48 protein-coding genes, 7 tRNA genes and 1 riboswitch (1 of these 56 running past the window's edge) are annotated in these 55,652 nt (G+C 68.8%); of the genes, 25 read left to right on the forward strand and 30 right to left on the reverse strand.

Annotation, left to right across the window (positions count from 1 at the left end):
* Positions 1 to 64 precede the first annotated feature (64 nt).
* The gene (locus ACWF0M_RS09805; RefSeq protein ID WP_452235222.1) at positions 65 to 979 is read right to left on the reverse strand and encodes a proteasome assembly chaperone family protein; all 915 of its coding nucleotides are present in this window, start codon (positions 977 to 979) and stop codon (positions 65 to 67) included.
* Between the two features lie 181 nt (positions 980 to 1,160).
* On the opposite strand from ACWF0M_RS09805, the gene ACWF0M_RS09810 reads away from it, so the two are divergent.
* Genes ACWF0M_RS09810 through ACWF0M_RS09820 form a run of 3 tightly spaced genes read left to right on the forward strand, consistent with a single transcriptional unit; the run spans position 1,161 to position 4,684 of the window.
* Positions 1,161 to 2,177 carry a hydroxyacid dehydrogenase gene (locus tag ACWF0M_RS09810; protein WP_452235223.1) on the forward strand — a complete coding sequence of 339 codons (1,017 nt, stop codon included), beginning with the start codon at positions 1,161 to 1,163 and terminating at the stop codon, positions 2,175 to 2,177.
* Positions 2,174 to 4,105 (forward strand): DUF2264 domain-containing protein, encoded by a 1,932-nt coding sequence (locus ACWF0M_RS09815; protein ID WP_452235224.1) that lies wholly within the window; start codon positions 2,174 to 2,176, stop codon positions 4,103 to 4,105. The genes ACWF0M_RS09810 and ACWF0M_RS09815 overlap by 4 nt, the downstream gene beginning before the upstream one ends.
* A 51-nt stretch (positions 4,106 to 4,156) precedes the next feature.
* The gene (locus ACWF0M_RS09820) at positions 4,157 to 4,684 is read left to right on the forward strand and encodes a ferritin (protein WP_452235225.1); all 528 of its coding nucleotides are present in this window, start codon (positions 4,157 to 4,159) and stop codon (positions 4,682 to 4,684) included.
* Between the two features lie 6 nt (positions 4,685 to 4,690).
* Here ACWF0M_RS09820 and ACWF0M_RS09825 read toward each other — a convergent pair whose 3' ends face one another.
* A complete protein-coding gene (locus ACWF0M_RS09825; protein ID WP_452235226.1) occupies positions 4,691 to 6,583 on the reverse strand; it encodes a DUF2207 domain-containing protein in 1,893 nt (630 codons plus the stop codon).
* 119 nt (positions 6,584 to 6,702) lie between these two features.
* Here ACWF0M_RS09825 and ACWF0M_RS09830 point away from each other — a divergent pair, with 119 nt between their 5' ends.
* The gene (locus ACWF0M_RS09830; protein ID WP_452235227.1) at positions 6,703 to 8,853 is read left to right on the forward strand and encodes an elongation factor G-like protein EF-G2; all 2,151 of its coding nucleotides are present in this window, start codon (positions 6,703 to 6,705) and stop codon (positions 8,851 to 8,853) included.
* 392 nt (positions 8,854 to 9,245) lie between these two features.
* Here the strand turns inward: ACWF0M_RS09830 and ACWF0M_RS09835 are convergent, their stop codons facing one another.
* From ACWF0M_RS09835 to ACWF0M_RS09845, 3 genes are read right to left on the reverse strand one after another with little or no spacing between them, the layout of a single operon-like run.
* Entirely contained in the window at positions 9,246 to 10,493 is a 1,248-nt protein-coding gene (locus ACWF0M_RS09835; RefSeq protein ID WP_452235228.1) for a tetratricopeptide repeat protein, read from the reverse strand.
* Entirely contained in the window at positions 10,490 to 11,365 is an 876-nt protein-coding gene (locus ACWF0M_RS09840) for a tetratricopeptide repeat protein (protein ID WP_452235229.1), read from the reverse strand. The genes ACWF0M_RS09835 and ACWF0M_RS09840 overlap by 4 nt, the downstream gene beginning before the upstream one ends.
* On the reverse strand, positions 11,362 to 11,808 hold the full coding sequence (locus ACWF0M_RS09845; RefSeq protein ID WP_452235230.1) for a hypothetical protein: 447 nt from the start codon (positions 11,806 to 11,808) through the stop codon (positions 11,362 to 11,364). The genes ACWF0M_RS09840 and ACWF0M_RS09845 overlap by 4 nt, the downstream gene beginning before the upstream one ends.
* A 57-nt stretch (positions 11,809 to 11,865) precedes the next feature.
* On the opposite strand from ACWF0M_RS09845, the gene ACWF0M_RS09850 reads away from it, so the two are divergent.
* Entirely contained in the window at positions 11,866 to 12,273 is a 408-nt protein-coding gene (locus ACWF0M_RS09850) for an HIT family protein (protein ID WP_452235231.1), read from the forward strand.
* On the opposite strand, the gene ACWF0M_RS09855 is transcribed toward ACWF0M_RS09850, so the two are convergent.
* The 3 genes from ACWF0M_RS09855 to pgsA are packed head-to-tail and all read right to left on the reverse strand — an operon-like array spanning position 12,245 to position 14,925.
* Positions 12,245 to 13,363, reverse strand: a complete 1,119-nt coding sequence (locus ACWF0M_RS09855; protein ID WP_452235232.1) for a glycosyltransferase family 4 protein — start codon at positions 13,361 to 13,363, stop codon at positions 12,245 to 12,247. The two genes, ACWF0M_RS09850 and ACWF0M_RS09855, sit on opposite strands and share 29 nt — an antisense overlap.
* Before the next feature lie 15 nt (positions 13,364 to 13,378).
* The gene (locus tag ACWF0M_RS09860; RefSeq protein ID WP_452235233.1) at positions 13,379 to 14,245 is read right to left on the reverse strand and encodes a phosphatidylinositol mannoside acyltransferase; all 867 of its coding nucleotides are present in this window, start codon (positions 14,243 to 14,245) and stop codon (positions 13,379 to 13,381) included.
* A gap of 2 nt (positions 14,246 to 14,247) precedes the next feature.
* Complete coding sequence (gene pgsA / locus ACWF0M_RS09865; RefSeq protein WP_452235234.1) at positions 14,248 to 14,925, reverse strand: phosphatidylinositol phosphate synthase; 678 nt, start codon at positions 14,923 to 14,925, stop codon at positions 14,248 to 14,250.
* A 109-nt stretch (positions 14,926 to 15,034) separates the two neighbouring features.
* Here pgsA and ACWF0M_RS09870 point away from each other — a divergent pair, with 109 nt between their 5' ends.
* Positions 15,035 to 15,985, forward strand: a complete 951-nt coding sequence (locus tag ACWF0M_RS09870; RefSeq protein ID WP_452235235.1) for a hypothetical protein — start codon at positions 15,035 to 15,037, stop codon at positions 15,983 to 15,985.
* 12 nt (positions 15,986 to 15,997) lie between these two features.
* On the opposite strand, the gene ACWF0M_RS09875 is transcribed toward ACWF0M_RS09870, so the two are convergent.
* Both ACWF0M_RS09875 and thrS read right to left on the reverse strand, forming a co-directional pair.
* Complete coding sequence (locus ACWF0M_RS09875; RefSeq protein WP_452235236.1) at positions 15,998 to 16,567, reverse strand: HIT family protein; 570 nt, start codon at positions 16,565 to 16,567, stop codon at positions 15,998 to 16,000.
* Positions 16,564 to 18,585 (reverse strand): threonine--tRNA ligase, encoded by a 2,022-nt coding sequence (thrS, locus tag ACWF0M_RS09880; protein ID WP_452235237.1) that lies wholly within the window; start codon positions 18,583 to 18,585, stop codon positions 16,564 to 16,566. The genes ACWF0M_RS09875 and thrS overlap by 4 nt, the downstream gene beginning before the upstream one ends.
* Before the next feature lie 135 nt (positions 18,586 to 18,720).
* Between thrS and ACWF0M_RS09885 the strand changes: the two genes are divergently transcribed.
* Positions 18,721 to 19,377, forward strand: a complete 657-nt coding sequence (locus ACWF0M_RS09885) for a DedA family protein (protein ID WP_452235238.1) — start codon at positions 18,721 to 18,723, stop codon at positions 19,375 to 19,377.
* Here the strand turns inward: ACWF0M_RS09885 and ACWF0M_RS09890 are convergent.
* The 4 genes from ACWF0M_RS09890 to ACWF0M_RS09905 form a co-directional block, all read right to left on the reverse strand.
* Complete coding sequence (locus tag ACWF0M_RS09890; RefSeq protein ID WP_452235239.1) at positions 19,361 to 20,908, reverse strand: AAA family ATPase; 1,548 nt, start codon at positions 20,906 to 20,908, stop codon at positions 19,361 to 19,363. The two genes, ACWF0M_RS09885 and ACWF0M_RS09890, sit on opposite strands and share 17 nt — an antisense overlap.
* Before the next feature lie 215 nt (positions 20,909 to 21,123).
* Positions 21,124 to 21,789 (reverse strand): response regulator, encoded by a 666-nt coding sequence (locus ACWF0M_RS09895; RefSeq protein ID WP_452235240.1) that lies wholly within the window; start codon positions 21,787 to 21,789, stop codon positions 21,124 to 21,126.
* Positions 21,789 to 23,342 carry a sensor histidine kinase gene (locus ACWF0M_RS09900; protein WP_452235241.1) on the reverse strand — a complete coding sequence of 518 codons (1,554 nt, stop codon included), beginning with the start codon at positions 23,340 to 23,342 and terminating at the stop codon, positions 21,789 to 21,791. Before ACWF0M_RS09900 ends, ACWF0M_RS09895 begins: the two co-directional genes overlap by 1 nt.
* Positions 23,343 to 23,390: 48 nt before the next feature.
* Entirely contained in the window at positions 23,391 to 24,467 is a 1,077-nt protein-coding gene (locus ACWF0M_RS09905) for a GntR family transcriptional regulator (protein WP_452235242.1), read from the reverse strand.
* A gap of 94 nt (positions 24,468 to 24,561) precedes the next feature.
* On the opposite strand from ACWF0M_RS09905, the gene ACWF0M_RS09910 reads away from it, so the two are divergent.
* From ACWF0M_RS09910 to ACWF0M_RS09920, 3 genes are all read left to right on the forward strand, one after another.
* Complete coding sequence (locus ACWF0M_RS09910; RefSeq protein ID WP_452235243.1) at positions 24,562 to 26,019, forward strand: ArnT family glycosyltransferase; 1,458 nt, start codon at positions 24,562 to 24,564, stop codon at positions 26,017 to 26,019.
* Between the two features lie 18 nt (positions 26,020 to 26,037).
* On the forward strand, positions 26,038 to 26,646 hold the full coding sequence (locus ACWF0M_RS09915; RefSeq protein ID WP_452235244.1) for a formylglycine-generating enzyme family protein: 609 nt from the start codon (positions 26,038 to 26,040) through the stop codon (positions 26,644 to 26,646).
* A 113-nt stretch (positions 26,647 to 26,759) separates the two neighbouring features.
* Entirely contained in the window at positions 26,760 to 27,251 is a 492-nt protein-coding gene (locus ACWF0M_RS09920) for a GNAT family N-acetyltransferase (protein ID WP_452235245.1), read from the forward strand.
* 507 nt (positions 27,252 to 27,758) lie between these two features.
* Here ACWF0M_RS09920 and ACWF0M_RS09925 read toward each other — a convergent pair.
* From ACWF0M_RS09925 to ACWF0M_RS09935, 3 genes are all read right to left on the reverse strand, one after another.
* Positions 27,759 to 27,830: transfer RNA gene (locus ACWF0M_RS09925), tRNA-Val, on the reverse strand.
* 23 nt (positions 27,831 to 27,853) lie between these two features.
* Positions 27,854 to 27,924: transfer RNA gene (locus ACWF0M_RS09930), tRNA-Cys, on the reverse strand.
* Between the two features lie 32 nt (positions 27,925 to 27,956).
* Positions 27,957 to 28,029, reverse strand: a tRNA-Gly gene (locus ACWF0M_RS09935).
* A 176-nt stretch (positions 28,030 to 28,205) separates the two neighbouring features.
* Between ACWF0M_RS09935 and ACWF0M_RS09940 the strand changes: the two genes are divergently transcribed.
* Positions 28,206 to 29,024, forward strand: a complete 819-nt coding sequence (locus ACWF0M_RS09940) for an aminotransferase class IV (RefSeq protein ID WP_452235246.1) — start codon at positions 28,206 to 28,208, stop codon at positions 29,022 to 29,024.
* Between the two features lie 751 nt (positions 29,025 to 29,775).
* Here the strand turns inward: ACWF0M_RS09940 and ACWF0M_RS09945 are convergent.
* Positions 29,776 to 30,342 (reverse strand): CGNR zinc finger domain-containing protein, encoded by a 567-nt coding sequence (locus tag ACWF0M_RS09945; protein WP_452235247.1) that lies wholly within the window; start codon positions 30,340 to 30,342, stop codon positions 29,776 to 29,778.
* Positions 30,343 to 30,463: 121 nt separating this feature from the next.
* Here ACWF0M_RS09945 and ACWF0M_RS09950 point away from each other — a divergent pair.
* A tRNA-Val gene (locus ACWF0M_RS09950) sits at positions 30,464 to 30,535 on the forward strand.
* 568 nt (positions 30,536 to 31,103) lie between these two features.
* Here ACWF0M_RS09950 and ACWF0M_RS09955 read toward each other — a convergent pair.
* Entirely contained in the window at positions 31,104 to 32,069 is a 966-nt protein-coding gene (locus ACWF0M_RS09955) for an aldo/keto reductase (RefSeq protein WP_452235248.1), read from the reverse strand.
* Positions 32,070 to 32,158: 89 nt separating this feature from the next.
* Positions 32,159 to 32,599, reverse strand: coding sequence for a pyridoxamine 5'-phosphate oxidase family protein (locus ACWF0M_RS09960; protein WP_452235249.1), 441 nt, complete (start codon positions 32,597 to 32,599; stop codon positions 32,159 to 32,161).
* 90 nt (positions 32,600 to 32,689) lie between these two features.
* Between ACWF0M_RS09960 and ACWF0M_RS09965 the strand changes: the two genes are divergently transcribed.
* The 4 genes from ACWF0M_RS09965 (at position 32,690) to ACWF0M_RS09980 (ending at position 34,001) form a co-directional block, all read left to right on the forward strand.
* On the forward strand, positions 32,690 to 33,577 hold the full coding sequence (locus ACWF0M_RS09965; protein ID WP_452235250.1) for a sigma-70 family RNA polymerase sigma factor: 888 nt from the start codon (positions 32,690 to 32,692) through the stop codon (positions 33,575 to 33,577).
* 157 nt (positions 33,578 to 33,734) lie between these two features.
* A tRNA-Gly gene (locus tag ACWF0M_RS09970) sits at positions 33,735 to 33,807 on the forward strand.
* A gap of 48 nt (positions 33,808 to 33,855) precedes the next feature.
* A tRNA-Cys gene (locus ACWF0M_RS09975) sits at positions 33,856 to 33,926 on the forward strand.
* Between the two features lie 3 nt (positions 33,927 to 33,929).
* Positions 33,930 to 34,001 (forward strand) — tRNA-Val (locus ACWF0M_RS09980).
* 456 nt (positions 34,002 to 34,457) lie between these two features.
* Here ACWF0M_RS09980 and ACWF0M_RS09985 read toward each other — a convergent pair.
* The 4 genes from ACWF0M_RS09985 to ACWF0M_RS10000 all read right to left on the reverse strand — a co-directional run bounded on the left by ACWF0M_RS09985 (position 34,458) and on the right by ACWF0M_RS10000 (position 38,755).
* Positions 34,458 to 35,339, reverse strand: a complete 882-nt coding sequence (locus ACWF0M_RS09985) for an EamA family transporter (RefSeq protein ID WP_452235251.1) — start codon at positions 35,337 to 35,339, stop codon at positions 34,458 to 34,460.
* 178 nt (positions 35,340 to 35,517) lie between these two features.
* On the reverse strand, positions 35,518 to 36,261 hold the full coding sequence (locus ACWF0M_RS09990) for an SDR family NAD(P)-dependent oxidoreductase (protein WP_452235252.1): 744 nt from the start codon (positions 36,259 to 36,261) through the stop codon (positions 35,518 to 35,520).
* Positions 36,262 to 36,306: 45 nt separating this feature from the next.
* Complete coding sequence (gene rsgA / locus ACWF0M_RS09995) at positions 36,307 to 37,374, reverse strand: ribosome small subunit-dependent GTPase A (RefSeq protein WP_452235253.1); 1,068 nt, start codon at positions 37,372 to 37,374, stop codon at positions 36,307 to 36,309.
* Between the two features lie 154 nt (positions 37,375 to 37,528).
* Complete coding sequence (locus ACWF0M_RS10000; RefSeq protein WP_452235254.1) at positions 37,529 to 38,755, reverse strand: YhjD/YihY/BrkB family envelope integrity protein; 1,227 nt, start codon at positions 38,753 to 38,755, stop codon at positions 37,529 to 37,531.
* An 18-nt stretch (positions 38,756 to 38,773) separates the two neighbouring features.
* On the opposite strand from ACWF0M_RS10000, the gene ACWF0M_RS10005 reads away from it, so the two are divergent.
* From ACWF0M_RS10005 to ACWF0M_RS10015, 3 genes are all read left to right on the forward strand, one after another.
* Positions 38,774 to 40,387: an acyl-CoA dehydrogenase family protein gene (locus tag ACWF0M_RS10005; RefSeq protein WP_452235255.1), complete on the forward strand. Its 1,614-nt coding sequence runs from the start codon at positions 38,774 to 38,776 to the stop codon at positions 40,385 to 40,387.
* A riboswitch (ZMP/ZTP riboswitch) is annotated at positions 40,385 to 40,467 on the forward strand. Its footprint overlaps the gene before it by 3 nt.
* A 29-nt stretch (positions 40,468 to 40,496) precedes the next feature.
* Positions 40,497 to 41,945: a glycine hydroxymethyltransferase gene (locus ACWF0M_RS10010; RefSeq protein WP_452235256.1), complete on the forward strand. Its 1,449-nt coding sequence runs from the start codon at positions 40,497 to 40,499 to the stop codon at positions 41,943 to 41,945.
* A 123-nt stretch (positions 41,946 to 42,068) separates the two neighbouring features.
* A complete protein-coding gene (locus tag ACWF0M_RS10015; protein WP_452235257.1) occupies positions 42,069 to 42,539 on the forward strand; it encodes a GbsR/MarR family transcriptional regulator in 471 nt (156 codons plus the stop codon).
* A gap of 948 nt (positions 42,540 to 43,487) precedes the next feature.
* Here the strand turns inward: ACWF0M_RS10015 and ACWF0M_RS10020 are convergent.
* The 4 genes from ACWF0M_RS10020 to ACWF0M_RS10035 form a co-directional block, all read right to left on the reverse strand.
* Complete coding sequence (locus ACWF0M_RS10020; protein WP_452235258.1) at positions 43,488 to 44,918, reverse strand: amidase family protein; 1,431 nt, start codon at positions 44,916 to 44,918, stop codon at positions 43,488 to 43,490.
* Positions 44,915 to 45,271, reverse strand: coding sequence for a hypothetical protein (locus ACWF0M_RS10025; RefSeq protein WP_452235259.1), 357 nt, complete (start codon positions 45,269 to 45,271; stop codon positions 44,915 to 44,917). The genes ACWF0M_RS10020 and ACWF0M_RS10025 overlap by 4 nt, the downstream gene beginning before the upstream one ends.
* A 577-nt stretch (positions 45,272 to 45,848) precedes the next feature.
* Positions 45,849 to 47,042, reverse strand: a complete 1,194-nt coding sequence (locus ACWF0M_RS10030; RefSeq protein ID WP_452235260.1) for an MFS transporter — start codon at positions 47,040 to 47,042, stop codon at positions 45,849 to 45,851.
* On the reverse strand, positions 47,039 to 47,608 hold the full coding sequence (locus ACWF0M_RS10035) for an ArsR/SmtB family transcription factor (RefSeq protein WP_452235261.1): 570 nt from the start codon (positions 47,606 to 47,608) through the stop codon (positions 47,039 to 47,041). Before ACWF0M_RS10035 ends, ACWF0M_RS10030 begins: the two co-directional genes overlap by 4 nt.
* A 409-nt stretch (positions 47,609 to 48,017) precedes the next feature.
* Between ACWF0M_RS10035 and ACWF0M_RS10040 the strand changes: the two genes are divergently transcribed.
* From ACWF0M_RS10040 to ACWF0M_RS10060, 5 genes are all read left to right on the forward strand, one after another.
* Positions 48,018 to 49,706 (forward strand): nitrite/sulfite reductase, encoded by a 1,689-nt coding sequence (locus ACWF0M_RS10040; RefSeq protein ID WP_452235262.1) that lies wholly within the window; start codon positions 48,018 to 48,020, stop codon positions 49,704 to 49,706.
* Positions 49,707 to 49,848: 142 nt separating this feature from the next.
* The gene (locus ACWF0M_RS10045) at positions 49,849 to 50,535 is read left to right on the forward strand and encodes a phosphoadenylyl-sulfate reductase (protein WP_452235263.1); all 687 of its coding nucleotides are present in this window, start codon (positions 49,849 to 49,851) and stop codon (positions 50,533 to 50,535) included.
* Complete coding sequence (gene cysD, locus ACWF0M_RS10050) at positions 50,532 to 51,443, forward strand: sulfate adenylyltransferase subunit CysD (RefSeq protein WP_452235264.1); 912 nt, start codon at positions 50,532 to 50,534, stop codon at positions 51,441 to 51,443. Before ACWF0M_RS10045 ends, cysD begins: the two co-directional genes overlap by 4 nt.
* Positions 51,443 to 52,726, forward strand: a complete 1,284-nt coding sequence (locus tag ACWF0M_RS10055; RefSeq protein WP_452235265.1) for a sulfate adenylyltransferase subunit 1 — start codon at positions 51,443 to 51,445, stop codon at positions 52,724 to 52,726. Before cysD ends, ACWF0M_RS10055 begins: the two co-directional genes overlap by 1 nt.
* Positions 52,723 to 53,517: a sirohydrochlorin chelatase gene (locus ACWF0M_RS10060; RefSeq protein ID WP_452235266.1), complete on the forward strand. Its 795-nt coding sequence runs from the start codon at positions 52,723 to 52,725 to the stop codon at positions 53,515 to 53,517. Before ACWF0M_RS10055 ends, ACWF0M_RS10060 begins: the two co-directional genes overlap by 4 nt.
* Positions 53,518 to 53,649: 132 nt before the next feature.
* On the opposite strand, the gene ACWF0M_RS10065 is transcribed toward ACWF0M_RS10060, so the two are convergent.
* On the reverse strand, positions 53,650 to 54,519 hold the full coding sequence (locus ACWF0M_RS10065) for a polyphosphate kinase 2 family protein (protein ID WP_452235267.1): 870 nt from the start codon (positions 54,517 to 54,519) through the stop codon (positions 53,650 to 53,652).
* 14 nt (positions 54,520 to 54,533) lie between these two features.
* Positions 54,534 to 55,544 (reverse strand): cell division protein ZapE, encoded by a 1,011-nt coding sequence (gene zapE, locus ACWF0M_RS10070; protein ID WP_452235268.1) that lies wholly within the window; start codon positions 55,542 to 55,544, stop codon positions 54,534 to 54,536.
* A 40-nt stretch (positions 55,545 to 55,584) separates the two neighbouring features.
* On the opposite strand from zapE, the gene ACWF0M_RS10075 reads away from it, so the two are divergent.
* Positions 55,585 to 55,652, forward strand: the start of a protein-coding gene (locus ACWF0M_RS10075; protein WP_452235269.1) for an aldo/keto reductase. 880 nt of this gene lie beyond the right edge of the window; only the first 68 of its 948 coding nucleotides appear in the window; the start codon lies at positions 55,585 to 55,587; the stop codon falls past the right edge of the window.

Consider the following 55,652-nt stretch of genomic DNA (forward strand, 5'->3'; position numbering starts at 1 on the left):
GCACAGGCAATAACCTGTGCAACGCCCCCGGTTCCTGTTCAACGCACCCGGCCAGGCAGGCGGGCTAGTCGTTGTCTTCGCGGTTTAGGTCGGCTAGGAATTGTTCTACTTCGGCGCCTAGCTCGTCTGCGGAGGGGGTGGAGTCGGCGAGGAGGCTCTTGCGGGTCAGGGAGCCGTCGGCGGCGTCGTACTGGGTTTCCAGGGCCTTGACTATTGCGCTCGCGTCCTCCGACGCGTCTACCTGCTCGTCGACCAGCCGGCCGGTGACGGCGGCCTCGTCGAGCAGGGCCTTGCTAGGGAGGAGCAGGCCCGTCGCGGCTGAGATCGCGTGCACGAGGGCCAGCGCAGCGCCCGGGAAGCGGTTCTCGGCCAGGTAGTGCGGTACGTGGACCGCGAAGCCCATCGCGTCCTTGCCCGCCTCGCCGAGACGGACCTGCAGCATCGTCCCCGCGCTCGCGGGCAACTGCATCTCGCCGTCCCAGATGTTCGAGCGGGTGACCAGCTCGGGCCGCGTCGCGTGGGCCGTAAGGCCGAGCGGCCGCGTGTGCGGGACACCCATCGGGATGCCGTGGACACCGATCGTGAGCGTCACGTTGTACAGGTCGTTCAGCTGCCGGATCGCCCCGGCGAACCGGTCCCAGTGACTGTCCGGCTCGGCGCCCTCCAGCAACAGAAAGTCCACGCCGGCGTCGTCGGTCACCAGATGGAGCGAAAGGTGCGGCGGTGTGTAGTCGGTGAACCGGTCCTCGGCGAACGTCACCTCGGGCCGCCGGGCCCGGTAGTCGTGCAGAAGGTCGACGTCGAACCGTGCCAGCAGCCGGTGGTCCAGCACCTCGAGCAGGTGGTCCGCGGTCACCCGGCCTGCCTGGCCGGCGTCCATGAACCCGTCCAGCGAGTGCACCAGGACCTTCGGCGTCGCCGCCGCGCCGGTCGCCACCGACTCGTCGACGATCTCGTAGAGGTCGTCCGGTCGCAGCATCCTCGTCTCCTTCGCAACTTCCAACACAATGACAAACACAGGGACAGGTACTTCTACCTTCCCCAACGCCGCGATGTCGCGGACTAATTCCGACCCTGGGCAAGTTCCGGAAAGATTCAGGATGTTCCAAGACTCGGCACTCGGCGCGACAGCGGTGGAAAGCGCTTGCTAGGTTGTCGTTGTGAGCCGCGAACCAGATTCCGCCCTGACCGTGATGCTGGCGATGAACGAAGCCAGCCGGGACCGCGTCCTCGTGCCGCGGGTCCGGCAGCGCCTGGACGCGATCGCCACGGTGCTTCCGGTCGGACCCGGGGCGAGTTTCCTCGCCGATCCCGCCGTACGGGCGGCGCTCCCGGACGTCGACGTACTGCTCACCGGGTGGGGCTGCCCGCGGATCGGGCCGGAGGTGCTGGACGCGGCGCCGAAGCTGCAGGCGATCCTGCACGCGGCCGGCTCGGTGAAGGCGATCGTGGATCCGGCGGTGTTCGACCGCGGTATCCAGGTCTCGTCGGCGGCCACGGCGAACGCGCAGCCGGTCGCCGAGTTCACGGTCGCGGCGATCGTGCTGGCCGGGAAGCGGGCGTTCCGGCTCGCGGCGCAGTACCGGGTGGAGCGGCGCAAGGCCGACCCGCACGGGATGCCGGGCAGCTACGGTTCGACGGTCGGCCTGCTCGGGGCGTCCCGGATCGCGAAGATGGTCGCCGAGCGGTTGCGGGCCTTCGACCTGCACGTGCTGATCAGTGACCCGTACCTCACGACGGATGAGGCCGCAGCACTCGGCGCGGAGCTGGTGGACAACGACACGCTCTTCCGTCGCAGTGACATCCTCAGCGTGCACGCGCCGTTGATTCCGGAGACGGTCGGCCTGGTCGACGCCCGCCTGCTCGGTCTGCTCAAGGACGGCGCGGTCCTGATCAACACGGCCCGCGGCAAGATCATCGACGCCGAAGCGCTGCAGAGCGAGTGCGTGTCGGGCCGCATCGACGCCGTACTCGATGTGACCGATCCGGAGCCGTTGCCGCCGGACTCGCCGCTGCTCGACCTGCCGAACGTCTTCGTCACCCCGCACGTCGCCGGCGCCGTCGGCAACGAGATCGCCCGCCTCGGCGAACTCGCCGTCAGCGAACTCGAACGCCTCGCCACCGGCCAGCCCCTCCAACACGCCATCAGCCCCGCCGAAATCGGGAGACTCGCATGACCCGCTTGATCCTGCCGGACACCGACCGTGAGCTGTCGCGTCAGACCGGATGGGTGCGGGCGCACTGGGAGGCGCTCGCGGACCATCTGCTCGACTCGCTCGTTCCGTACTTCTCCCCCGGCGCCTCCCTGGTCGAGCTCCCGGGCCGGCCGAGCCGGTCGGGTACGGCGTCCGACGCGCTGGAGGGATTCGCCCGGTCGTTCATGCTCGCCGCGTTCCGGATCGCCGGCGTCCAGGGCAAGGGCTGCGAGGCACTGATCGAGCGGTACGCGCGGGGCGTCGCGAACGGCGCCAACCCGGACCACCCCGAGGCGTGGCTGCGACTCACCCCGAAGTCGCAGCAGATGGTCGAGGCCGCGGCGATCGCGGTGTCGCTGCACGAGACCCGCGAATGGATCTGGGACCGCCTCGACAGCCGGGCGCAGGAACATGTCGCGGAGTGGCTCGGCGGCTTCAACGGGTCGACGACGCACGACAACAACTGGCGGCTCTTCCAGGTCGTGAGTGAGCAGTTCCTCGCGTCCGTCGGAGCGCCCTTCGAACAGGACGACATCGACGCGGGCCTCGACCGGATCGAGGACTGGTACGTCGGCAACGGCTGGTACTCCGACGGCGACGGGCAAAACTTCGACAACTACATCGGCTGGGCGATGCACCTGTACCCGGGCCTGTGGGCGCGGATGGCCGCCGCCACGCCGGGTGCGCAGTACGAGGACCGGTTGAAGCTCTACAAGGAGCGGATCAACCTCTTCCTCGAGGACGCCGTACATCTGGTCGGGAACGACGGGGCGCCGATCTACCAGGGCCGGTCGCTGACGTACCGGATGGCGGCCGCGGCGCCGTACTGGATGGGCGCGATCCTCGACTCGACGCCGTTGACGCCGGGTGCGACGCGGCGGCTGTGCTCGGGGATCGCGCGGCATTTCGTGCAGCACGGGGTGCCGGACGAGCGTGGCGTGCTGACACTCGGGTGGTACGACACGTTCCTGCCGACCACGCAGCAGTACTCCGGTCCTGGTTCGCCGTACTGGGCCTCGAAGGGTTTCGTCGGGTTGATCCTGCCGCCGGAGCACCCGGTGTGGGCGGACCCGGAGGACTCGATTGCGCTCGACGACGCGGATCAGCTCCGCGCGATGCCGGAGCCCGGGTGGATCGTGCACGCGAGCCGTCACGACCAGGTGGTGCAACTGGTGAACCACGGCGCGGACCACGCTCCAGTGACCGAGCCGCAGGGTGTGGAGCTGGCGGGTGATCCGCACTACAACCGGCTGGCGTATGCGAACCACGCCGGCCCGGATCTGTCGGACAGTGAGCCGGGGATCGACAACCTGATCTCGTTGGTCTCGACCGATAGCGCAGCGAGTGGGCGGGGGCGGATCCGGCGGCTGGGTGTCGACGGCCGTACGGCGTCGTCCTGGCACAACGCGTGGCTCGGGGAGGACGGGCCGTGGGCGATCGAGATCGCGTCGATCGTGTGGAACGGCTGGGAGATTCGGTGCGCGCTGGTCGAGGGTCCGGAGGGCGCGCTGGTCCGCAGCGGCGGCTACGCCGTCGCCGGCGGCTCCTTGCCAGAGGCAACCGCCAGCACGGGGGCGGAGTCGGCGGCGCCGACTGCTGCTGCTGCTGCGCGGAACGCGGACGGGTTGGTGTCGGCCGTGGTTGGGTTGCACGGCTACGACACGGCGGGTGTGCATCGTGCGGTGGGGGTCAACCCGTTCGGCGTGCACTCGGCGACGCCGTACCTGACGGCACCGCATCACGGGGAGCCGTTGGTGCTCGTGAACGCCGTACTGCTGACCCGCGACGCCCTCCGGCCGGAAGCCCTTGCCGAGGGCATCGATGTGGCCGTGGACGGTACGACGGTGCGCATCGGCCTGCCCGGCGGCGGTACCGAGATCGTCGAACTGGGACGGAAACGCGCCGGTTAGGTCAGGCTCGCCAAGGGTGTGGATTCGCCGGATGGCCGTTAGATTGACGCAATGAGCACGTACGAGAAACTCCTGCAGGAACAGATCCGTAACGAATTCACGGCCGCACAGCAGTATGTGGCGGTCGCTGTCTGGTTCGACGACCAGGACCTGCCGCAGCTGGCCGCGCACTTCTACAAGCAGTCACTGGAAGAGCGCAACCACGCGATGATGATGGTCCAGTACCTGCTCGACAAGGACATCCGGCCGCACATCCCGTCGGTCGGCGAGGTCGAGTCGGACTTCAAGACCGCGCTGGAGCCGCTCGAGCTCGCGCTGGCGCAGGAGATCACGGTCACCAAGCAGATCGAGATGCTCGCGCGCACGGCCCGCGACGAGAGCGACTACATCGGTGAGCAGTTCATGCAGTGGTTCCTCAAGGAGCAGGTCGAGGAGGTCGCGGCCATGAACACCCTGGTCAACGTCGCCAAGCGCGCCGGCGACAACCTCTTCCACCTCGAGGACTTCCTGGCCCGCGAGGTGGTCGGCACCGCCGGCACCGACCCCACGGCTCCCACCGCCGCGGGCGGAGCGGTCTGACCTGAGCTACCAGCTCCCGCCGCCTCCGCCGCCGCCACCGCCGCCGGAGGAACCGCCGCTGAAACCGGACGAGCTGCCGCCGCCACCGCCGGAGCTCGACGGCGTGGGCGGCGGGTCGAAGCTGCTCGCGACGGTCGCGCCGACCGCACCCGCGGTCCAGCCGGAGCTGTAGTACGACGGTCCGGAGTACCAGTACGGGTCGGGTGTGATGCGGCCGGCGGCGACGAGCTGCTCGCATACCTTCTGCCAGCGGTCCGCGAGACCGAAGGCGATTGCCCAGGGCAAGTACTTCGAGAAGATGTCCTCGCCCTCCTCGAAGCGCAACTGGTCCGCCTCGGCCGTGGCCAAGTACTTCCGGAAGCCGATCAGCTGGTCCGCGACCGCGCGGCCGGCCGGGTTTCGTTGCCCACGGCCCCGGATCGCGATCCAGATGCCGATGGCAACGATGACCGCGATCACCGGCACCGCGACGACCACCGCCCGGCCGAAGCCGCCGGTCGCGGCGCTGACCACGGTACCCATCAGGCCGGCGCCGACGACCCAGATCGCGATCATCGCCATACAGGCGCAGCCGAAGCCGTTCTTGAACGCCGAGCCGCCACCGGCCCGCGGCATCCGCAGGTACCACTCGCGAGCCTTCACCTGGTCACGGAGCGCCTTGATCATCTCGTTGTGCGCGTGCCGCATGGTGTTGTCACCCACCGCACCGCGCTCGAGCAGCACCTCCGTGCCGGGCTGCAGCCCCGGGTACAGGCCGAGCATCAGCGCCTGCTCATGCGGTGCTGTCGCGGCCGCCGGGTTGAGCAGCACAGCCTTCTGCGTCGAACCGTCGTTGTCAATCCGTACGCCGCCGCGCACCGCCAGGTCGATCAGCGTCGCGGCCGTCTCGGTCGTGTTCGCCTTCGCGTCGATCAGCAGACCGCCCTCGGCGACCGGGATCCGCGGCGGCGCGAACGCGACCGGGATCTGGTCCTCGGTGAGCTCGTCCTTCACCGGTTGCGCGACGACCCCGTCCGGCGGGAACGCTCCCGGCGGCATCCCGGCGTACCGCTGGTCCTTGTTGCCGAACCTCGAGTAGAGCGCGGCGAGCACGAAGGCGACCACGGTCGCGATGCCGGACCCGATCAGCTGGAGCCAGGACACCCCGTTACGCTCCAGCCAGCTCGGCGGGTCGACCAGGATCGGGGTGTCGTTCTGGACGGCGCCCGCGGTGATTCCGGCCACGATCGTCAGCTGCTCGGCGCGGTCCAGCTGCGACGCGCCGAACACGCCCTTCTGCCCGACGACCGACTTCTGCGGGCACGTCCGATTCGATCCGGCGGTACCCAGGAAGCACTCGGTCTTGGTCACGCCCTGCGGGACCTCGACGTTGACCGTGACCTGGTCGATCACCGCGTCCCACGCGCTGCCGGTGGCGTCCCAGTACAGCTCGCTGTGGTCGTCGAAGTGCCGCAGCGCGCCGCGCACGTCGTACGTGATCTTGTACGTCGCCTCGGTGCCGGGGATCGTCTCGTTCGCGGAGCCGATCCTGATCTGCAACTCGCCGTACCGGCCCTTGTTCCCCTCGTACGTGTCGACGGTGAACTCGTCCGGGGCGCCGCTCGGGGACGAGACCTCGACGTTCGAGACCTGGTACTCCTGGTCCTTGGAGTCGTCGTCCTTGTAGGGCTCGCGGGTGACCAGATCCCGGTAGATCCCGTGCCGCCCGGACTCCGCGAAGTGGTAGTCGATCGTCTCCTCGACGTGCAGCACACCCTCGGCAGAGACGGTGTAGGCGATCCTGAAGTTCCTGATCTCGTCGCCGGTGTCCGCCGTACGGGCGCTTGCCGGTACGGCGAACCCGGCCAGCGCCAGAACGGCGACCAACGTACTGATGACTACCCCGAGTGCCCTACGCATGCCCGGACCCTATCGAGGGCCGGGGTCCGGGGGTTGCCGGGCCGACACGAATCCGCGAGCTGATGGGCCTTGTGCGAAGTGTCGGTTAGGGGAATCGTGGGTGGACCAGGAGGAACGTCATGGCAGACAAGACGAACACTTCCCAAGGCACCGGAGCCGCGCCCGCTGTGGACAGTCCGGCCGCCATCCGCAACGTGGTCCTGGTCGGCCCGTCGGGCTCCGGCAAGACCACCCTCGTCGAGGCCCTGCTGGTGGCCTCCGGAGTCCTGAACAGACCCGGCACCGTCCTGGACGGAACCACGGTGTGCGACTTCGACGACGCCGAGATCAGGCAGCAGCGCTCGGTGGGCCTGTCGCTCGCCTCGCTGCCGCACGACGGCGGCCAGGGGAAGGTCAAGATCAACCTGATCGACACGCCCGGGTACGCCGATTTCGTCGGTGAACTGCGGGCCGGACTCCGCGCCGCCGACTGTGCGCTGTTCGTGATCTCGGCGAGCGAGGGCGTCGACGAGCCGACCCGGACGGTCTGGCAGGAGTGCGACCAGGTGGGGATGCCGCGCGCGGTCGTGATCACGAAGCTCGACCACGCCCGGGCGAACTACCAGAATGCGCTCTCCACGGCGCAGACCGCGTTCGGCGACAAGGTGCTGCCGCTCTACCTGCCCGCTGGTGACGGGCTCATCGGGCTCCTCTCCCAGTCGTACTTCGGATATACCGGCGGCAAACGGTCGACTGCGGATCCGGACCCGTCGTACGCCGGCGAGATCGAGGAACTGCGCGGCACGCTGATCGAGGGGATCATCGAGGAGTCCGAGGACGAGTCGTTGATGGACCGCTACCTCGGCGGCGAGGAGATCGACCAGAAGGTGCTGATCGAGGACCTCGAGCGCGCGGTCGCGCGGGGCTCGTTCTTCCCGGTGATCCCGGTCTGCAGCGCCTCCGGGGTCGGCACGCTGGAGCTGCTTGAGGTGATCACCAGCGGTTTCCCGTCGCCACTCGAGCACAAGCTCCCGGAGGTCTTCACCCCGCACGGCGTCGCCCGCAAGGGCCTCACGTGCGACACCGCCGGCCCGGTGCTCGCCGAGGTGGTGAAGACGACGTCGGACCCGTACGTCGGGAGGGTCAGCCTGGTGCGGGTGTTCTCCGGCACCATCAGGCCCGACGCGACGGTTCACGTGTCGGGCCATTTCACGTCCTTCTTCGGTGACCACAACGGTCAGTCGCACGGGCACGAGGACCACGACGAGGACGAGCGGATCGGCACGCTGTCGTTCCCGATCGGCAAGACGCAGCGCCCGGCGGGGCAGGTGATCGCCGGAGACCTGTGCGCGATCGGCCGGCTGACCCGCGCGGAAACCGGTGACACGCTCTCCGACAAGGCGGATCCGCTGCTGCTCAGGCCGTGGAATATGCCGGAGCCGTTGCTGCCGATCGCCGTACAGGCGCATGCGAAGACCGACGAGGACAAGCTCGGTGCCGGGCTGCAACGGCTGGCCGCCGAGGACCCGACGCTGCGGATCGAGCAGAACCCGGAGACCCACCAGATCGTGCTGTGGTGCATGGGCGAGGCGCACTCGGACGTCGTACTGGACGCGCTGGCGAACCGGTACGGCGTGACCGTGGACACCGTCGAGCTGCGGGTGCCGCTGCGGGAGACGTTCCTCGGCCCGGCCAAGGGCCACGGGCGGCACGTGAAGCAATCCGGCGGGCACGGTCAGTACGCCGTCTGTGACATCGAGGTCGAGCCGCTGCCGCAAGGGTCGGGATTCGAGTTCGTCGACAAGGTGGTCGGCGGTGCGGTGCCGCGGCAGTTCATCCCAAGCGTCGAGAAGGGCGTCCGGGCGCAGATGGAGAAGGGCGTCGGGCCCGGGTACCCGATGGTCGACATCCGGGTCACGCTGCGCGACGGGAAGGCGCACAGCGTCGACTCGTCCGACATGGCGTTCCAGATGGCCGGTGGGCTGGCGCTCCGCGAGGCGGCCGCCGCGTCCCGGGTCGCGATGCTGGAGCCGGTGGATCTGGTGTCGGTCCTGGTGCCCGACGATCTGGTCGGCGCGGTGATGAGCGACCTGTCCGGGCGTCGCGGGCGGCTGCTCGGCACCGACAAGGTCGGCGAGAACAGGACGCTGGTGAAGGCCGAAGTACCGCAGGTGGAGATCACCCGCTACTCCATCGACCTCCGCTCACTGTCCCACGGCGCAGCGTCGTTCAGCCGCGAGTTCTCCCGCTACGAGGCGATGCCGGAGTCCGCGGCGTCCAGACTGAAGTGAGTTAATACCTCGTCCCCCACCGAGGCACTCCTCCCCAAACCAGTTCGGGGAGGAGCCTGCCAACCAACCGGGGAGTCCCACCTCCCGACCCGGGCAGGCGTTCCTCCCCAAACCGGTTTGGGAAACGTCTGCGCACCAACCGGGGAGCCCCACCTCCCGACCCGGGCAGGCATTCCTCCCCAAACCGGTTTGGGAAACGTCTGCGCACCAACCGGGGAGCCCCATCTCCCGACCCGGGCAGACATTCCTCCCCAAACCGGTTTGGGGCCTACGCGGACGTCCGGGCGCGCTGCGCGGGCGGCGGGACGGCGACGGGGCGAGCTGATGGGTTGCGACCTGGACGGTTCCTGACGAGGCGATGCCGGAGTCCGCAGCGTCGAGGCTGAAATGAGTTAGCTCAGGCGGCGGCGTACGTCGCGGGACTTGAGGTACGCCGCCACGTCGTCGTAGCGCTCGCTCTGGTTGGCGAACTCGATGTACGAGCGCACGCGGTGCAGCCAGTCGAGCGTCGACGGCTTCACCGCGGTCAGCGCGTCGGCGAGGTGTCCCATCGCGAGGGGCGGCTCGCCACCGCTCGAGAGCGCCTCGTCGATCACCTTGTCGACGCCGCGCTCGATCAGCGCGCGCAGGTCGGCGCCACTGAACATCGCGGTCTGCGCGGCCAGCGCCTTGAGGTCGAGGCCGTCGGCCGGGACCTCCTTCGTCAGCACGGACAGGATGTCGGCGCGGGCCGATTCGTCCGGCGGCGGTACGAAGATCACCCGGTCGAAACGGCCGGGGCGGAGCATCGCCTCGTCGACGTCCCACGGCGCGTTGGTCGCGGCGAGTACCAGCAGGCCCTCGTTCTCGGAGCCGATCGCGTCGAGTTCTTGCAGCAGTACGTCGACCAGCCGGCGTGCCTCGGATCCGCCGTGCTTGTGCCGCGCGAAGGCCAGCGCGTCCAGCTCGTCGAGGAACAGCACGCACGGCGCGTTGGCGCGGGCCCGCTCGAACGCGGCGTGCAGGTTGCGCTCGGAGACCCCGAGGTACGGGTCCATCACGTCCTCGATCCGGACGTTGATGAACGGCAGCCCACACTCCCCCGCGGTCGCACGCGCCAGCAGCGTCTTCCCGCAGCCAGGCGGGCCGTACAGCATCACACCGCCGCCGGACTTCCGCCCGTACTTCTCGTACAGCTCCGGGCGGCTCAGCGGGAGGATCACCATCCGGTGGATCACCCGCTTGATCTCCTCCATCCCACCGACCTGGTCGAAGGTGGTGGTCTCCTTGGGCGTGTCCGGGATCAGCGGGTCCTGCTCGTCCTCCGGGCCGACCTTGATCCGTACGCCGCTGCGCTCGGCGATCATGCCGTCCACGAGCTGCTGCAGCCGCCCGGTCCCCTCGACGACGCCGCGCTGACGAGCCGCTTCGAGCAGGTTCCGCAGCAGGGCGAGTCGCCCGTTCGCCGCGGCCAGTTCACCGACAGGCACGAACTGGTCGTCGGGCAGACCGTGCTGATCCAGCAGTACGACGTACTGGTCGAGCGCCTCCTCGATCTCGCCGTCCGCGGCCAACGACTCCGCGAGCACGAGCCGCAGCAGTACGTCGTCCGGCGCCGCGTCGACCGCTTTCCGGAGCGCCTCGATGCGGTCGTTACTCATGATCCCCATTTCCTGTTGATCCAGCGGCGGACCAGCGGTGGGACCACCCAGGAGTAGACGCAGAAGGCCAGCCAGACCATGGCGAAGGCGAAGGACAGCGGAGCGAGCCCGGCGGCGCGGAGGCCGTAGATGATCGCGACTGCGCCGACCCAGACGATCAGCGGGTTGATGCGGGCGAACGGGCGCAGCGGAAGCATCAGCGGATGGTTGAACAGCTTGGCCTCGCGGGCAGCAGCACGCAGGTCCGCGTCACCCGGTTGCGCTGCGGCGGCGGATCGCAGTGAGTTGTATCCGGCGCGCGAGTCACCGGTCAGCATGGACGCCGTACCGTGCAAGGCCCGCGCGTTCGGGTCCTCGGGGTCGTGCGACAACGCCTCGGTGCTGTGCCGGTGCATGTCGCGGTCCTTGCCGAGCGCGAACGCCACCTGCGCGCGGGCAGCCGACACCGCAACACTCTCGGGCGCGTGCGACGCGGCACGCTCGACCAGAGCGCTGGCCTTCTCGGCCTGCCCGGCCGCCAGGCACACGTGGGCATACCCGAGCAGGAGATCCGGATCGTTCGGGTCGAGGCTCAGGCCCTGCAGGAACGCGGCCTCGGCCTCGGGCAGACGACCCTCTGACCGCAGCGCGGACCCGAGGACGTGGAGCATCGCGGGGAACGGCCCGTGCTGGGCGAGGCCGTCCCGCAGTACGTCGACCGCCTCGGCGTCCCGGTCCAACGCATGCAGGGCGGCACCGCGGAACAGGTACGCGCGGTAGTCCACGGCTGCATCGCCGGACAGCCCCTGCAGTTCGTCGAGCACGCGCTCGGGGCGGCCGATCTGCAGCCAGTGCGCGGCCATCCGCAGCCGGGCCTCACTCGGTTCGTTCACAGCAGCACCCACACCAGGACGAGGATCATGACCTCAGCGATCGCGGCTCCGACCGCCACCCCGATCCCCACGCCCCACAGGGATTCGTAGTCCGCGCCGCGCAGCTGGAACGCACGATCCATCGGGCGCTGCAGCCGCAGCTGGACCAGGCAGCACAGTACGGCGACGACGCGGATGATCACCCGGATTCCCGACGTACCGGAGTCGTCGTACAGCAGGACGAACACGCCGATCACCGCGAGCAGGCCGACGAGACCGGTCAGCAGGATCAGCCGGCGCTTGGCGGCGTCGACGCCGAGCCGGCCCGCGTTCAGGTAGGCCACGGCGGTGGACGCGAGCACACCGCCGAAGAACGCGACGTACGTCTGGGACATCAGGCGCCACGGGCGCGCCGACATGTCCACGCCGGCGCCGACGGTCGGGCGCAGGAGTTCGTCCGGCATCGGGCTCCAGGTGCACTTGGGCAGAGGTCCAGCTCGCGCAGTGTATAGCCTGTGCCGATGAGCGAGAACTGCATCTTCTGCGGGATCGTGGCCGGCACCATTCCCTCCACGCGGGTCGCCGAGACCGACGGGGCGATCGCGTTCATGGACATCGCGCCGGCGACGCCCGGCCACCTGCTGGTCGTCCCGCGCGTCCATTCGACCGATCTCCGCGAAGCCGCTCCCGAGGACCTCATGGCCGCGACCCTGCTCGCCCAGTCGCTGATCGGCCGCGTCATCGAGCGCCTCGACGACGCGACCGGCGCGAACCTGCTCAGCTGCATCGGCCCGGACGCCTGGCAGACCGTCTTCCACACCCACCTGCACGTGATCCCCCGCTACCCGACCGACCCGCTGGTGCTGCCGTGGCAGCCGCAGTCCGGCGACTTGGACGAGATCAAGGCCGTCCACGCGAAGCTGGTCTAGCCACCAGCTCGTAGACAGACAGGAGCTCCGGCAGCAGAACGGACCAGTCGTACTTCGGTACGGCGGCCAACCCGACGGACCTGAGCTGCTCTCGCTCATCGGGCCGACGTAGCAGCCTGAGGGCACGGGCAGCGAGCTCTCCGGCGTTCCCGGGCTCGAACAACTCCCCCAGCTGCCCGCCCTCCAGCACGTGCCGGAACGCGGGCAGGTCGCTCGCCAGCACCGGCGCACCCGCAGCCATCGCCTCCAGCAGGACGATGCCGAAGCTCTCGCCGCCGAGATGCGGAGCGACGTACACGTCCGAGCCGGCCAGCATGTCGGCCCGCGCCTCGTCGTCGATCGCGCCCAGGAACAGGACGTTGTCTCGATACCGCCGCCGCAGAGCTTCATCAGCTTGTCCGGATCCCGCGACCAGGATCTTCAACCGTGGACGCTCGGCGACCAAGGCCGGCACGGCGTCCATCAGCACGCCGAGGCCCTTGCGCGGCTCGTCCAACCGACCGAGGAAGCTGATCGTGCCGTCTTCGCCCATCCACTCCGGGCGCGGGCTGCCTTTGAACCGGGCGGTGTAGAGCCCGTTCGGGATCACCACGGCCTCGCCGCCAATGTGCTGCACCATCATCGAGCGGGCGTTCTCGGACACCGCGATCCGGGCGTCGATCTTCTCGAGCGCCGGCCGGAGCAGGCTGGACGCCACGCTCATCGCCCGGGACCGGACCTGCCAGGTGTGGAACGTGGCGACGAACGGCCCGTCCGCGGACCAGAGCGCGATGATCGACGCGCTCGGCGTGGTCGGCTCGTGCACGTGGACGACGTCGAAGTTCCCGTCCGCGAGCCAGCTCTTCACACGCGCCGCCGTACGCGGACCGAACGTCACGCGGGCGACCGACCCGTTGTACGGCACGCCGACAGCCCTTCCGGACGAGACGACGTACGGCGGGATCGCGCTGCCTGGAGACGCGTCGTCGACCGGGGCCAGGACCGACACCTCATGGCCCAGGGACAGCAGCGCCTCGGCGAGGTCGCGGACGTGGTTCTGTACTCCGCCGGGCGTACCCAGCGAGTACGGGCAGACCACGCCGATCCTCATACCACGATTCTCGCGCTAGTCGAGGAAGATGCGTTGCAGCATGTGCCAGTCCTGCGGGTGCTCGGCGATCCCGATCGCGAAGGCGTCGGCGCATCGCTGGGTCATCGCCGCCGCGCCGCCGTCCGGATCGACCGCGTCGTGGAAGGTGATGACGAGATCCGGGCCGTCGTAGTGCAGCGTCGCCGGGATCAGCGGTGCGCCGGTCTTCAGACTCAGCGCAGCCGGTCCGGCCGGCATCCTCGACGGCCGGCCGAAGAACGTGACCGGGACACCGCGTTCGGACAGGTCCCGGTCGGCGACCAGGCACACGAATCCCCCGGCCCGCAGACGATCCGCCAGTACGCCGGTGACGTCGTCGTCACCGCCCGTCAGCGGGAGGACTTCCATACCGAGCTTCTTCCGGTACGCGATGAAGCGGTCGAACAGCGACTCCGGCTGCAGGCGTTCCGCGACCGTCGACACGGGCATCCCGGTCAGCCCGGCCCAGGCGCCCGCGTGGTCGTAGTTCGCCAGGTGCGGCAGTGCGCAGATGACGCCCTGCCCGGCGGCGTACGCGTCCCGCAGCAGCTTCTCGTTGACCGTCCGGACCCGGCCGACGATCTGCTCGTCGGACCACTCGGGCAGGCGGAACGCTTCCTGCCAGTAGCGCAGGTACGACCGCATCCCGGCGTGCGTGAGCTCGTCGACCTCGGCCTCGCTCGCGTCTGGACGTACTACGGCCAGGTTGCCGCGCAGTCGCCGTACGCCGCGGCCGTTGCGGCGGAACGTGCGGTCCGCGGCCCGCTGGAACAGCCACGCGACGGTGCGCTCAGGCAGGCGTCGTACCAGCGTCCAGGCGAGCGCGAAGGCCAGATCGACCGCCCGTTGCCGCAGACCTTCCATCGTCAGTCGGTCTTCGGCCCCGAGGGCGGAGACGGCGGGGACGGCGGGGTGTCCAGGCCTGCGTTCGCCGGGTCGGCCAGGACCTGCTTACGCACCGACAGCGACCGCTGCACAACGGTGATCGTGCTCGCCGCGGCGACGTACCAGATCACGATCTCCAGCAGGATCGGCAGGTTGAACACGTCCGAGAAGAACGCGAGGATCAGCGTGAACACCAGGCGGTCCGCGCGCTCGGCGAGCCCGCCGCTCGCCTTCAGCCCGAGGCTTTCCGCCTTGGCCCGCGCGTACGACGTGACCGCGCCCATCAACAGCGCCCACAGCGTCACGGCCGCCATCAGGGTCGAGTCGCCGGCCCGCGAGTTCGCGTAGAACATCACCAAGCCGCCGTAGACCGCGCCGTCGGCGATCCGGTCCAGCGTCGAGTCGAGGAACGAGCCCCACTTCGACGACGTCCCCGACGTGCGGGCCATATGGCCGTCGATCAGGTCCGAGAAGACGAACAGGGTGATGACCAGTACGCCGATCCACAGCTGGCCGCGCGGGAAGAAGATCAGCGCCCCGGCGGACACACCGATGGTGCCCACCAGCGTGACCACGTCGGCGCTCACGCCGAGCTTGAGCAGGAGGGTGGCGATCGGCGTGATCACCTTGGTCCAGAACTGCCGGAATCTGTTAAGCATGGCGACGCGATCGTAGTTCACGCAGATGCTGATCAGGTGACAAGGCACGGGTTTCGGCCTGCGCGGGGCCTTCGCACGGGGGATGCTGGAGGGTGAGGAGGTGACCGCCATGCGTCTCGGACAGCTCGGTGGCGCGCTCGTCCTCCTGCTTGTTGCCGGCGGTTGCTCGGTCGCCCAGCGCGCGAACGGCACGGCTCCGGTCCCTCTCCCGCCCTCTGTGATCGTCCCCACCAGCATTTCTCCCCAGCAGGCCGAGGGCCTCGACGGTACGGCGGGAGCGCCCGGACCACAGGTGTGTACGGCGATCACGCGCACGCTGACCGCCCAGCTCCGGATCCCGGTGACCGCGAAGCCGAACGCCTGGAACGACGGCGGCCTCCCCGCCATGGACCTGTGCACGCTGCTCCTCGAGGACCGGCCCGTGACGATCGGGGTGAGCGCGCTGCCGAGTCAGCCGGACTCGCTCAGCCGGCTGATGAACGGCGCCGGGGGCGTCGAATCGCTGCCGGAGCTCGGACCGGAGGCTCTGATCGGCGAATCACGGCTCGTGTTCCACGCCGGCGACCGCGCGGTCCGGGTCACGCCGGCGGGTGGGATCGACCGCAGTACGGCGGACGGGATCGACCGCGTGAAGGCGGTCGCGATCGCGGTGGCCGCGCAGGACGCCGTACCCCGTAGTTTGCGACCGGCGCGGCAGTCGGACGCGACGTGTCAGCTGTCGACCTCGGCGGCCGAGCGGTTCATCCGGCTGCAGGTGCAGTTGCGGCGGGACTATCGGGTGAAGGGCGCGCTGACGTGCGTCTGGGGAACGTACGACGCGACCGTGTCGATCGTGGAGGCGTTCGACCAGCCGACGATCCCGGAAGCGCAGCGGGTGCCGCCGCCACGGTTCGCACCGATCGGGCAGCCCGGCTACTACCTCCCCGAGGCCGGCGAACTCGTCTTCCGCCAGGGCCGCCGGGTCGTCCGCGTCACCGCCCTGACCAACCCACCACGCGAGGTCACCCTGGCCGCGCTCACCAACCTCGTCGACCCGATGCTTCCTTTGTTCTTACGCTGAACTTTCTGGTCCTCAGGGCCAGGACTTCGCGAGCAGAGCGCGGGTGTCCGGGAGGAGTTGGGGCAGGACCTTCGTGTGGGCGATCGCGGGCATGAAGTTGGTGTCGCCGGCCCACCTCGGGACCACATGCTGGTGGAGGTGGGCGGCGATACCGGCGCCGGCGATCTCGCCCTGGTTCATGCCGATGTTGAAGCCGTGCGCTCCCGACACCGTGCGGACCGCCTGCATCGCCTGCTGGGTCAGCGTCGCGACGTCGGCGACCTCCGCGTCGGTCAGCTCGGTGTAGTCGGCGACGTGCCGGTACGGAACGACCATCAGGTGACCCGGGTTGTACGGGTACAGATTCAGGACGGCGTACGCCGACTCGCCGCGATGCACGATCAGCGCATCCGCGTCCGGCAGCCCCGGCAACCGGCAGAACGGGCAGCCCGCGCCGGCCTCGGAGCTGGTCGGCTTGTTCTCCCCTTCGATGTAGGCCATCCGGTGCGGCGTCCACAACCGCATGAACGGATCGGGCACCCCGACCCCGTCCTGCCGCGCCAACTCCTCAGGCGAGTACGGCGAGTCGGGGGTGTCCGTCATACCTGAACGCGCTTCTGTACGGACTCGACGATCTCGGCCACGGCGTCGGCGATCGGTACGCCGTTCTTCTGCGTGCCGTCGCGGTACCGGAAGGAGACCGAACCGGCCGACATGTCGTCGTCGCCGGCGATCAGCATGTACGGCACCTTGGCCTTCTGGGCGTTCCGGATCTTCTTCTGCATCCGGTCGTCGGACGCGTCGACCTCGACCCGGATCCCCTGCGCCTTCAGCTGCTTGGCGATCTCGAACAGGTAGTCCACGTGCCCGTCGGTGATCGGGATGCCGATCACCTGGACCGGCGCGAGCCACGGAGGGAAGGCGCCGGCGTAGTGCTCGGTCAGCACCGCGACGAACCGTTCGATCGAGCCGAACAGCGCCCGGTGGATCATCACCGGCCGCTGCCGGGAGCCGTCCGGCGCGGTGTACTCGAGCTCGAACCGCTCCGGCAGGTTGAAGTCGAGCTGGATCGTCGACATCTGCCAGGTTCGGCCGATCGCGTCCTTGGCCTGGACGGAGATCTTCGGGCCGTAGAACGCGGCGCCGCCCGGGTCCGGGACCAGGTCGAGACCGGAGCCCTCGGCAACTTCCCGGAGCGTCTCGGTGGCCTCCTCCCAGACCTCGTCGGAACCGACGAACTTGTCCGGGTTCTTGGTGGAGAGCTCGAGGTAGAAGTCGTCCAGGCCGTAGTCGGCGAGCAGGCCGAGCACGAAGTTCAGCAGGTTGCGCAGCTCGTCGCGCATCTGCTCACGGGTGCAGTAGATGTGTGCGTCGTCCTGCGTGAAGCCACGGGCGCGGGTCATGCCGTGCACGACGCCGGACTTCTCCAGCCGGTAGACCGTACCGAACTCGAACAGCCGCAGCGGCAGCTCCCGGTACGACCGGCCACGGGCCGCGAAGATCAGGTTGTGCATCGGGCAGTTCATCGGCTTCAGGTAGTAGTCCTGGCCCTGCTTGCGGATCTGCCCGTCCGCGCCGCGCTCCTCGTCCAGGTGCATGGGCGGGTACATGCCGTCGGCGTACCAGTCCAGGTGACCGGAGGTCTCGAACAGCTGGCCCTTGGTGATGTGCGGCGAGTAGACGAACTCGTAGTCGTCCTCCACGTGCCGCTGGCGCGAGTAGTCCTCCATCACCTTCCGCAGCACGCCGCCCTTCGGGTGGAACACCGCGAGGCCGGAGCCGATCTCGTCCGGGAAGCTGAACAGGTCGAGCTCGGTGCCCAGCTTGCGGTGGTCGCGCTTGGCGGCCTCCTCGAGACGGGTCAGGTACGCCTTCAGCTCGTCGCGCGACTCCCACGCGGTGCCGTAGATCCGCTGCAACTGGGGGTTCTTCTCACTCCCCCGCCAGTATGCCGCCGCCGTACGCATCAGCTTGAAGTTGCCCAGGTATCCCGTGGCGGGGACGTGCGGGCCGCGGCACAGGTCCTTCCAGGCGACGCTGTCGTCACGCCGGACGTTGTCGTAGATCGTCAGCTCGCCGCCGCCGACCTCGACGCTCGCGCCCTCGGCCGCGTCCGCCGCGGAGCCCTTGATGCCGATCAGCTCGAGCTTGTAGGGCTCTTGGGACAGCTCAGCGCGCGCGTCGTCGTCGGAGACCACTCGGCGGCTGAACCGCTGCCGCTCCTTGATGATCTGCTGCATCTTCTTCTCGAGCTTGGTCAGGTCCTCCGGCGTGAACGGCGTCGGTACGTCGAAGTCGTAGTAGAACCCGTTCTCGACCGGCGGGCCGATGCCGAGCTTGGCCTCCGGGAACAGGTCCTGCACCGCCTGCGCGAGGACGTGCGCGGTCGAGTGCCGGATGATCGCCCGGCCGTCCTCCGACGCCGCCTTGACCGGCTCGATCTCGTCGCCGTCGGCGACCACCCGGGACAGGTCCCGCAGCTCACCGTTGACCCGGGCGGCGATGGCGGAGCGGTCCTGGCCGAAGATCCCGGCGAACAGCTCCCCGATCGTCGTCGTCTCGGTCACACTCCGCTCAGCCTCGCCCTCGACGCCGATCAGGTGGACCTTGACTTCCGACACGTTCACTCCTCAGGCTCTCGACCGGCTGATTACCGGCCACGGACAGATGGTATCGACACACCTGACGAAAGTAGGGGTCGGGACCAGCCGCTCGTCCGATGTGCCGGTGGTGCCTGCATTTCTAGGTTCTTGGGTATGAGTGACGCCATCCTGCACTTCGCCGACGAACTGATGTCCTCGTGGTGGATCTACCTCGCGTTGTGGGGTTTCGCCGCGCTGGACGGGTTCTTCCCGGCGATCCCGAGCGAGACCCTGGTCGTCACCGCCGGCGTGTTCGCCGCGGCCACCGGCGAGCCGAACCTGTACGCCGTGATCGTGGTCTCGGCGATCGGCGCGTTCCTCGGCGACCACGTCTCGTACGCCCTCGGCCGCGGCGCCGGCGGCCGCCTGCTCGACCGCGTGAAACCAGGAACCAAACGCCACGCCGCCGTGCTGTGGGCGCGGCGAGCGCTGGCCGAACGCGGCGGCCTGGTCCTGGTCGTCGCCCGCTACGTCCCCGGCGGCCGTACGGCGGTCACGCTGACCATGGGCTCGGTCCGCTTCCCCCTGCGCCGCTTCACGCCGTACGCCGCCCTCGCCGCCGTCAGCTGGGGCATGTACTGCACCCTCGTCGGCTACATCGGCGGCAAGGCCTTCGAGGACAACCCGCTCAAGGGTGTCGTCCTCGGCATCGGCCTCGCCCTGGCGGTCACGGTGATCGTCGAACTGGTCCGCCACCGCCTCCGCAAGCCTGAACCTCAGGTCGAGCGTGAGCCCCAGCTCGACGCCGACGCCGTCAGCGAGGGGTGTTGAGGGCGGTGGTGATCTGTTCGGAGACTCGCGCTGCCAGGTCCAGGGCAGCGCGGCGGGTGGCGGGCTGCAGCGCGGAGTGGTCGAGCGGGCCTTCGGCGGCGACGTGCATGTCGGTCGGGATGTCGACGACGGCGGCCGCGCGGGACTCGAAGTACGGCCGGAGCTGCTTCTCGACCTCCTTGTTCACGTCGCCGGGGCCGTTCGAGACCGCGATCACCGCGCGGCGGATCAACCGCTGCGCCTCCGGGCCCTGGTTGTCGAGCTCCTCCAGCATCTGCACGGCGGCCGCGCAGGACAGGCTCTTCCACTTGATCGGGATGACGAGGGCGTCGGCCGCCTTCATCGCCTCGCGCCAGTTGCTGGAGCCCTCGTTGTTCCCGGTGTCGATCACGAGCACCTTGTAGAACCGGCTCAGCAGGCGGTGGATCTGGTCGAAGTCCTTGGCCTCGATCTGCGCGTACGTCGTGGTCGCCGACGTCAGGACGTCGTACTGACCGGCCACCTGGTGCCGCAGGTATGCCGCGACGTCGCCGAGCCGGGCGTCCGGCTGGGTCAGCATCGGCATCGCCTGCAGCATGTCCGTGACGGTCGACCGCGAGTTCGTGTCGTGGGTGCGCAGGTGCATGTTGCCGCGCAGCTCGTTGTTGTCCCACGCGACGACACCGCCACCACGGGCCTGACCGAGCGCACCGGCCAGCATCAGGGTGGTCGGCGTCTTACCCGAGCCGCCCTTCGGGTTCGCCACGACGATCGTCACCGGACGGCGGAAGGCCGTCGCAGCCGTCGCGCGTGCGATCCGCTCGGAGCGCTCCGAGCTACCCGGACGCAGCTTCAGCACGCTCCGCATACCGCGCTCGGCCGGAGCCTCCCGCGGCAGCGGCAGCGCCTGGATCAGCTCGTCGGCGCGGTACGACAGATTCTGCTGCGGCTGCTGCGCCTGCTGACCGGGGACGCCCTGCGGGAAGAAGTGCTGAGCGGCCGGCGACAGCGGCTGACCACCCTGTCCCGGCTGGGGCGCCGGAGCGGCCTGCGGAGGCTGGGCAGGCGGGAACTGCGCGCTCTGCGGCTGCGCCGCCTGGTCCTGTCCGGAGCCGTGGAACGACGAGCCACCGAACACGGGGCTGCTCTGAGTGGGCTGCTGGGCGGGCTCCTGGGCGGGCGCAGCAGTGTCGTCGGCAGCTGGCTCGGCCTCGAGAGCCGCCTCGTCGTCCTGCTCTTCCGGCTGGCTCCACGACGCCGCACCGGCGTCGGCGGCCGGCTGCGTCCACGACGGGGTCGGCGCGCTCGCCTGCGGCTGGGTCCACGGCGCCGGCTGGTCGGCGGGCTTGGCGGCCGGTCCGGACCACGAGTCGCCCGGGAACTCCTGCGAGAGCGCGTCAGCCTGCTCTTCGGTTTCCTCGACGGGTTCGGCGTCGGATGTCTGGTTAGGGTCCGGCTGAGACCAGGAGGGGGTCGGCTGCCACATTCTCCGGACCTCGGCCGCCGCCGCTTCCCGGTCCTTGTGCTGTCCGGAGTTGTGCGAGTCGGTCACGACCTGGATCCCCGATTCTGTACGAGGGGGCGGGTGGCCCCTGGAGGCTTGCTGGGTGGTCCGGAGAGGTGAGGTCCCCGGGAGCGTCCACTATCCCATGACCGGGTGTCCTCACCACGTCACCACCCGGAGCGTTCGATGACGGTTCGGCAACCAGTATCCAGGCTCGCCCAGGCCATGCGTCCCGGTGACCCCAAGCGGCCAGATCCGCTCTCTCAGCCGGTCACCAGACCGGCTTCGTAGGCGACGATCGCCGCCTGGACCCGGTTCTTCACGCCCAGCCGCAGCAACACGGCGCTGACATAGGCCTTCACGGTCCCCTCGACGAGATACAGCCGACCGGCGATCTCGGCGTTCGACAGGCCGGCACCGACCAGTCCGAGCACCTCCAGCTCCCGGGGCGTCAGTACGGCGACCTGCTCCTTGGCGGCCGCCGCACGCGCCATCGAACCGCCGCCCGACCCGGCGCTCAGCTCGGCGATCACCCGCTGCGCGACCTTCGGGGACAGGTAGGCGGCGCCCTCGGCCACTGCCTTCAGCCCCGCGATCAGCTCCCGCGGGTCGCCGGACTTCAGCAGGAACCCGCTCGCGCCGTCGCCGAGCGCACGGGCGATGTAGGCGTCCTCCGAGAACGTCGTGAGGATGACGACAGCTGTGTCCGGGACAGTCCGCCGGATCTCTGCGCCGGCAGCGAGTCCGTCCATCCGCGGCATCCGGATGTCCAGTACGGCGACGTCCGGCCGGTGCCGCCGTGCCGCCTCCACGGCATCCACGCCGTCGGCTGCCTCGGCAACGACCTCGATCTCGTCGTCGGTGGCGAGGATCGCGCGGACACCGGCCCGCACCATCGTCTCGTCGTCGGCGAGCATCACCCTGATCATCAGTTGCCTTCCGGTGTCGGTGGGACAGAACCGCTCTGTACGACGGTCTTGGCGACCAGTGCGCCGTCCGCGAAGCACAGCCGGTACACGTAGTTGCTCGAGAACGGAGCGGCCGGCCGGTAGTACCGGCAGCTCCAGCCGGCCGGTGGCTGGTAGCCCTCCCCCGGCGGGTCGATCATCTGCATCCGGGGCAGCACCTTCGCCACCTCTGCCTCGGACTGGCCGATGGCGAGTCCGTTGTACTGCGCGGGTCGCAGGATCGCGCTGTAGCCGGCGACGAGGTAGTAGCCAAGGGCAACCGCGCCGACCACCGCACCTAGTAGTACAGGCGCGGCAATGGCAGTGATCAGGCCACGCTGTGCGCTCCGCCGTACCGTGGCTCGTTCCACCGCGGCAGTCGGCGGCTCTGGTCGACCACCTGCGCGCGGCATGGTGGCGGTGACCTGGAAACCACCATCTGGTCGTGGACCCGCAGCGAACGAGCCGCCAGCGAGCCGGACGCGTTCACGCAGGCCGTCGAGCCCACGGCCTCCTGACGGGGTGTCCACCGGCTGACGCGCCCCGGTGTCGACAACCTCCACGTGTACGTCGTCCTGGTGCGTAGACACGCTGACTGTCACGGACGCGCCAGGTGCGTGTTTGCTCGCGTTGGTCAACGACTCCTGCACCACACGGTGCACGGCCCGGTCCACCATCGGCGCCAGTACGCCGGTGACGTCCTCGGTCAGCTGCACCGCCAGACAGGACTCAGCAGCTCGCTCCACCAACGCACGCACGGTTTCGTCGTGCGGAACGGTCGGTGCATCCTGATCACGCAGTACGCCGACGATCTCGCCGAGCCGCTCCGTCGCTGTGGCAGCTGACTCGCGTAGCGCACCGGCGGCGCGTCGGTGCTCCTCCGGGAGGGACGGGTCGAGTTCGAGGGCTGCTGCGCGCAGTGCGATCAGGCTGAGCTCGTGACCGACCGAATCGTGCATGTCCTCGGCGATCCGGGACCTCTCACGCAGGCGCTCCTGGTCGATCTCCATCCGCTGCTCGCGCTCGATCCGCTCGGCGCGCTCCCAGCCCGCGGTCGCCAGCAACGCCTGCTGCGCGCGGTAGCGGCCGATGAGCCAGGGCAGCACGACCAGCAGTAGTGCGAGCAGAAGCAACAGGAGCCACGTCAGCACCGCCTCTGTCGCCTGAGCTCCCCTACGCATCGTCAGAGCGAGCAGGAGCATCCCGAGCAGCGACCAACTGCACAGGAGGACGAACTGCTTGAGCTGCGTCTCCCGTCGTCCGGCCAGGTAGCTCAGCAGGCTGATCGCGGGTACCAGGGCGATCTGCACGCCATTCGTCGTACCGAGCGCGAAGGCGAGGACAACGATCTCCGTCCACGCCACGACGCCGAGAGCCACCAGTGGCCACCTGCGTCGCGCTACGACCGCAAACGCCAGTACGGCGAGGCAGACAGCACGGAACCAGTACGGGTCGTGCCGTGCACCACTCTCCGCGAGCATCAGGAGGCTCAGCGCGGCCCACAGACCCACGTCCCCCAGGCGCCGCCACTTCATGGTCGTAGACGCTACACAGTCGCAGTGCGCGCGCCGTACTGCCGAAAGTCAGGTCTCGGCGTCGATCAGCTCGAACGGGACGTAAGACAGGTTCGGCACCTGCTCGCTGCGTAGCTGTGCCAGTAGGAGGTCCACAGCACGTCGGCCCATCTCCGTCTGGTTCTGCCGGACGTGCAGGTACGGCGGTCCGCCGATGGAGTCACCCGGTGAGTCGAAGCACGCCACCACATGGTCGCCGCCGCCCAGCGCCCGGTCGACCATACGGGCCAGGTTGTACTCACAGGCGAAGTACGCCGTCACCTCGGGTCTCTGGTCACGGAACACCCGGATGGCGTCCATATCCGCTCGGACGCTCTCGGTGCTGGTCGACCCGGGCAGCGTGCTGCGCAGGTTGATCAGCTCGTGCGGCTGACCGCGTTCAGCGAAGGCGGACCGGAAGCCCTCGAGGCGATCCTCGATGGAGGACGTGTTCACCGGTGGCGGCGACACGAAGGCGATGTGTTCGTGCCCCTGGTCGAGCAGCCGCTCCGTGAGTGCCCGAGCGGCGGCCACGTTGTCGGTCAGGACGGCGGACACCGGGATACCGGAGAGATGACGGTCAACCAGGACCACGGGGAAGCCGTCGAGCACCTGCCGCAGCAGGCTGGCGTTGTAGAAGTCGCCGTACACCGGGAACACGATCAGACCGTCCACTGTGGCCACCAGCGAGTCGACAGCCTTCTCCTCGTCGGTCTGACGCCCATGGGTACGCCGTACCACCAGATGTGCGCCGTTCTCCGCGCAGCGCTCCTCGATCGTGTTGAGGAGGTCCAGCCCGAACGCCTCCGACATCGACGGCACGATGTACGCGATCGACCGCGCGTCGCGCCGTGGGTTCGAACGGAGCGGAAGTGTCAGATCGGTGAGGTCCGGGAGCCGGCGTACGACGAACGTCCCTTTGCCGCGGATGCGCTCCACCAGACCGGCTTCCCGCAGTACCTCCAAGGCGCGCTTGGACGTGATCCGGCTGACCGCGAACTGCGCCGCCAGCTCCATCTCCGACGGGACCCGATCGCCCGGCCGCAGCGCACCCCGGCGGAGCTGCTCCAGCACGTGAGCACAGATCCGCTCGTACAGCAGGGCCACGGCAGATGTCCCCTCGGGAGTTGTCCGGTTGACATATCAAATCATCTCGCGGCGACGTCTAGTGACGCACCGGTCAGGCTGAGACCATTCCGCCATGATCCGCCCATCGGTGGCTGCGTTCGCGGCCCGTCCCGTCATCGCCGTCGCACTGGTCGGTGGTGCGGTGCTGACCGCGCTGTCCGGACGCTACGGCTACCACCGCGACGAGCTGTACTTCCTGGTCGCCGGACGGCACCTCAGCTGGGGGTACGTCGACCAGCCGCCGCTGACCCCGTTCGTCGCGCGTGTCTCGACTGCTGTCTTCGGTGACACGGTGATGGGGCTGCGGGTGCTGTCGACGCTGAGCACGGTCGCCACGATCGTTGTCGTCGCCCTACTCGCCCGAGAGTTCGGCAGCGAACGGCGCGGACAGGTCCTGGCGGCTGTCTGCGCCGCAGTCTCCGGCTTCGTGCTCGGAGTCGGGCACATGGTCTCCACGGCGACGTACGACCTGCTGGCCTGGATGCTGATCGGTCTGTTCGCGGTGAAGCTGCTGCGGACCGGCGACGGCCGCTGGTGGCTCGCGCTCGGGCTGACGGCCGGGATCGCCTTGGAGAACAAGTACCTCGTCATACTGCCTGTCGGTGCGCTGCTCATCTCGCTGCTGATCGTGGGACCGCGCGAGGTGCTGCGGTCCTGGTGGCTGCTCGCGGGCGTCGCGGTCGCGGGTCTGATCGCGTTGCCGAACGTGCTCTGGCAATTCCAGCACGACTGGCCGCAGCTCACGGTCGCGAGCGGTATCAGCCAGGACGACGGCACCGAGAACCGGATCATGTTCATCCCGCTCCAGCTCTTGCAGCTGTCACCGGTTCTGGTCCCGGTGTGGGTGGCCGGCTTCCTGCGGATCGGGCGGCAGCTCCACTGGGCCCGTTCGGTTGCGCTGGCGTATCCGTTGTTGTGCGTTGTCGTGCTCGTGACCGGCGGGAAGTCGTACTACGCGCTACCGCTGCTGCTCGTTCTCGTGGCGGCCGGTTGCGAGCCGACCTTGCGCTGGGTCGACCGTAATCGAACCCAGGCGGTCGTCGCTCTCGTGCTGACTGCCGTGACGTCTGCCGCGTTCACACTGCCGGTCCTCCCGGCCTCAGCAGCCGACTTCGTGATCCCGGTGAACAAGGAGCAGGGCGAGCAGATCGGGTGGCCGGCGTTCGCGGCATCGGTCGCGAGTGCGTGGGGCCAGATTCCATCTGCGGACCGAGCGACTCTCTTCACCGGCAACTACGGTGAGGCCGGAGCACTCGTGCGCTACGGACCCGCGCTCGGCCTGCCAACGCCGTACTCCTCGCACATGAGCTTCTGGGACTGGGCACGCCCGCCGGACACCAACACCGGCGCGGTGCTGCTCGTCGAGATCGAACGGAACCGAGGCTTCGAGTCGTACTTCAAGGACTGCAACCAGGTCGGCACGGTGGACAGCATCGTCTCGAACGACGAGGACGGCACCGCCTTGGTCCTGTGCGCCGGACCTGCGGACGCGTGGTCCACCTTGTGGCCGAAGATCCGGCAGTTCTACTGATGCCCTTACGGTTGCACGGTGCTCGACCTCGTTGACCTTCCTGCCGGACTTTTGTTCTTGCGCGACGACCGGGTCGGCAAACGGTGGCACGTGAACCTGCCTGCCTTCCGTCTGGCCCGCTACCCGGTGACGCAGGCCGGACTGCCGCTCGCGGGCGTGAGCTGGTACGACGCGGTTGCCCTGTGCAACCAGTTGTCGTCGGAGGCGGATCTGCCCGTGGCGTACACGATCTCGGGAGAGCAGGTGGACTGGGACCCCGCGTCCCCCGGGTACCGGCTGCCCACCGAGGCCGAGTGGCAGTACGCGTGCACCGCCGGCACGCCCGGCTATCGCTACGGCCCGCTCGACGAGATCGCCTGGTACGCCGAGAACTCCGACGGCCATCCACATCCCGTCGGCCTGCGAACTCCGAACGTGTGGGGGCTGCACGACATGCTCGGCAACGTGTGGGAGTGGTGCTGGGATCTGTACGACCCGGAAACCTACGGCCCGTACCGCATCTTCCGCGGCGGCGGTTTCGCGGACGGAGAACGCTCCCTGGGCTCTACCGTCCGACGACGATCCCATCCAACCTTCGCAATCGAGGACCTCGGTTTCCGGATCGCACAGTCAGTCGTCCCCGCATGACTTCAGCATCCTCCTGTGTTGTTTGATGCTGACCATACAGCTGTTTGCCTGGCGTCGAACTCTTTACCGATATCCGGTCGCGTTCGGACGAGGTCCGCGGCTAGCTTGCCGAGATGGAGCTGCCACTCATCACCCGCAGGCTGGCGCTCCGCCGGCCGATCGAATCCGACTTCCAGACCCTCTGCGAACTCTGGACCGACCCGCGCGTCGCCCGCTTCATGGACGACTTCGGCCCCCGCGACGAACCGGGCGTCCGCGAATGGCTGGACCTCCACACCAGCGGCACCAACCGAGACGGCACCCACCTCCAGCTCATCCTCACCCGCCGAACCGACGCCACCCCCGTCGGCTACCTAGGCCTCGGCGCCAGCAACGACCCCACCGCCGACTGGAGCTTCGGCTACGCCATCCACCCCAACCACCGAACCCACGGCTACGCCACCGAAGCCCTGACCGCCGCCCTAACCCACCTAGACATGACGGTCTGGGGCGAATGCCACCCCACCAACAACGCCTCAGCCCACGTAATGCAATCCGCCGGCATGCAAGAACTACCCCCCACCACCAACCGCCGCTTCCTCCACACCCCCAACCACCACAGGTAACCAACCACCTCCCCCACCAACCAACCGAAGCGCTCCGCCGACGGAGCAACTGGTCGTGTGGTGAGCCGACCCGCGCCGGCGAACGCATCACCCAAGCCAGCCTCCGCAAGCGCACCGCGTGAAGACGACCAGCTAAAGCGGTTGGTCGTTTGGGACCGCCTAACCCAACCCCCGCAGCCGAGCGAAGCGAAGGCGTCTGCCTGCCGGGCGATCAGTGCGTGTGAGCGACGTACATACCCAACCGGCGCTGGTGAGTGGACTGCCCTGGCCAACCACCGCGGCCGAGCCAAGCGAAGGGGTCCGGCGCGTGGTGAGGGACGTGCGAACCTGACCCGCGCGCCCGAGCTGACCGCCCAACCCAACCACCGAAGCCGAGCGAAGCGAAGGCGCAAGGGGGTGCGGGTGGCGGAGCCCCCGCCGCGCGGCAAGCGAAGCGCAGCCGCACAAATGACGAAGGCGAGGCGGCCAGCGCAGGACCTGCGCGGCACACCTCGCCTATCGCCTTCGTGGACGATACTGGGATCGAACCAGTGACCTCTTCCGTGTCAGGGAAGCGCGCTACCGCTGCGCCAATCGTCCAAGGGAACCTGGTGGGGTTCTCGAGGTGGAGACGGGATTCGAACCCGTGTACACGGCTTTGCAGGCCGTTGCCTCGCCTCTCGGCCACTCCACCACTGAGAAAGCTGGCCTGCCGAACCCTCTCCGAGCGGACGACCGGGTTCGAACCGGCGACCTCAACCTTGGCAAGGTTGCGCTCTACCAACTGAGCTACGTCCGCAGTGCGACCGACTTTTCTACGTCTCCGGCGCGAGAAGAACATTAGCCCATCTCCGCCCCAGTTCAAAAACCGGGGTCTCCGGTACGTCGACGTACCGTCATCAACTGCTCACCTTCGGACTCCCGCGCGTACCGGGATCACCTGCGCACTAAGGTGTTCCGCGGAAGGAGCACGACATGCGTATCTGGCTCAACGGTGCCCTGCTGGACGACGAGGCGACGGTCTCGCCGCTGGACCACGGGCTGACCACCGGTGACGGCGTTTTCGAGACGATCAAGATCGAGAGCGGCCGCCCGTTCGCGGTACGCCGGCATCTCGATCGGCTCGTCCGCTCGGCGGTCGGACTCGGCCTCTCGACGCCGGACGTCGCGGCGATCGAGGCCGGTATCGACGCGGTGGTCGCGGCCGATCCTGGCATCCCGTTCGGTCGGCTGCGGATCACGTACACGGGCGGTGTCTCTCCGCTGTCGTCGGACCGCGGCACCTCCGGCCCGACCGTCCTGATCGCAACGCAGGAGATCAAGCGCCCGTCCCCCACGTCCACGATCGTCACGGTCCCGTGGGTACGCAACGAACGCAGCGCAGTCGCCGGCCTCAAGACGACGTCGTACGCCGAGAACGTCCGCGCCCTCGCGTACGCGAAGGAACGCGGCGGCAGCGAGGCGATCTTCGCCAACACGATCGGCAACCTCAGCGAAGGCACCGGCTCGAACATCTTCTGCGTGTACGACGGTGAACTCGTCGCCCCGACGCTCGAATCCGGCGCACTGGCGGGCGTGACCCGCGGCCTCGTCCTCGAATGGTTCGGCGGCATCGAACGCGACGTACCCCTGGAGCAACTGTTCGAAGCCGAGGAGATCTTCCTCACATCAACAACGCGTGACGTCCAGGCGATCCAGCGTGTCGACGACCACGACCTCCCGGCCCCCGGCACCATCACCGCCCAGGTAGCCAAAATCTTCACCGAACGCTCCACCCAAAACCCCAACCCGTAACCAACGCCCCTTTCCGGAACATATTCGCCCCCAGCCGCACAAAAAGTTCCGGAAAGACCACCCACCCGCGGCCCACCCCGCCAGTTCGCGCCGGCCCGCGCCGACGTCCCGGAAAGCGCACCCTCGCGCCACCCTCGCCGAACCGCCACCCCCGCCGGCTCGCGCACCCCGCCCGAACCGCGCTGACGTCCCGGAAACAGCACCACCCCGCGCCATCCCGCCGAACCGCGCTGACGTCCCGGAAAGTGCACCAGCCCGAGCTGACACCGCCGTGCAGCGCCACGACGCGACCACCGAGCGGGTCCCCCGCGGAGCCGTCGACATCCACGAACCCGCCCACCGCCGCCAACCCCGTTCCAACGCGAACGGATATCCCGTCGTGTTGGGGGTTCTCCCCTCGTACACCAACAGATAACCCCCAACACCAGGGGATATCCGTTCGCGTTGTCAGGCGACGCCGACCGGGTCTCGGGTGCGGAGGGTGTCGCCATACTGCCCGGCGGTATGACGCGTACGCCGACTGGTTCGCCGGCCGGCACGCGCCGCGGTGCATGGGCCGAGTGCCCTTCGACGGGTGTGCCACGGTGCGTGCGTCAAGCGGCCTTCGGCGGGTGTGCCACGGCGCGTGTGCCGCGCGACGATCGGCGCGTGTGCCGTGGGTCGATCGGCGATCGGCGAGTGTGCTGTGGCGCGTGCGTCGAGCGGTGATCGGCGGGTGTGGTGTGGTGTGTCGGCCGAGTGCCGGGTTGGGTTACTCGCCGGAGGCTTTGCGGCGTTCGCGGTAGGCGGCTACGTGTAGGCGGTTGCCGCAGGTGCGGGCGTCGCAGTACCGCTTGGAGCGGTTGCGGGACAGGTCGATCAGCGCGTCGTCGCAGTCCGGGGCCTCGCACCGGCGGAGGCGCTCACGTTCGCCGGCCGAGATGACCTGCGCCAGCGCGATCCCGCACTCCACCGTGATCCGGCACGCCAACGACGCGCCGGCGCGGGAGTAGTGGATGTGCCACGGATGCCCGTCGTGGTTCGTCAGCCGCGGAGTCGACGTACCGCGCGCGATGATCGCGTTGATCATCGTCGCCGCGGACGCGTCCGAATCCGTCGTGAACACCGGCGCGAACAACGGCCGCAGGTCACTGACCTCGGCCAGGTCCTTCTCCGTCAGCGTGTCGACCGCGCTGAACTCCCGTTCCTGGACGAACTTCTCCAGTTCCTCCAAGGTCTCCAGCGAATCGACCTGGCTGTTCGGCCCGGGCATCGTGTTGACCAGCCGGACCAGCGTCCCGAGCGCCTGCTCGGTGTCGTGCGAGAAAGTCACAATCACGTCTCCAACGTGACGGGGTCTCCGTCCTGCAGCAAGAGTAGCCCGGCCGGATTAGATCGTCGCTTCATCATGCGCTATGGTTTCACCCGCGACACCACACACGAAACATTGGCACCACCCCGGGCGATTGGCGCAGTGGTAGCGCGCTTCGTTCACACCGAAGAGGTCACTGGTTCGAACCCAGTATCGCCCACGACGGCGACAGGCGACTCGTGTCCGCGGAAAGCGCGGACTGGGTCGCCGTCGTCATTTTGTGCGGCTGCGCTTCGCTTGCCGCGAGCGGGGGCTCCGCCACCCGCACCCCCTTGCGCCTTCGCTTCGCTCGGCTCCGGTGGTCGGGTGGGCAGTCCACTCACCAGCGTGAGTCGGGTTCGTACGTCGCTCACCACACACCCAATCACCCCGTGATGGATGCCTTCGCTTCGCTCGGCTGCGGTGGTTTGGGGTCGGCGGTCAGCTCGGGTGCGCGGGTCGGGTTCGTACGTCGCTCACCACACGCCCAATCGCCCGTGACTAGACGCCTTCGCTTCGCTCGGCTCCATGGGCTGGGTTGGGCGGTTAGCTCACGCGTGGGTCTGGTTCGTACGTCGCTCACCACACGGTCGCCCGCCCCGTCAGCAGACGCCTTCGGTTGGCTCGGCTGCGGGGGTTGGGTTGGGCGGTTGGCTCGAGGCGCGGGGGCGGGTTGCGGGTCGCTCGCCGGCGGACGGTCGGCTCGTGGGTTGGGCGGCGTGCGGTCGATCGGGGCGTGGGTGGAGGGGTCAGGCGTTGTCCAGCTGGGTCATGAGGTCCGGGGAGAGTTGTAGCTCGACGGCTGCTAGGGCCTCGTCCAGCTGGGTGACTGACGAGGCGCCGATGAGTGGGACTACGCCGTGGTGCATCAGCCAGGCGAGGACTACCTGGTTCGGGGTTGCGTTGAGGTCGTCGGCGACCTGGCGGAGGGCCTCGAAGCGGGCGTACGCGGTTGGGTGGGCGTAGCCGCGTTGGGGCCAGAATGGGCGGTCTGGGCGTACGTAGGAGCCTCCTAGTAGGGACTGGTACGCGACCAGGGTTAGGTCTGGGTTCTCTGACAGGTAGTCCCAGTGTTCGATGCCGGCGTGTTGGAAGTGCGGTGTGCCGTGACGCAGGACGCCTTGTAGTGCGGGCGGATTTGGCCATAGGTAGCTCGAGTGTTGCTGGATCACGGAGTACGGCGTGACTCCCTGAGCAACCGCTGTCTGGCGTGCTCGGTCCAGTCGCCACGTGGCGGTGTTGCTGCATCCGAGGAGGTTCACGATCCCGTCCGCGGCGAGTTGGCCGAAGGCGGCGACGGTTTCGTCCAGCGGCGTGGTGCGGTCGTCGATGTGCGCGTAGTACAGGTCGATCCGGTCAACGCCGAGCCGGGACATGCTTCCCTTGACTGCCGAGGAGACGGCCGGCGCGCTCAGTCCCTCCCAGTGGGCGTCGCCCGGGTCGCCGGGGACGGTTGTGCGTGCGCCGCACTTGGTCGCGATCACGAGCGAGTCCCGGTTGCTGCGGGAGCGCATCCACTGGCCGAGCAGTTCCTCGCTCTCGCCACCGTGGCCGACCCACTGGTTGTAGTTGTTCGACGTATCGATGAACGTCCCGCCCGCCTCCACAAACCGGTCGAGAATCGCGAGAGCGGTTTCCTCAGGTGTCGACGTACCGAAGTTCATCGCACCCAGGCACAGCGCGCTGACGGGCCGGCTGTTCCCCAGAGTCACCATCCGTCCACCCTGCCTTCTAGACCGCACTCGAAGTCAAGCCAGGCAGCGGCCGCGCCTCGCGGTGTCGGAGCTGAGGTTTCTCTGGGGAGTCAGACGAGCCAGGTGCCGTTGTCCATCAGTACTCGGTCATTGAGTTCGTTGACCTCGCGCCAGGCCTGGATCTTTGTCGGTGTCACGCGGAAGAACGGGTAGTTCGGCAGCGGGCGCGGGTCGAAGCCGGCCTTCGTCGCGAACGCCTCGCCCTCGGCCTCCGACGCCTCCACGAGCGAGACGGTGCCGGTCACGTGGATTACGTCGCGCACCTCCCCCAGTGTCAGCTGTACGACGGGGTTCGCCAGCAGGTTCCGCGCCGTTGGGTTGGTCCGCGCCGTCGACAGCAGCAGCGTCCCGTCGCTCCACAGGAACGAGAGCGGCGTGAGGTACGGCGTACCGTCGAGCGACGCCGTCGACACCCATGCGTCGACGTCCTTCTCCAGACGGTTCAGGGTGTCCTGCTTGCGGACCTCCAACGGGCGGGCCTCGGCCGTCATCGCTCACTCCTCTGTCACATGTGGTGCTCGTACTCCGTCAATCGCATGACGGCGCTCAGCCGGTCAGTGTGACAGGCCACGGTACGACGAGTGAAGGATGTGATCCGGATGGGCGGGGACGACTGGCTCGCGACGCGGTTCGAGCAGAACCGGGACCGGCTGCGTGCCGTCGCGTACCGGATCCTGGGCTCCGAACCCGAGGCCGAGGACGCGGTCCAGGAGACCTGGATCCGGCTCAGTCGCAGCGACAGCGCGACGATCGACAACCTCGGCGGGTGGCTGACGACCGTGGTCGGGCGGATCTGTCTGGACATGTTGCGGACCCGGCGCGGGCGGCCCGAGTTGCCGGTCGGCGAGCACTCGCCGGTGCTCGCGGACGACGTCGTACCCGATCCCGAACTCGAAGCAGTACAGGCCGATTCGGTCGGGCTAGCACTGCTAGTAATTCTCGAAACGCTGTCGCCCGCCGAGCGCCTCGCGTTCGTGCTGCACGACCTGTTCGCCGTACCGTTCGACGACATCTCCCCGATCATCGGCAAGTCCCCAGCCGCTGCGCGCCAGATCGCGAGCCGGGCGCGACGACGGGTCCGCGGTACGCCGGAACCGACCGACGTCGACGTGGTGCGGCAGAAGGAAGTCGTCACCGCATTCCTCGCCGCGGCACGTGGCGCGGACTTCTCGGCGCTGCTTCACGTCCTGGACCCGGAGGTCGTCGTACGCGCGGACGCCGGCGCTGCGGCCTACGGGAGTACGCCGGTACTCGCAGGAGCTGCCCGAGTCGCGCAGGAATTCTCCGGACGGGCGGCCGCGGCGAAGCTGGTACTCGTCGACGGAATGCCTGGCCTGGTGTGGATGCAGCGTGGTGAACCGCTGATTGTGTTCTCTTTCACCGTGGTCGGCGGGCGTGTCGCCGCGATCGATCTCCGGGGTGATGTGGAGTACCTCGAAAACGTCGATCTGGTGTCGCTGAAGGCGTGACCGGACGGCGTGGCGAGTGGACAGATTCGGTGGGACTCGTGTGACGGATGGGGTGCTTTCAGGCTCGTCGGGACCCGGTGAAATCGGGTTTTTGTCCGGGCGGAAAGTGCGCTACTGTTCTGCTCTCGCACCGAGCGGAAACGCGTCGGAGCGCAGTGCGGACGTAGCTCAGTTGGTAGAGCGCAACCTTGCCAAGGTTGAGGTCGCCGGTTCGAACCCGGTCGTCCGCTCGGAGAAGATTCGGCAGGCCACCGTCCTCAGTGGCGGAACGGCCACACGGTGGAGTGGCCGAGAGGCGAGGCAACGGCCTGCAAAGCCGTGTACACGGGTTCGAATCCCGTCTCCACCTCGAGGACGATTGGCGCAGCGGTAGCGCGCTTCCCTGACACGGAAGAGGTCACTGGTTCGATCCCAGTATCGTCCACGAAGGCGATAGGCGAGGTGTGCCGCGCAGTTCCTGCGCTGGCCGCCTCGCCTTCGTCATTTGTGCGGCTGCGCTTCGCTTGCCGCGCGGCGGGGGCTCCGCCACCCGCACCCCCTTGCGCCTTCGCTTCGCTCGGCTTCGGTGGCTGGGTTGGGCAGTTAGCTCGGGCGCGCGGGTCGGATTGGACAGGTCGCTCACCAGCGGGGGTCGGGTTGGACAGGCCGCTCACCGGCGGGGGTCGGGTTGGACAGGCCGCTCACCGGCGGGGGTCGGGTTGGACAGGTCGCTCACCGGCGGGGGTCGGGTTGGACAGGTCGCTCACCGGCGGGGGTCGGGTTGGGCGAGTCGCTGACCCAGTTCGAGGCGGCGACGTCTTGGGGCCAACCCTGGCGGCAGGGAAACAATTGTGCGCGTGGCGACGATTTCTTTCCCCGCCGCCGGGAGGATCGCGGGGTTCTACTTGTGGCGGGAGTGGGCTGTGGCGGCCGCTAGGAGTATTGCGGCTCCAGTTAGGGCTGTGGGGGTTAGTCGTTCGTGGAGCATCGAGGCCCCGATGGCGGTGGCTACTACCGGTTCGAGCAGGGCTATGGCTGATGCGGTTGAGGCTTTCAGGGTTCTCAGACCGACGTAGAACATTGTGTAGGCGAAGGCCGTCGGAACCAGTCCGAAGTACGCGATCAGCAGCCAGCCGATGAGTGTGGTGGGCAGCGCGGCGAAGGGCGCCAGGAGCAACGCGCCGGCGACGAAGCCCAGCAACGCGGTGGTCAGAGGGTCTGGGGTGTTGCGGTTCACGAGTGTTGTCAGCGAGTAGCCTGCCGCGGACATCACGGCTGCTGCGATGCCGACGAGGTTGGCTGCGCCGCTGGTGACGAACAGGAGGACTAGGCCGACCACGGCAGCGAAGAGAGTTGGCGTCAGCCGTTCGCGGGCGGCGACCGTGATGAAGATCGGGGCGGCGCCGAGGGCGATCACGGTGGCGACGCCGACACCGACACGTGGGATCGCGGTGAAGTAGCCGAGTTGGCACACAGCCAGACCCAAACCAGTCAGGACATGGCGGAGCACCCCAGCCGCAAGCACGGGCCGGCGCACATGAGCCGCGACGGAGGGGCGGCGCACATCAGCCGCGAGGGCGGGGCGGAGAGGAGTTCGGCGTACGGCGAGGCGCGCGGGGGCCAGCCATACGGCGGCTGCGGCCAGGCGCCAGAAGGAGATGGCCAGCGGTGTGAGGCCGGCGTACTGGGACAGAAGCGCGCCGGTCGGTCCGCCGGTCCCCCAGGCGAGGGCGGCGAGAACGACGTACACGAGGGCGCGCCTCGTCGAGAGACGATGATGCATCGGACACTCCGGGAAGGTGTTCGCAACGAGTGGTCGGGGCGTCTGCGAACAACCCGAAGAAGCCCAGGCCGCGAGACCTGAGCGCGAGGAAGCCGTCCGCTAGACGGCGACCGGCGGAGTGATGATGCGATGCACGAAACAGGACCCTAATCAGTCCGAAAGGGTCGAGCGAGCGGATTTACATCCGCAGGTAGGAGCCGCCGTTGAAATCGAGGACGGTCCCGGTGGCGAACTCGGCTTCGCGCGACGCCAGGTACAGGATCGCGGCCGCGACCTCGGACGGGTCGGCGACGCGTTCGAGCGGGCTCTCCATCCGGCGCCGGTCGTACCCCTCGCCGGCCAGGTTGACCGAGGCCATATCGGTGACGGTCCAACCCGGCGCGATCGCGGTCACCGCGATCCCCTCCGGCCCCAGCGCCCGCGCGAGCGACTGCGTGAACGAGACGATCGCCGCCTTCGAGGCGCCGTACGCGGGCTGGTTCGGCTCGCCGCGGAACGCGCCGCGGGACGACACGTTCACGATCCGGCCGCCGCGCGACATGTGCCGCACCGCGCACCACGTGACGTTGGAAGGACCAACGAGATTCACCGCGAGCGTGTCCGCCCACGCCTGCTGCCATTCGGCGTACGTCGTCTCGCGGATCCGGTGCGGGTGATAGACGCCGGCGTTGTTCACGAGTACGTCGATACTCCCCAGCGCCGCGGCGGCGTCCGACACCATCGTCTCGATCGCCGCCGGATCCGCCAGGTCTGCCTGCACCGTCACATGTCCTGAACCGGGCAGCTCCTTCAGCACCTGCGCCGCGGCGTCTGCGGAGGCGCTGTAATGGATCGCCACCCGGTCACCGGCGGCAGCGAACGCCCGCGCCGCCGCCGCACCGATCCCCCGCGAAGCCCCTGTCACCAGCACCGATCGGTTCATGCAACCGATCCTTTCACTGCAGAACCCCACAGCAGACAGGAGGGGCTACGGTCGGGGCTTCCACTCCCTGCGGTAGGACTTCGCGGCGCGGACCCACTCCTTCTTCGCCTCGTTCCGCAGCCGGACGTCAGCGCGACGGGCCATGTACGCCGCCTCGCGCCGCAGCTTCACCCAGCTGTCGTAGCGCCGGTACGGCAATGACCCGTTCTCCAACGCCGCCTGGACCGCACACCCCGGCTCCATCACATGCGAGCAGTCCTTGAACTTGCACTGCTCCGCCAGCTGCGTGATGTCCGGGAACGCGGCGGCCAGGCCCTCCCCGCTCTCCTGCAGACCGATCCCCCGCAGCCCAGGCGTGTCGATGACGACTCCACCCTGAGGTAGCGCGATCAGCTCGCGCCGTACCGAGGTATGCCGGCCTTTCCCGTCCTCACGGATGTCCTGTACGTCGAGCAGCTCAACACCCGCCAGCGCATTCACCAGCGACGACTTGCCCGCGCCACTCGAACCTAGCAACGCTAGCGTCGCGTTCCCGTCCAGCAGCGCCCGTACGTCGTCCATGCCGGCGCCCGTGGTCGCGCTGCACACCAGTACGTCGGCTCCCGGCGCGGCCACCGCCACGTCCTCGGCCACCGACTCGGCGTCCCCGACGAGGTCGGACTTCGTCAGTACGACGACGGGTCGCGCACCGCTCTCCCAGGCCAACGCCAGGAATCGCTCGATGCGCACGATGTTCGGCTCCGGGACCAGCCCGACGACGATCGCGATCACGTCGACGTTGGACGCGAGCACCTGCCCGCGCGACGAGCCGCCGACCTCCGCCCGGACGATCGTCGTACGGCGAGGGAGCACGGACTCGAGCGTGATCCGGTCGTCCGGCCAGAACCGCAGGACGACCCAGTCCCCCGTACACGGGCCGGCCTGTGCGTCGGCGGCCATTTCGGCGAGCAGTGCCCCGGACCAGCTGGCCCGGACCGGACCGTCCGCGGTGAAAACCGTCGCCAGGCCCTTGTCGACCCGGGCGACACGTCCCGGGACGAGGTCCTCCGGGACGGACTGCAGAAACTCGGCCGTGGAACTGTCGAGTCCCAGGGCCTGAAGCGTGGCTGACATGCGGCGAACCTTTCAGAGGGTCCGGCCGCGAGATCAGCTCAGCGGACGGACAGTGCGGGAGACAACGGCCCATCGGGCCTGTTGCAAGCTCATGGCGGGTGCCTCCCTTCCGAATCCCAGCGGTCCCGAGCCGGAACCGTGTGTCGCGATGCCGTCAGCCTAGGTCGTCGGCGTCACCCTGCGCACCGGATTTTCCGACCGACGCGGCCTTCTGCGGAACCTCAGGCTCAACTTGAGCTTCAGGCTCAGGCTCAGGTCGAGCCGCAGCCGTGGGAGCAGCCTTACGGGGCCGCTTGGCGAGCTGCTCGACCTTCCGCCCGACGGCCGCCTCCGGCCGCTCCTCCGACTCCACCGGCGTCGGCACGTACCCCTCCTCGTGGTGCGGATCCGGCTCCGCCTTCATCACCGGCTCGACCTCGACCTCGTCCTCGTCGTCAGGCCCCGCATCGACCTCGGCCTGCTTCACCTCCGCGATGTGCTGCTTGTGCGGCCACAGCCGGTCCACGACCGCGTTCAGTGCCGCGCCGATCAGTACGGCGATGGCGGTCATGTAGAGCCACATGAGTACGGCGATCGGCGCGGCCAGCGGGCCGTAGATCGACGTACCGCCGACCGTGCTCTGCAGGATCCACCGGAGCACGAAGCTGCCCAGGATCCAGATCGACAGCGCCAGGAACGAGCCGGGGAGGTCCGAGACCCACGGCGTACGGATCGGGACCGAGAGGTGGTACAGGGTGTTCAAGAAGCCCGCGGACAGGATCGTGACCACGGGCCAGTACAGCTGGTTCAGGAAGTCCAGCCGGTGCGGCAGGAGCGCGTCCACCGCGTCCGGTCCGGCCAGCACCAGCGGCAGGACGATCACGCCGATCACCAGCGCCGCGCAGTACAGCGAGAACGACAGCGCGCGGGTCCGGACGATGCCGCGCTTGCCGCCCATCCCGTACATGATCGTGATGGTGTCGACAAACACGTTCAGCGCGCGGCTGCCGGACCACAGCGCCAGCACGAAACCGATCGAGATGACGTCCGGGCGGCCGCCGTTCAGCACCTGGTCCAGGGTCGGGGCGATGACGTTCTTGATGGAGTCGTCGGTCAGCGCCCGGGCGGCCAGGTCGACGATCTGCTGCTTGATGTCGTTGATAGTCTCGACCTCGAACCATTTGCTCGCGATGTAACCGAGCGAGCCGGCCAGCCCGAAGATCAGCGGCGGCAGCGAGAGGATCGCGAAGAACGCCCCCTCGGCCGCGAGTCCGGTGACCCGGTAGCGCAGACAGACCCCGATCGTCTGGGTGAGCAGCTTCCAGGTGGTCGCGGGGACTTTGCGGACCCATGCCAATGAGAGGGAGCTCCCACCAGTGGGTCCTGCCCCAGAACGTGCCATACCGCTTACCGTACTGACATGGCGGACCCATTCGCGGTAACGAATCAGGCTCCCCCACTGCGGGGCGTGAACTTCTTCACCCAGGACCCGGCGCTCGGTGACGCTCTGCGTCCGTACGCCGACCTCACAGCCGATCCCGGTCTGCACCGGATCGGGGAGCTGGCGGGCTCCGAGGAGGCCCGCGCGCACACGCTCCCGGCGAACCAGAACCCGCCCGTACTGCGCACTCACGACCGCTACGGGAACCGGATCGACGAGGTCGAGTTCCATCCGTCGTGGCACTGGCTGATGGAGCAGGCCGTCGGGTTCGGGCTGCAGGCGGCGCCGTGGACGAGCGAGCGCCCCTCGCCGCACCTGACCCGTGCGGCCGGGTTCTTCCTGTGGTCCCAGGTCGAGCCGGGGCACGGCTGCCCGATCTCGATGACGTACGCGTCGGTGCCCGCGCTCAGGGCGAACGAGCAGCTCGCGAAGGAGTGGGTCCCACAGCTCGCGTCCACGCAGTACGACGTACGCCGGCTGCCGGTCGCCGAGAAGTTCGGGGTCCTCGCCGGGATGGGGATGACCGAGAAGCAGGGCGGTTCCGACGTACGGGCGAACCTCACGACGGCGACGCCCGTGGGTGACGTGTACCAGCTGAACGGGCACAAGTGGTTCTGCTCGGCGCCGCAGGTGGACGTGTTCCTGGTCCTCGCGCAGGCGCCGGACGGGCTGAGCTGCTTCGTCGTACCGCGGGTTCTTGCCGACGGCAACCGGAACCCGTTCGCGCTGCAACGGTTGAAGGACAAGCTCGGCAACCGCTCCAACGCGTCCAGCGAGGTCGAGTTCCACGGCACGATCGGGTACCGCCTCGGGGACGAGGGCGCCGGCGTACGGACGATCATCGAGATGGTCGCGGCGACCCGGCTGGACTGCGTACTCGGCTCGGCGGCCCTCCAGCGGCGCGCCCTCGTCGAGGCGACCTGGCACGCGCAGCACCGCTCGGCGTTCGGCGGCCTGCTCGCCGACAAGCCCGCGATGCAGAACGTGCTGTCGGACCTCGCACTCGAGAGCGAGGCGGCGACGGCGCTCGCGATGCGGCTGGCGGCCGCGGTGGATTCCTCGGACCCGAAGGAAGCAGCCTTCCGGCGGATCGGGCTGCCGCTCGCGAAGTTCTGGGTGTGCAAGCGGACGCCGTTCATGGTGGCGGAGGCGCTGGAGTGCCTCGGCGGCAACGGGTACGTCGAGGAGTCCGGGCTGCCGCTGCTCTACCGGGAGTCGCCGCTGAACTCGATCTGGGAAGGATCGGGCAACGTCAACGCGCTCGACGTACTGCGTGCGCTCCGCCGCCCGGAGTCGCTCGAGGCATGGCTCCTCGAGATCGGCACGGTCCAGGGTGCCGATGCGCGGCTCGACGCGGCGGTCAACGACGTACTGCAAGCGCTTGCTGACATCGAGAACGCGGAAGCCGGCGCGCGAAGGCTGGCCGCGCAGATGGCCTTGTGCCTGCAAGCATCGCTGCTGATCCGGCACTCGACACCCGAGGTCGCCGACGCGTTCGTGGCGTCCCGGCTGGCGAACGACTGGGGCGGCGTGTTCGGCACACTTCCGCGGACGACGCCGTTCGATCGGATCGTCGAACGCACGATAGGCTGACGCCGTCGCGACTGGCGCGCTGAAGGTGGAGAACCACCGGGGAGCGAAACCCGTCGGCACCGTGCGCCTGGGTGCCTTCGACCCACTGCAAACCGCAGGAGAGACAACGATGACTCAGACCTTCGACGCCGCCGCCGCGTCGGCCGCGTACAACAACGCGCTGCAGGTGATCGCCGCGGTGGAACCCACCATCGCCGGCGCGATCAGGGCCGAACTCGCCGACCAGCGGTCCTCGCTGAAGCTGATCGCGAGCGAGAACTACGCCTCCCCCGCCACCCTGCTCACGATGGGAAACTGGCTGTCGGACAAGTACGCCGAGGGCACCATCGGGCACCGTTTCTACGCCGGCTGCCAGAACGTCGACACCGTCGAGCAGACCGCCGCCGACCACGCCCGTGAACTGTTCAGCGCCCCGCATGCCTACGTCCAGCCGCACTCGGGCATCGACGCGAACCTGGTCGCGTTCTGGGCGATCCTGGCGCAGCGGATCGAGTCCCCGGCGCTGGCCGAGGCGGGCGCGAAGCACGTCAACGACCTGACCGACGAGGACTGGGACAAGCTCCGCAAGGCGCTCGGCGACCAGAAGATGCTCGGCATGTCGCTGGACGCCGGCGGTCACCTGACGCACGGTTTCCGGCCGAACATCTCCGGCAAGATGTTCAACCAGCACTCCTACGGCACCGACCCGACGACCGGGCTGCTCGACTACGACGAGGTCGCGCGGAAGGCTCGCGAGTTCAAGCCGCTGATCCTGATCGCCGGCTACTCGGCGTACCCGCGCAAGGTGAACTTCGCCAAGATGCGCGAGATCGCCGACGAGGTCGGCGCCACCCTGATGGTCGACATGGCGCACTTCGCCGGCCTGGTCGCGGGCAAGGTCTTCACCGGCGACTTCGACCCGGTGCCGCACGCGCACGTCACCACGACCACCACCCACAAGTCGCTGCGCGGCCCGCGCGGCGGCATGGTGCTCTGCCAGCCGGAGTACGCCGAATCCGTCGACCGCGGTTGCCCGATGGTCCTGGGCGGTCCGCTCAGCCAGACGATGGCCGCGAAGGCGGTCGCGCTGGCCGAGGCGCGGCAGCCCTCGTTCCAGGTCTACGCGCAGGCCGTCGCCGACAACGCGGTCACGCTGGCCGAAGGGCTGATGAAGCGTGGCGTGAAACTCGTGACGGACGGCACCGAGAACCACCTGGTGCTGCTGGACGTCTCGTCGTACGGCATCACCGGCCGGCAGGCCGAGTCGGCGCTGCTCGACGCGGGCATCGTCACCAACCGGAACGCCGTACCGCGGGACCCGAACGGCGCCTGGTACACCTCCGGTGTCCGGATCGGTACGCCGGCGCTCACCACGCGCGGCTTCGGCGGCGACGAGTTCGACCGGGTCGCGGAGCTGATCGTCGACGTGCTGTCAGCGACCACGCCGACCAACACCGCGGCCGGTGCTCCGTCGAAGGCGAAGTACCTGCTGGCCGACGGTGTCGCCGACAAGACCAAGGCCGCATCGGCCGAGATGCTAGACAAGTTCCCGCTGTACCCGGGCCTCGTGCTCAACTGACAGACCTTCAGCGCCCGCTCCTCGATTTCCAGGAGCGGGCGCTGTGCTGTCTGGCCGGCAGCTCCGAAGAACCGGCCTTCTATCAGAAGTCTGTGATAGATCCAATTATTGTAAGCTTCAACCATGGGTGCGGAACCTAGCCGGGAGGCCATCAGCCAGTTCGTCGAGCGATTCGCCGGGGTGCTGGCGAACAGCGGCGTACCGACGATGTCCGCTCGGGTGATGGGCGCGATGCTGGTCAGCCCGACCGGGACGATGACGGCGGCCGAGCTCGCCGAGTCGCTGCAGATCAGTCAGCCGGCGGTCTCCGGCGCCGTACGCCAACTGCTCCAGGTCTCGTTCATCTCCCGCGAGCGGCTGCCCGGCTCACGCAAGGACCACTACCGGATCCGCGAGGACGTCTTCGCCGCGATCCTCGAACGCCGCAACCTGGCCCTCAGCGAATGGGAGTCGACCAGCCGCTCCGGCGCCGCTCTCTTCGACGCCGACTCCCCAGTAGCGCGCCGGCTGACCGAGGCCGCGGACTTCTTCGCCTTCATCCACACCGACATGGAACAAATGATCAAGAACTGGCGCGCGGACCACCCGGGATGAACCGCCGCGAAGCCAAGCAGCTCGTCGGTACGGCGTGGTTGGACAGCGACTACCGAACTCAGTGGGAGACGCGCATCATGCGCCGGCGCGTCCCGCTCTACCGCTTGGGGATCGGCGCTCTCCGTGCCCTGAACGCCGTTACGGGCGGACGGAATCGGCCCTCGCTGAAGGTCACCCGGTGGAACCGGATCGGGCCGCACGGCGGCACGTTCGTGATGGACAAGCTCGAGACGATGACCGGGCGGACCGACCATCCGGTCACCTCGCGGGCCGAGTTGCGCGGCCGGACCTCGTTCGCGGCCCGGTTGGCGCGGGCCATCTCCGCGGACGAGTGGCCGCAGATCATCACCGAGTACGAACGACGCCGGCGGGGTGAGCGACCGCAGTACCGGTACGTCGGCCATCGGCCGCTGAACGCGATGTCGCACGCGCTGATGGACGAGGCGTGGGTACGGGGCGAGCTGCCGACGGACCAGTTCCGGGCGTGGAACGTGCTGAAGTCCGAGGACGAGGGGGCGTTCTACAGCGAGTTCTTCACCGACGGCGGTGCGCGGGGTTACCCCGGTGGTGAGACGAATCCGGGCTTCCGGCTGGGGCGGATCATGTTCGATATCAGTTGGCGGGAGAAGGCGTCGCTGGCGGGTGAGGTTCACGTACTCCGTCGGAGCCGGATCCTGCGCGCGAAGGAGCTGGTCAAGTTCTTCCGCACGGAGCTCAAGGAAGCCGTCCGGCCGCCTGTGTCCTCCCCGGTGCAACCACAGTCGGCTCCACGCCAGGACGTCTACACCCCACCAGTTGTCGCCGCGATCTCCGACTTCACCAAACCCGAGGACCTGCGCTCCCCCACCGCCCGCGGCGAAACCACGCCGGACCGCCAACGCGCCGCCGCCATTGACATCGCAAACACCGTCGCGAAGGCGCTACCGCCCGCTGTCAATCGAGGAGCCTCTACGGCCAACGGACAGGCGGCGGGGGAAGGTCGGCCAGGACTTGGCGAGCCACCGCCAGGGCAACCTCGTCCGCCCCGTGCGGCGCAACAATCTGCGCACCCACCGGTAGCCCGTCCAGCAGTCCAGCCGGAACACTCACCGCGGGATGCCCAGTCACGTTGAACACCCAGCACGGATCGCCGGTGACGATGCTCTCCTCGTGCTGGTCGTAGCCATGGGCAACAGTCAGCGTCGTCGGGGTCACCAACGCATCGACCTCGGCGAACAGATCGGCCAGCGCTGTGTTGTTGAAGTCCCGAACCTCCCGCGCACGGCCGGCTGCCGCCGCCTCGGCGCCCCGCCCGTTGTCCAGCCCGGACAACACCGACCAAGCCTCGTCCGTCGGCTCTAGCTCGAGCGGTACGTCGACCACGTCGACACCGCACTCGGCCAGCCGCTCCCGCACCACCCGGTCAACGCCCGGGTCCGCACCCCACCGCCCCAACGTCGAGAAGTACGCAACCCGCCACCGCCGCCCGAACGCCGGTGCAGATCGCGCCGACGAGGCCTGTGCGGTGCGCCCACGCTCGAGCTGCCTCGGCTCGAGCGCGACGGGCATCAGCGGGACGGGCTCGGGTGGTACTGGCCAGTGTGGGAGGGATGTGGGGTCGAGGCGGTGGGGGCCGCTCGCGAGGCTGGTGGCGAGGATTACGTCGTCGAGGTCTGCGCCGATGACGCCGGCCGTGGTCAGACCGCCGAGGGCGCGTCCGCCGGGGCGCGGGATGCGGCCGTACGTGCCCTTGAAGCCGACAATCCCGCAGAACGACGCCGGGATCCGCAACGAGCCGCCGCTGTCACCGCCGGTTGCCAGCGGTACGACGCCGGCCGCCACAGCCGCCGCACCGCCCGCGGTCGAGCCGCCGGGCGACCGCTCCAGGTCCCACGGATTCCGCGTGTACTCGCGCCCGTTCCACCCGAAGGTCAGTGACACCGCACCCGGCCGCGCTCGCGTCGCCCAGCCGATCGGGATGGCCCCGGCGGCGATCAGGCGGGTCAGGATCGGCGACTCCGGCGGCGTACGCGACTTGATCAGGAACGGTACGGCGGCCAACGGCCCCGTCGGCTCCAGCCGCTCGGCAGCACGAAGCGCCCCGTCGGCGTCGAGCTCCTCCAGAAAATGCAGCACCGGATCGAGCTCCCGAGCCGCCCGGAGAGCACTCTCGACGCTCTCCCGCGCAGACAAAACCCCGGCCCGCACCCGCGCGGCAACCGCCCGAGCCGTCAACCGTCCCGCCCCACCAAGGCCGTCGAGCCCGCCAGCCCAGCCGGCCCGCTCGGCGCGATCACCCCGGTCCGCGCGATCACCCCGGTCCGCGCGATCACCCCGGTCCGCGCGATCACCCCGGTCCGCGCGATCGCCCCGGTCGGGGCGGTTGGCTGGGGTGGTCATTTGGTGATGTGGGTGAAGGCGAGGCGGCGGTCGAGCCACGGGGCTTTGATCTTGATCGACTTGGTTGCCTCGGACAACATGACGACGTCGTCGCCGACCCGCCACTCCAGGACGCGCTCCCAGGAGCTCTCCCCCGACGGGATGACCGCGCAGAGCGGTTGCGTCAGATTGGCATCGAGGTGCAGCGAGTGTTCCGGACCGACGTACGCGCAGGCCGCGAGCACCTGGTCGGACTTGCCGCCTGGTGGAACCTGGATCGCCCTCCGGCCCCACCCGATCTTCTGCCGCTCCGGCGTGACCGGCAATTCGACCGAGCCGACAACGAGTTCGCGGACGTTCTCCCAGCCGGACACCCGCGCGAGTTTACGTCAGCGGTCACCTGCTCCGGCAGCTCGACAATACGTATACGTCCACTGCCGACAACCGCCCGCCTGCGTACGCCGGGCGGCTCGATCACGGTGTACTACGAATTGCGGCTCTCCTGTCCGATGTGTGGGTGAACTGCGGCCCGTGAAACAGCTTCTGGTGGGCCGGAACCTGGTATTGCCTGTCCGCAGCCCCCAGAAGGTGTCTGTCCCCTCGGCAACCGGGCGACCGTGCTCACCATGCTCACTGTGCAGACGCAGTCCGCCGAAAGCTGCAGGTCGACAGTACGTATAGATCTACTACCTGGCACCGCACGCCGGGCGGCAGGCTGGATCGCCGGTCAGTGGACGTATACGTACTGTCGACCTTGCACAAAATCCCGCAGCACCACCGCCCGAGCCCAATCCAGCAGCACCCACGCCCAATGCCCGGGGCAACGGGGTCAGCGGGGACCGCACTGCCCAGTCCCAGCTGAGGCGACCGGGGTGACTGGGGACGCTGGCTGGTCAGTTCAGGTGGGTAGCAGTCCCCAGTCCCAGTCGAGCTGCATCAGCGATGATCACCTCAGCGATCGACCCGGACCGCCGCCCACAGCACCAGCGCCGCGAACACGACAGCGACCAGCACGCAGGCGATCGGGATGCTCGACAGGCTGATCAGTGCGCCGAAGCCGGTCATCGCGAGCGGCATCATCGCCTCGTCGGACAGGTTCACGATGCTGAAGCTGCGCCCCAGGTACGCCGGGTCCACGCTTTGCTGGAACGCCGCGGACAGCTGCGCCGACGCGATCCCCGCCGTACAGCCGATCATCGCCATCGCGACGAAGACACCGAGCTTCGGCATCAGCCCGATCATCGCGCAGCCCGCCGCCTGCACCACGAGCGCCAGCAGACCGGAGCGCGCCAGGTCGGCCGGCTTCCACCGCATCGCGACCAGTGCCCCCACCGCGGCCGCGACTCCGGAGCATGCCTCGAACCAGCCGTACCAGGCCGAGCCCCACCCGGCGGCGTGGGTGCGTTGCACCAGGCCGACGGCGAGGATCGGGCCGACGCACAGGTTCAGCCCGGAGAACGCGATCACCAGCGTCCGCGCGCGGGTGTCCCGCTTGAGGTAGGCGAATCCGTCGCGCAGGTCCGCGCGGATCGAGTGACCCGTGGAGACCGGCTGCGGGAGCCGCGGCTTCACCAGGAACGCCAGCGCCACCGCGATCACCACGAACGACGCCGCGTCGACGAGCATCACCGTGATCAGGCCGCCGTGTGCAACCAGTAAGCCGCCGAGCGGGGCGCCCGCGAAGACCGCGAGCCGCTGCGCCAACTGAGTCCCGGCGGACAGCTTCACCAGATCTTCCGAGCGGACCATTCGCCGCGGCAACGTTCCGGAGGCCGGCGTGTAGAGCGCGTCGACCGCGCCGAACACGACCGCGACCGCCGCTAGCAGTGCTAGCGAAAGGCCCCAGATCGCCACGGCCGTCGCCGCGACCACGAGTACGACGATCCGCGCGAGATTGGCGAGGATCATCGTCCGGCGCCCGTCGAAACGGTCCGCCAGCGCACCGCCGTACAGCAGGATGAGCGCCTTCGGCAGCGCTCCGATGCCCATCACCAGACCTGCGCCGGCCGGGCCTGTGACCTGGGCAGCACTCCAGGCGAGTCCGACGTACCAGGCCATGTCGCCGGCCTGCGACACCGCGGCCGACGCGATCCATCCGTGCACCCGACGGTCTCTCCGGAGCGGCGGGAAGACCTCGGTGCTCACGGGCGGGCAGGGACGGCGTGGGCGAAGAAGAAGACCCGGTGCGCGTCGTCCCCCTCGCCGGGGTTGTCGTAGTACGACCGGACCAGGTCCTCGATCCGCTCGCTCAGTTCGGTGAGCTGGTCGGGCGTCAATGTGAGCCATCTCTCGGTCGCGTACGCCGCCCGCACCCAGGGCTCCTCGAACTCGTACCGCATGTCGAACCACTGCCGCACTTTGCCCACGTGATGGGCCAGATTCGCGTCCTCGGCGGTGGCCGCGACCAGCTCCGCCGCCGGGTCCCCCTCGGCGTCCGCGATCGACCATGAGTACTCCGAGGTGTCGCCGAGCTTCCACCACCGCTCGCGGCGGTTCTTGGCCAGCTCCGGAGCTTCGACGATCACGCCCGCGGACGCGAGAACCTTCAGGTGATGGCTGACATTGCCGACAAGTTCTCCGGTGGCCTCGGCCAGCCGGGACGCGGTCGCGGGACCGTCGACGTGGATCAGGTCGAGCAGCCGGCGGCGCAGCGGGTGGTGCATGGCGGCGAGCACGGACGGCGTCACCGTCCGGCGGTTCGGAGGCGTCATGACAGCACCGTAGCTTCCACAAGAACTCTTGCACAAGAGATCTTGTACGACGCGTTCGACGCCCGAATCAATCTCCACCAGACTGGTGGAGATAGCCACATCGTGAGATCGGATCTCAGGATGTAGGAATGGGAGTTGATTTGTCAGCGGTTCGAGCTGACGCTTGTGGACATGCTCGCTGCCTTCACCACCCACCTCGTAGGTCGGCTCCATGTCGACCTCGGGCGGATGCGCAGCGCCATCTGTTGTCCTTCGATGTTCTGACAGCCACCCTGCCCGGGCCAACGACGGCCCCCTGATCACCCCCGATCACCGCTGGGTGCGCACCGCGCGGAACGCATCGAACCGACGACGCTTCGATCCTGCCGCGCTCGTGAGCACCTGTCACGAGGACAAGGACACGCCTCAGATGACTGCCGGCGTCACTTCCCCCGCCCGCAAACCGGCCCGCCCCCGTAAGGGCAAGGGCGAAGGCCAGTGGGCGCTCGGATACCGCGAGCCGTTGAACAAGAACGAAGAGAACAAGAAGAACGACGACGGCCTGAACGTCCGGGCGCGGATCGAGAACGTCTACGCACACCGCGGTTTCGACTCGATCGACCCGGCCGACCTGCGCGGCCGCTTCCGCTGGTGGGGTCTGTACACCCAGCGCAAGCCGGGGATCGACGGTGGCAAGACCGCGACGCTGGAGCCGGAGGAGCTGGACGACCGCTACTTCATGCTGCGGATCCGGATCGAGGGCGGCCAGCTCAGCACCGAGCAGCTGCGCGTGATCGCCGAGGTCTCCTCGACGTACGCGCGCGACACCGCGGACATCACCGACCGGCAGAACATCCAGCTGCACTGGATCCAGGTCGAGGACGTGCCCGCGATCTGGCAGAAGCTGGAAGCGGTCGGTCTGTACACGACCGAGGCTTGCGGTGACGTCCCGCGGGTGGTGATCTCGAGCCCGGTCGCGGGGATCGCGGCCGACGAGATCATCGACCCGACACCGGCCATCGACGACATCGTCGAGAAGTACATCGGCACCCAGGAGTTCTCGAACCTGCCGCGGAAGTTCAAGACCGCGATGACCGGTCACCCGTCGCACGACGTCGTACCCGAGGTGAACGACATCGCCTTCGTCGGCGTGGTGCACCCCGAACACGGGCCAGGTTTCGACGTCTGGGTCGGCGGCGGGCTGTCGACGAACCCGATGCTGGCGCAGCGACTCGGCGCCTGGGTACCGCTCGACGAGGTGCACGAGGCCTGGTGGGGCATCTGCAGCATCTTCCGCGACTACGGCTACCGCCGGCTGCGGACCCGGGCCCGGATCAAGTTCCTGGTCGCCGACTGGGGCGTCGAGAAGTTCCGCGAGGTCCTGGAGGAGAAGTACCTCAAGCGGAAGCTGATCGACGGCCCGGCGCCGGAGATCCCCGCGGTCCAGGGTGACCACATCGGCGTCCACCAGCAGAAGGACGGCAAGTACTTCGTCGGCGTCGCGCCGGTCGTCGGCCGGGTCTCGGGCGAGAAGCTGGCGAATCTCGCCGACATCGTCGCGGCCCACGGCTCGGACCGGATCCGGACCACCGCCCAGCAGAAGCTGCTGGTGCTGGACGTCGAGGAGTCGCAGGTCGAGTCGCTGATCACGGAGCTCGCGGCGATCGGGTTCCAGGCACGGCCGTCGGCCTGGCGGCGCAACACCATGGCCTGCACCGGCATCGAGTTCTGCAAGCTGGCGATCGTCGAGACCAAGGCGAGGGCGGCGCAGCTGATCGACGAGCTCGAGGAGCGGATCCCCGACCTCGACGTACCGATCACGGTGAACGTCAACGGCTGCCCGAACTCGTGCGCCCGGATCCAGGTCGCGGACATCGGACTGAAGGGCCAGCTGGTACTGGATGCCGACGGCAACCAGGTGCCGGGCTACCAGGTGCACCTCGGCGGCGGCCTCGGGCTGGACGCCGGCTTCGGCCGGAAGCTCCGCGGGCACAAGGTCACCGCCGACGGGCTCACCGACTACGTGGAGCGTGTCACCCAGAACTACCTGAAGGAGCGCAACGAGGGCGAGCGCTTCGCCCAGTGGGTCACCCGAGCGGACCAGGAGGCACTTCAGTGAGCGAGCGAGCTGCACCTCTTTATTGCCCCTACTGCGGGGACGAGGACCTTCGTCCTTCCGAAGAGGGCCATGGCGCGTGGGAGTGCCGGGCGTGTGCACGGGTGTTCCAGCTGAAGATGATCGGACTGCGGGTGACGGTGGAATGAGCACGGATCTGAAGACGATCGCCGAGGAGGCGAACGAACGTCTCGCCGACGCCTCGGCGATCGAGGTACTGGCGTGGGCGCGGGAGACCTTCGGCGACGAGCTGGTGGTCACCGCCTCGATGGCCGACGGCGCACTCCCCCATCTCGCGGCCGCCGCGGCACCCGGGGTCGACGTACTGTTCCTCGACACCGGCTACCACTTCGCTGAGACGATCGGGACCCGGGACGCGGTCGCGGCGACGCTGCCGATCCACCTGATCAACGCCGTACCGAAGCAGACGGTCGCCGAGCAGGACGCGGAGTACGGCGAGAAACTCCACGACCGCGACCCGAACAAGTGCTGCGCGCTCCGCAAGGTCGAGCCCCTGAACCGGTACCTGTCCGGCTACAAGGCCTGGGTCACCGGCATCCGCCGCGAGGAGGCGCCGACCCGCGCCAACACGCCGGTCGTCGAGTACGACGAGAAGCGCGACATGGTGAAGCTCAACCCGATCGCGCCGTGGACACAGGAAGACCTGGACAGCTACATCCAGGACAACGGCGTACTCGTGAACCTGCTGCAGTACGACGGCTACCCGTCGATCGGGTGCGAGCCGTGCACGCAGCAGGTCGCGCCCGGTGAGGACCCGCGCAGCGGCCGCTGGGCGGGCACCGGCAAGGTCGAATGCGGGTTGCACACATGACCGCGCCAGTCATCAGCACCGTGACGGAGCTCGACGCTCTGGAGAGTGAGTCGATCTTCGTCTTCCGCGAGGTGGCGGCCGAGTTCGAGCGTCCGGTGATCCTGTTCTCGGGCGGCAAGGACTCGATCGTGATGCTGCACCTGGCACGGAAGGCGTTCTCGCCGGCCGGGGTGCCGTTCACGTTGCTGCACGTCGACACCGGCCACAACTTCCCCGAAGTACTGGCCTATCGCGACGCGGTCGTCGAGCAGCTCGGGCTGCGGCTCGAGGTGGCGAAGGTCGAGGAGTACATCGCCGACGGCCGGCTGCGCGAGCGCACCGACGGGACCCGGAACCAGTTGCAGACGGTTCCGTTGCTCGATGCAATCAACGCGCACCGGTTCGACGCCGTGTTCGGCGGCGGGCGGCGCGACGAGGAGCGGGCGCGGGCGAAGGAGCGGATCTTCAGCCTGCGGGACGAGTTCGGTCAGTGGGACCCGCGCAACCAGCGCCCCGAGCTGTGGTCGCTGTACAACGGGCGGCACCGGCCGGGCGAGCACGTGCGGGTGTTCCCGCTGTCCAACTGGACCGAGCTGGACATCTGGAACTACATCGAGCGCGAGCAGATCCCGCTTCCCTCGATCTACTACGCCCACGAGCGGGACGTGTTCGAACGCGACGGCATGTTGCTTGCCGTCGGCCCCTACTCGCAGCCGCGCTCGGACGAAACCGTCGCCAAGCGCGTGGTCCGGTACCGGACCGTCGGCGACATGTCCTGCACCGGCGCCGTGGCCAGCGTGGCGACATCGGCCGCCGACGTCGTCATCGAGGTCGCGGCCAGCGAGATCACCGAGCGGGGCGCCACCCGCGCCGACGACCGGGCCAGCGAGGCAGCGATGGAAGACCGTAAGCGAGAGGGGTACTTCTGATGAGATCCCTGTTGCGTCTGGCAACGGCCGGATCGGTGGACGACGGCAAGTCGACGCTGGTCGGGCGGCTGCTGCACGACTGCAAGGCGATCCTCGCCGACCAGATCGCGCACGTGAAAACGGTCTCCGAGGCGCGTGGCGGCGACTTCGACTTCGCACTGCTCACCGACGGCCTGCGCGCCGAACGCGAGCAGGGCATCACGATCGACGTCGCCTACCGGTACTTCGCCACGGACAAGCGCTCGTTCATCCTGGCCGACTGCCCAGGGCACGTGCAGTACACGCGGAACACGGTCACCGGCGCGTCCACCGCTGACGTCGTGATCATCCTGGTCGACGCGCGCCACGGCGTACTCGAGCAGACCCGGCGGCATCTGGCCGTGGCCGGTCTGCTCCGGGTGCCGCACGTCGTACTCGCGGTGAACAAGATCGACCTGGTCGACTACGACGAGGCCGTGTTCACCAAGATCGCCAAGGACGTCGGCGAGGTCGCCGACCAGCTCGGGATCGCCGACCTGAAGGCGATCCCGGTGTCCGCGCTCGTCGGCGACAACGTCGTCGAACACTCCCCCGACACCGCCTGGTACGACGGGCCGACGCTGCTCGAGGTCCTGGAGAACGCGAACGGACGCACGGACACCTCGAACCAGCCGCTGCGCTTCCCGGTGCAGTACGTGATCCGCCCGCAGACCGACGAGTACCGCGACTACCGCGGCTATACCGGGACCGTTGCCTCCGGCACCGTCACGGTCGGCGACCAGGTGATCGTGCTGCCCGCGGGACGCCGTACGTCGATCGCCGGTATCGACCGGCCGGTCGTCACCGCGACGTCGACGGCGGTGGTCGAACGGCCGTCCGCGATCGCCGGCGAAGCCGTCACGGTCCGGCTCGCCGACGACATCGACGTCGCCCGCGGCTCGGTGATCGTCGCCGCCGAGGCCTCCCCCGGCACCCGCCGGGAACTGGCCGCCACCATCAGCTGGTTGTCCGACCGGCCACTGACCGTCGGGGCCCGGGTGCTGATCAAGCACACCACCACCACCGCGCAGGCGATCGTCACCAAGATCACCGGCGCGCTGGACCTCGACACGCTCGGCGTCATCGACGCCGCCGAGCTCGACCTGAACGACATCGGCAAGGTGCAACTCAAGATCGCCGCACCGCTCGCCGCCGACCCGTACTCCAGCAACGCCATCACCGGATCGTTCCTGCTGATCGACGCCCACGACGGGTGGACGCTCGCAGCCGGCATGATCGACGACGAAGAAGGGGAACTGCTATGACTGCGCCAGCTCTCGTAGTCCTCGCCCACGGCAGCCGCGATCCGCGCTCGGCCGCCACCGTCCACGCCCTTGTCAAGTGCCTGCGTGACATGCGTGACGACCTGCGGATCGAAGCCTCCTTCCTCGACCACTGCCCGCCCAAGCCGTTCCAGGTCATCGGCAAGCTCGCCGCGGAAGGCGTCGAAGAGGTCGTCGTCCTGCCGCTGCTGCTGTCTGCCGCGTACCACGCGCGGGTCGACGTACCGGCCGTCCTCGACGAGGCGCGGAGCCGGTTCCCGAACCTGCGCATCATCGCGTCCGACGTGCTCGGGTACGACGACACGCTGCTCGACGTACTCGACCGCCGGATGCGCGCCGAGCTCAAGGGCGGCCGGGTGCGTGAGCTGGACGCGCTGGTGCTCGCGGCAGCCGGTTCAAGCGACTCGCACGCGAACGCGAGCGTCACCCGCCTCGCGCGGCTGTGGGGCCAGCGTCACCGGCTCCCCGTGACCGCCGCGTTCGTCTGCGCCGCGTCGCCGTCACCGGCCGAGGCAGTACTCCAATGGCGCCTGGAGGGCCGCCGCCACGTGGCGGTCGGCTCCCTGTTCCTCGCGCCCGGCGTACTCCCCGACCGAGCCGAAACCACGTCCCGCCGCGCCGGCGCAGTCGCCGTCTCGGCCCCCCTCGGCGTGAGCGCGGAGATAGCCCGCCTCGTCCTCCTCCGCTACGGCGTAGCCGGCCTCGACCTCCTCACCCTGGAGCCGGCCCCGCGTCCGGTCATCGCCCGCCCCGAGCTGGTGCGTACGGCCTGAGGGCGGACCTCCACCACTCACCAACCCCAGCACACGACCCCGGGCTGAGCGTGCTCAGCCTGGGGTCGTGCGTGTCTGCCGAGGGTTGGTGAGTGGCACAGGTCCGCAGCGCGGCCGCGAGCACGATCCCGCTCAGGTCGCGGCGAGGCGCTGCTTTTCCTTCTCGACGTCGAAGTCGGCCGCGGGCCACTGCGGGTTCAGGTCCTTGAGGGTCTCCTGGAGGATCGTGGTGACGGCCCAGTTCCGGTACCACTTGCGGTCGCTCGGGATGACGTACCAGGGCGCGTCAGGCGTGTTGCAGCGCTCGATCGCGGCGTGGTACGCGTCCATGTAGTCCGGCCACAGCTGCCGCTCGTCGACGTCGCCCGGGTTGTACTTCCAGTGCTTGGTCGGGTCGTCGAGACGCTCCTCGAGCCGGACCCGCTGCTCGTCGGCGGAGATGTGCAGGTAGCACTTCACGATCGTCACGCCGCTCGCGGTCAGCTCGGCCTCGAACTCGTTGATCTGGTCGTACCGCCGGGTCCACACGTTCGGCGTGACCAGCTCGCGGACCCGCGCGATCAGCACGTCCTCGTAGTGCGACCGGTCGAAGACCCCGATCATCCCGTGCCCCGGCACCGCCTGCCGGATCCGCCACAGGAACCCGCGGCGTTTCTCGGCCGGCGTCGGCGCCTTGAACGACGTGATCTTCAGGCCCTGCGGGTCCATCAGCCCCGCACCGTGCCGGATCACCCCTCCCTTGCCGGAGGTGTCCATCCCCTGCAGTACCAGCAGAATGCTGCGCTCGCCGCCGGTCCGGCCTTCGGCGAACAGCCGCTCCTGCCAGTCCGAGACCTCGGCCCCGAGATTCTCCAGCGCGACCTTGCCGTCGTCCTTGGTCCCGCTGAACCCCGCCGTCGCACGCGTGTCGTACTTCGTCAGGTCCACCTCGCCGGCCGGCACCCGCAGCTGCTCCCGCAGTCCTCCGCCCGCCGCCTTCTCGCCCTTCTTCTGCTTCGCCATGAGGTCATCCTGCCTCAAACGGCACGAGCCAGTGCGATCAACCGCGACAAGGCGCGCAGGTACTTTTTCCGGTAGCCGCCCTTCAGCATCTCGGCCGAGAACAGCTGGTCGAGCGGTACGCCGCTCGCGAGGAGCGGCAGGTTGCGGTCGTACATCCGGTCCGCGAGCACCACCATCCGCAGCGCCACGTTCTCGTCGGTCAACGGCCGTACGTCGGTGATCGCCACGGTCTCGATCCCGTCGAGCAGAGCGCCGTACTTGCTCGGATGCAGCTCGGCGAGATGCCGGTGCAGGTCGACGAAATGGTCGCACGACGCGTTCGCCCGTACTGCGGCTTCCTGTTCGACCTTCTCGTCGGGCCACGGGTCCGGCGCCACCGGGAGCCCCCGGTGCCGGTAGTCGGGCCCGTCCACCCGCCGTACGTCGAACCGCGCGGCGAGCCCCTGGATCTCGCGGAGGAACTCGATCGCCTGGAACCGCCCCTCGCCGAGCTTGTCGGGCAACGTGTTGGAGGTCGCCGCGAACTCGACGCCGGCCTCGACCAGCTGACCGAGCAGCCGCGAGATCAGCATCGTGTCGCCGGGATCGTCCAGCTCGAACTCGTCGATACAGATCAGCCGGTACGACGAGAGCGCCTCGACCGCCGTCCGCAGCCCGAGGGCACCGACCAGGTTGGTGAGCTCGACGAACGTGCAGTACATCTTCGGCCCCGACGACTCGTGCCACAACGACGCGAGCAGGTGCGTCTTGCCGACGCCGAACCCGCCGTCGAGGTAGATGCCCGGTTTGTCCGGGGACTCGTTCCGTCCGCGCAACCGCGACCACAGCGACGGCGACGGTCGCGGCCCGGCCAGCCTCGCGGCCCGCGCCGACAGCACGGCGAGCGCCTCCGCCTGCGACGGCTCGTCCGGGTCCGGGCGGTACGTGCCGAACCGGACCTCGGCGAACCGCGGCGGCGGCACGCACTCGGACAACAGCCGGTCCGGGCTCACCTCCGGCGTCCGCTCACTCAACCGCACCACCATGCGCTCAACCTTAGGTGAGACCCACCGTAGGCTCCGACGCATGACTGACAACTGGCTGCGTCCCCTTGGTTCCACCGGTCTGACCGTGTCGGCCGTCTGCGCCGGCGG

Source organism: Kribbella sp. NPDC055110, assembly GCF_053607525.1.

Coding starts and splice junctions, on each gene's coding strand:
- ACWF0M_RS09895 (WP_452235240.1), bottom strand. CDS start 21,789: ATGATCAGGGTGATGCTCGCCGACGACGAGACGATGGTGCGGGCCGGT.
- ACWF0M_RS09860 (WP_452235233.1), bottom strand. CDS start 14,245: ATGGAAGGTCTGCGGCAACGGGCGGTCGATCTGGCCTTCGCGCTCGCC.
- ACWF0M_RS10040 (WP_452235262.1), top strand. CDS start 48,018: ATGACTGCCGGCGTCACTTCCCCCGCCCGCAAACCGGCCCGCCCCCGT.
- ACWF0M_RS09940 (WP_452235246.1), top strand. CDS start 28,206: ATGCGTATCTGGCTCAACGGTGCCCTGCTGGACGACGAGGCGACGGTC.
- ACWF0M_RS09835 (WP_452235228.1), bottom strand. CDS start 10,493: ATGAGTAACGACCGCATCGAGGCGCTCCGGAAAGCGGTCGACGCGGCG.
- ACWF0M_RS10035 (WP_452235261.1), bottom strand. CDS start 47,608: ATGACGCCTCCGAACCGCCGGACGGTGACGCCGTCCGTGCTCGCCGCC.
- cysD (WP_452235264.1), top strand. CDS start 50,532: ATGACCGCGCCAGTCATCAGCACCGTGACGGAGCTCGACGCTCTGGAG.
- ACWF0M_RS09850 (WP_452235231.1), top strand. CDS start 11,866: ATGAGCGAGAACTGCATCTTCTGCGGGATCGTGGCCGGCACCATTCCC.
- ACWF0M_RS09855 (WP_452235232.1), bottom strand. CDS start 13,363: ATGAGGATCGGCGTGGTCTGCCCGTACTCGCTGGGTACGCCCGGCGGA.
- ACWF0M_RS10060 (WP_452235266.1), top strand. CDS start 52,723: ATGACTGCGCCAGCTCTCGTAGTCCTCGCCCACGGCAGCCGCGATCCG.
- ACWF0M_RS09870 (WP_452235235.1), top strand. CDS start 15,035: ATGCGTCTCGGACAGCTCGGTGGCGCGCTCGTCCTCCTGCTTGTTGCC.
- ACWF0M_RS09820 (WP_452235225.1), top strand. CDS start 4,157: ATGAGCACGTACGAGAAACTCCTGCAGGAACAGATCCGTAACGAATTC.
- ACWF0M_RS09900 (WP_452235241.1), bottom strand. CDS start 23,342: ATGAAGTGGCGGCGCCTGGGGGACGTGGGTCTGTGGGCCGCGCTGAGC.
- rsgA (WP_452235253.1), bottom strand. CDS start 37,374: ATGTCAGCCACGCTTCAGGCCCTGGGACTCGACAGTTCCACGGCCGAG.
- pgsA (WP_452235234.1), bottom strand. CDS start 14,925: ATGCTTAACAGATTCCGGCAGTTCTGGACCAAGGTGATCACGCCGATC.
- ACWF0M_RS10015 (WP_452235257.1), top strand. CDS start 42,069: ATGGGTGCGGAACCTAGCCGGGAGGCCATCAGCCAGTTCGTCGAGCGA.
- ACWF0M_RS09830 (WP_452235227.1), top strand. CDS start 6,703: ATGGCAGACAAGACGAACACTTCCCAAGGCACCGGAGCCGCGCCCGCT.
- ACWF0M_RS09875 (WP_452235236.1), bottom strand. CDS start 16,567: ATGACGGACACCCCCGACTCGCCGTACTCGCCTGAGGAGTTGGCGCGG.
- ACWF0M_RS09815 (WP_452235224.1), top strand. CDS start 2,174: ATGACCCGCTTGATCCTGCCGGACACCGACCGTGAGCTGTCGCGTCAG.
- ACWF0M_RS10000 (WP_452235254.1), bottom strand. CDS start 38,755: ATGGCACGTTCTGGGGCAGGACCCACTGGTGGGAGCTCCCTCTCATTG.
- ACWF0M_RS10055 (WP_452235265.1), top strand. CDS start 51,443: ATGAGATCCCTGTTGCGTCTGGCAACGGCCGGATCGGTGGACGACGGC.
- ACWF0M_RS09885 (WP_452235238.1), top strand. CDS start 18,721: ATGAGTGACGCCATCCTGCACTTCGCCGACGAACTGATGTCCTCGTGG.
- ACWF0M_RS09990 (WP_452235252.1), bottom strand. CDS start 36,261: ATGAACCGATCGGTGCTGGTGACAGGGGCTTCGCGGGGGATCGGTGCG.
- ACWF0M_RS10065 (WP_452235267.1), bottom strand. CDS start 54,519: ATGGCGAAGCAGAAGAAGGGCGAGAAGGCGGCGGGCGGAGGACTGCGG.
- ACWF0M_RS10045 (WP_452235263.1), top strand. CDS start 49,849: ATGAGCACGGATCTGAAGACGATCGCCGAGGAGGCGAACGAACGTCTC.
- ACWF0M_RS09805 (WP_452235222.1), bottom strand. CDS start 979: ATGCTGCGACCGGACGACCTCTACGAGATCGTCGACGAGTCGGTGGCG.
- zapE (WP_452235268.1), bottom strand. CDS start 55,544: ATGGTGGTGCGGTTGAGTGAGCGGACGCCGGAGGTGAGCCCGGACCGG.
- ACWF0M_RS10020 (WP_452235258.1), bottom strand. CDS start 44,918: ATGACCACCCCAGCCAACCGCCCCGACCGGGGCGATCGCGCGGACCGG.
- ACWF0M_RS09960 (WP_452235249.1), bottom strand. CDS start 32,599: ATGACGGCCGAGGCCCGCCCGTTGGAGGTCCGCAAGCAGGACACCCTG.
- ACWF0M_RS09910 (WP_452235243.1), top strand. CDS start 24,562: ATGATCCGCCCATCGGTGGCTGCGTTCGCGGCCCGTCCCGTCATCGCC.
- ACWF0M_RS10010 (WP_452235256.1), top strand. CDS start 40,497: ATGACTCAGACCTTCGACGCCGCCGCCGCGTCGGCCGCGTACAACAAC.
- ACWF0M_RS09920 (WP_452235245.1), top strand. CDS start 26,760: ATGGAGCTGCCACTCATCACCCGCAGGCTGGCGCTCCGCCGGCCGATC.
- ACWF0M_RS09985 (WP_452235251.1), bottom strand. CDS start 35,339: ATGCATCATCGTCTCTCGACGAGGCGCGCCCTCGTGTACGTCGTTCTC.
- ACWF0M_RS09825 (WP_452235226.1), bottom strand. CDS start 6,583: ATGCGTAGGGCACTCGGGGTAGTCATCAGTACGTTGGTCGCCGTTCTG.
- ACWF0M_RS10005 (WP_452235255.1), top strand. CDS start 38,774: ATGGCGGACCCATTCGCGGTAACGAATCAGGCTCCCCCACTGCGGGGC.
- ACWF0M_RS09955 (WP_452235248.1), bottom strand. CDS start 32,069: ATGGTGACTCTGGGGAACAGCCGGCCCGTCAGCGCGCTGTGCCTGGGT.
- ACWF0M_RS09845 (WP_452235230.1), bottom strand. CDS start 11,808: ATGCCGGACGAACTCCTGCGCCCGACCGTCGGCGCCGGCGTGGACATG.